At 38.8% G+C, this 57,671-nt stretch carries 60 protein-coding genes and 2 pseudogenes (2 of these 62 cut by a window edge); 8 read left to right on the top strand and 54 right to left on the bottom strand.

Annotation, left to right across the window (positions count from 1 at the left end):
• A protein-coding gene (gene dapB, locus LBYS11_RS06980) for a 4-hydroxy-tetrahydrodipicolinate reductase (RefSeq protein WP_103117725.1) crosses the window boundary here: on the bottom strand, positions 1-377 show its beginning. Its footprint begins 421 nt before the window's first position; the window shows 377 of its 798 coding nt (coding positions 1-377); the start codon lies at positions 375-377; its stop codon lies beyond the left edge, outside the window.
• Positions 377-711, bottom strand: a pseudogene (locus tag LBYS11_RS06975) (nucleotide pyrophosphohydrolase). The gene dapB and the pseudogene LBYS11_RS06975 overlap by 1 nt, the downstream one beginning before the upstream one ends.
• A gap of 115 nt (positions 712-826) precedes the next feature.
• Between LBYS11_RS06975 and LBYS11_RS06970 the strand changes: the two are divergent.
• A complete protein-coding gene (locus LBYS11_RS06970; RefSeq protein WP_004232676.1) occupies positions 827-1,696 on the top strand; it encodes a YitT family protein in 870 nt (289 codons plus the stop codon).
• 55 nt (positions 1,697-1,751) lie between these two features.
• On the opposite strand, the gene LBYS11_RS06965 is transcribed toward LBYS11_RS06970, so the two are convergent.
• The 38 genes and pseudogenes from LBYS11_RS06965 to prsW form a co-directional block, all read right to left on the bottom strand.
• Positions 1,752-2,426: a zinc metallopeptidase gene (locus LBYS11_RS06965; RefSeq protein ID WP_036077718.1), complete on the bottom strand. Its 675-nt coding sequence runs from the start codon at positions 2,424-2,426 to the stop codon at positions 1,752-1,754.
• A gap of 60 nt (positions 2,427-2,486) precedes the next feature.
• A complete protein-coding gene (locus tag LBYS11_RS06960) occupies positions 2,487-3,083 on the bottom strand; it encodes a lipoprotein heptaprenylglyceryl N-acetyltransferase LhaT (protein ID WP_048389842.1) in 597 nt (198 codons plus the stop codon).
• A gap of 234 nt (positions 3,084-3,317) precedes the next feature.
• A complete protein-coding gene (locus LBYS11_RS06955) occupies positions 3,318-4,085 on the bottom strand; it encodes a menaquinol-cytochrome c reductase cytochrome b/c subunit (RefSeq protein WP_004232669.1) in 768 nt (255 codons plus the stop codon).
• 41 nt (positions 4,086-4,126) lie between these two features.
• Positions 4,127-4,801, bottom strand: a complete 675-nt coding sequence (gene qcrB, locus LBYS11_RS06950; protein WP_004232663.1) for a menaquinol-cytochrome c reductase cytochrome b subunit — start codon at positions 4,799-4,801, stop codon at positions 4,127-4,129.
• Positions 4,802-4,820: 19 nt separating this feature from the next.
• A complete protein-coding gene (locus tag LBYS11_RS06945; RefSeq protein WP_004232660.1) occupies positions 4,821-5,327 on the bottom strand; it encodes a QcrA and Rieske domain-containing protein in 507 nt (168 codons plus the stop codon).
• Between the two features lie 154 nt (positions 5,328-5,481).
• Positions 5,482-5,931 (bottom strand): DUF2487 family protein, encoded by a 450-nt coding sequence (locus tag LBYS11_RS06940; protein WP_048389840.1) that lies wholly within the window; start codon positions 5,929-5,931, stop codon positions 5,482-5,484.
• Positions 5,932-6,072: 141 nt separating this feature from the next.
• Positions 6,073-6,629: pseudogene (locus tag LBYS11_RS06935) on the bottom strand (ReoY family proteolytic degradation factor).
• A 14-nt stretch (positions 6,630-6,643) separates the two neighbouring features.
• Positions 6,644-7,912, bottom strand: a complete 1,269-nt coding sequence (locus tag LBYS11_RS06930; RefSeq protein WP_004232654.1) for a tetratricopeptide repeat protein — start codon at positions 7,910-7,912, stop codon at positions 6,644-6,646.
• A 96-nt stretch (positions 7,913-8,008) separates the two neighbouring features.
• Positions 8,009-9,295 (bottom strand): 3-phosphoshikimate 1-carboxyvinyltransferase, encoded by a 1,287-nt coding sequence (aroA, locus tag LBYS11_RS06925; protein WP_103117724.1) that lies wholly within the window; start codon positions 9,293-9,295, stop codon positions 8,009-8,011.
• A 59-nt stretch (positions 9,296-9,354) separates the two neighbouring features.
• The gene (locus LBYS11_RS06920; protein ID WP_048389834.1) at positions 9,355-10,452 is read right to left on the bottom strand and encodes a prephenate dehydrogenase; all 1,098 of its coding nucleotides are present in this window, start codon (positions 10,450-10,452) and stop codon (positions 9,355-9,357) included.
• A complete protein-coding gene (hisC, locus tag LBYS11_RS06915) occupies positions 10,449-11,549 on the bottom strand; it encodes a histidinol-phosphate transaminase (protein WP_103117723.1) in 1,101 nt (366 codons plus the stop codon). The genes LBYS11_RS06920 and hisC overlap by 4 nt, the downstream gene beginning before the upstream one ends.
• Positions 11,550-11,567: 18 nt before the next feature.
• Entirely contained in the window at positions 11,568-11,936 is a 369-nt protein-coding gene (gene aroH / locus LBYS11_RS06910) for a chorismate mutase (RefSeq protein ID WP_004232646.1), read from the bottom strand.
• Positions 11,933-13,024, bottom strand: coding sequence for a 3-dehydroquinate synthase (gene aroB / locus LBYS11_RS06905; protein WP_054550711.1), 1,092 nt, complete (start codon positions 13,022-13,024; stop codon positions 11,933-11,935). Before aroB ends, aroH begins: the two co-directional genes overlap by 4 nt.
• Positions 13,025-13,027: 3 nt before the next feature.
• Positions 13,028-14,209 carry a chorismate synthase gene (gene aroC, locus LBYS11_RS06900; protein ID WP_066037620.1) on the bottom strand — a complete coding sequence of 394 codons (1,182 nt, stop codon included), beginning with the start codon at positions 14,207-14,209 and terminating at the stop codon, positions 13,028-13,030.
• Between the two features lie 281 nt (positions 14,210-14,490).
• Positions 14,491-15,264 (bottom strand): CheR family methyltransferase, encoded by a 774-nt coding sequence (locus LBYS11_RS06895; RefSeq protein WP_048389829.1) that lies wholly within the window; start codon positions 15,262-15,264, stop codon positions 14,491-14,493.
• Positions 15,265-15,348: 84 nt separating this feature from the next.
• Positions 15,349-15,579 (bottom strand): hypothetical protein, encoded by a 231-nt coding sequence (locus LBYS11_RS06890; RefSeq protein WP_048389827.1) that lies wholly within the window; start codon positions 15,577-15,579, stop codon positions 15,349-15,351.
• 125 nt (positions 15,580-15,704) lie between these two features.
• Complete coding sequence (locus LBYS11_RS06885) at positions 15,705-17,330, bottom strand: long-chain fatty acid--CoA ligase (RefSeq protein WP_048389825.1); 1,626 nt, start codon at positions 17,328-17,330, stop codon at positions 15,705-15,707.
• A gap of 70 nt (positions 17,331-17,400) precedes the next feature.
• A complete protein-coding gene (locus LBYS11_RS06880) occupies positions 17,401-18,168 on the bottom strand; it encodes a 3-hydroxyacyl-CoA dehydrogenase (RefSeq protein ID WP_048389823.1) in 768 nt (255 codons plus the stop codon).
• Between the two features lie 15 nt (positions 18,169-18,183).
• On the bottom strand, positions 18,184-19,332 hold the full coding sequence (locus tag LBYS11_RS06875; RefSeq protein ID WP_054550709.1) for a thiolase family protein: 1,149 nt from the start codon (positions 19,330-19,332) through the stop codon (positions 18,184-18,186).
• 437 nt (positions 19,333-19,769) lie between these two features.
• Positions 19,770-20,504 carry a zinc-ribbon domain-containing protein gene (locus LBYS11_RS06870; protein ID WP_103117722.1) on the bottom strand — a complete coding sequence of 245 codons (735 nt, stop codon included), beginning with the start codon at positions 20,502-20,504 and terminating at the stop codon, positions 19,770-19,772.
• Positions 20,505-21,093: 589 nt separating this feature from the next.
• Complete coding sequence (gene ndk, locus LBYS11_RS06865) at positions 21,094-21,510, bottom strand: nucleoside-diphosphate kinase (protein WP_004232627.1); 417 nt, start codon at positions 21,508-21,510, stop codon at positions 21,094-21,096.
• A gap of 86 nt (positions 21,511-21,596) precedes the next feature.
• Positions 21,597-22,571 (bottom strand): heptaprenyl diphosphate synthase component II, encoded by a 975-nt coding sequence (gene hepT, locus LBYS11_RS06860; protein WP_103117721.1) that lies wholly within the window; start codon positions 22,569-22,571, stop codon positions 21,597-21,599.
• A gap of 19 nt (positions 22,572-22,590) precedes the next feature.
• On the bottom strand, positions 22,591-23,295 hold the full coding sequence (locus LBYS11_RS06855; RefSeq protein ID WP_048389815.1) for a demethylmenaquinone methyltransferase: 705 nt from the start codon (positions 23,293-23,295) through the stop codon (positions 22,591-22,593).
• 15 nt (positions 23,296-23,310) lie between these two features.
• On the bottom strand, positions 23,311-24,078 hold the full coding sequence (locus tag LBYS11_RS06850) for a heptaprenyl diphosphate synthase component 1 (RefSeq protein ID WP_103117720.1): 768 nt from the start codon (positions 24,076-24,078) through the stop codon (positions 23,311-23,313).
• A 262-nt stretch (positions 24,079-24,340) separates the two neighbouring features.
• A complete protein-coding gene (gene mtrB / locus LBYS11_RS06845; RefSeq protein ID WP_004232621.1) occupies positions 24,341-24,559 on the bottom strand; it encodes a trp RNA-binding attenuation protein MtrB in 219 nt (72 codons plus the stop codon).
• Positions 24,560-24,621: 62 nt separating this feature from the next.
• Positions 24,622-25,191: a GTP cyclohydrolase I FolE gene (folE, locus tag LBYS11_RS06840; protein ID WP_103117719.1), complete on the bottom strand. Its 570-nt coding sequence runs from the start codon at positions 25,189-25,191 to the stop codon at positions 24,622-24,624.
• A 219-nt stretch (positions 25,192-25,410) separates the two neighbouring features.
• Complete coding sequence (locus LBYS11_RS06835; RefSeq protein WP_004232618.1) at positions 25,411-25,683, bottom strand: HU family DNA-binding protein; 273 nt, start codon at positions 25,681-25,683, stop codon at positions 25,411-25,413.
• Between the two features lie 198 nt (positions 25,684-25,881).
• Complete coding sequence (spoIVA, locus tag LBYS11_RS06830) at positions 25,882-27,360, bottom strand: stage IV sporulation protein A (RefSeq protein WP_048389809.1); 1,479 nt, start codon at positions 27,358-27,360, stop codon at positions 25,882-25,884.
• A 92-nt stretch (positions 27,361-27,452) separates the two neighbouring features.
• On the bottom strand, positions 27,453-28,235 hold the full coding sequence (locus LBYS11_RS06825) for a hypothetical protein (RefSeq protein WP_054550706.1): 783 nt from the start codon (positions 28,233-28,235) through the stop codon (positions 27,453-27,455).
• Positions 28,236-28,257: 22 nt separating this feature from the next.
• Positions 28,258-28,470: a DUF2768 domain-containing protein gene (locus LBYS11_RS06820; RefSeq protein WP_004232605.1), complete on the bottom strand. Its 213-nt coding sequence runs from the start codon at positions 28,468-28,470 to the stop codon at positions 28,258-28,260.
• Between the two features lie 223 nt (positions 28,471-28,693).
• On the bottom strand, positions 28,694-29,710 hold the full coding sequence (locus LBYS11_RS06815) for an NAD(P)H-dependent glycerol-3-phosphate dehydrogenase (RefSeq protein WP_103117718.1): 1,017 nt from the start codon (positions 29,708-29,710) through the stop codon (positions 28,694-28,696).
• A gap of 110 nt (positions 29,711-29,820) precedes the next feature.
• Entirely contained in the window at positions 29,821-31,131 is a 1,311-nt protein-coding gene (der, locus tag LBYS11_RS06810; RefSeq protein WP_103117717.1) for a ribosome biogenesis GTPase Der, read from the bottom strand.
• Positions 31,132-31,535: 404 nt separating this feature from the next.
• Positions 31,536-32,672 (bottom strand): 30S ribosomal protein S1, encoded by a 1,137-nt coding sequence (gene rpsA / locus LBYS11_RS06805; RefSeq protein ID WP_048389803.1) that lies wholly within the window; start codon positions 32,670-32,672, stop codon positions 31,536-31,538.
• Between the two features lie 102 nt (positions 32,673-32,774).
• Entirely contained in the window at positions 32,775-33,449 is a 675-nt protein-coding gene (gene cmk, locus LBYS11_RS06800; protein WP_103117716.1) for a (d)CMP kinase, read from the bottom strand.
• Between the two features lie 95 nt (positions 33,450-33,544).
• Positions 33,545-34,204 carry a flagellar brake protein gene (locus tag LBYS11_RS06795; RefSeq protein ID WP_066037612.1) on the bottom strand — a complete coding sequence of 220 codons (660 nt, stop codon included), beginning with the start codon at positions 34,202-34,204 and terminating at the stop codon, positions 33,545-33,547.
• 114 nt (positions 34,205-34,318) lie between these two features.
• The gene (locus LBYS11_RS06790) at positions 34,319-35,602 is read right to left on the bottom strand and encodes a PepSY1/2 domain-containing protein (protein ID WP_048389800.1); all 1,284 of its coding nucleotides are present in this window, start codon (positions 35,600-35,602) and stop codon (positions 34,319-34,321) included.
• 15 nt (positions 35,603-35,617) lie between these two features.
• Positions 35,618-36,433: a spore cortex-lytic enzyme gene (gene sleB / locus LBYS11_RS06785; protein WP_103117715.1), complete on the bottom strand. Its 816-nt coding sequence runs from the start codon at positions 36,431-36,433 to the stop codon at positions 35,618-35,620.
• A 97-nt stretch (positions 36,434-36,530) separates the two neighbouring features.
• Positions 36,531-37,205: a glutamic-type intramembrane protease PrsW gene (gene prsW, locus LBYS11_RS06780; RefSeq protein ID WP_004232588.1), complete on the bottom strand. Its 675-nt coding sequence runs from the start codon at positions 37,203-37,205 to the stop codon at positions 36,531-36,533.
• A gap of 84 nt (positions 37,206-37,289) precedes the next feature.
• On the opposite strand from prsW, the gene LBYS11_RS06775 reads away from it, so the two are divergent.
• Positions 37,290-38,258 carry an asparaginase gene (locus LBYS11_RS06775; RefSeq protein ID WP_066037611.1) on the top strand — a complete coding sequence of 323 codons (969 nt, stop codon included), beginning with the start codon at positions 37,290-37,292 and terminating at the stop codon, positions 38,256-38,258.
• Here the strand turns inward: LBYS11_RS06775 and LBYS11_RS06770 are convergent.
• The 7 genes from LBYS11_RS06770 to LBYS11_RS06740 all read right to left on the bottom strand — a co-directional run bounded on the left by LBYS11_RS06770 (position 38,238) and on the right by LBYS11_RS06740 (position 45,706).
• Positions 38,238-39,803, bottom strand: a complete 1,566-nt coding sequence (locus LBYS11_RS06770) for an aminotransferase class V-fold PLP-dependent enzyme (RefSeq protein ID WP_103119058.1) — start codon at positions 39,801-39,803, stop codon at positions 38,238-38,240. The two genes, LBYS11_RS06775 and LBYS11_RS06770, sit on opposite strands and share 21 nt — an antisense overlap.
• A gap of 5 nt (positions 39,804-39,808) precedes the next feature.
• Positions 39,809-40,369, bottom strand: a complete 561-nt coding sequence (locus tag LBYS11_RS06765; protein ID WP_054550703.1) for a glycerol-3-phosphate acyltransferase — start codon at positions 40,367-40,369, stop codon at positions 39,809-39,811.
• 58 nt (positions 40,370-40,427) lie between these two features.
• On the bottom strand, positions 40,428-41,393 hold the full coding sequence (locus LBYS11_RS06760; protein ID WP_103117714.1) for a YpdA family putative bacillithiol disulfide reductase: 966 nt from the start codon (positions 41,391-41,393) through the stop codon (positions 40,428-40,430).
• A gap of 112 nt (positions 41,394-41,505) precedes the next feature.
• Positions 41,506-42,264: a metallophosphoesterase gene (locus LBYS11_RS06755; protein WP_103117713.1), complete on the bottom strand. Its 759-nt coding sequence runs from the start codon at positions 42,262-42,264 to the stop codon at positions 41,506-41,508.
• A gap of 143 nt (positions 42,265-42,407) precedes the next feature.
• The gene (locus LBYS11_RS06750) at positions 42,408-43,145 is read right to left on the bottom strand and encodes a LysM peptidoglycan-binding domain-containing protein (RefSeq protein ID WP_054550700.1); all 738 of its coding nucleotides are present in this window, start codon (positions 43,143-43,145) and stop codon (positions 42,408-42,410) included.
• Positions 43,146-43,231: 86 nt separating this feature from the next.
• The gene (locus tag LBYS11_RS06745) at positions 43,232-44,674 is read right to left on the bottom strand and encodes a RecQ family ATP-dependent DNA helicase (RefSeq protein WP_103117712.1); all 1,443 of its coding nucleotides are present in this window, start codon (positions 44,672-44,674) and stop codon (positions 43,232-43,234) included.
• Positions 44,675-45,706 (bottom strand): YpbB family protein, encoded by a 1,032-nt coding sequence (locus tag LBYS11_RS06740; RefSeq protein ID WP_048389783.1) that lies wholly within the window; start codon positions 45,704-45,706, stop codon positions 44,675-44,677. It abuts the gene before it with no gap.
• A 106-nt stretch (positions 45,707-45,812) separates the two neighbouring features.
• Between LBYS11_RS06740 and LBYS11_RS06735 the strand changes: the two genes are divergently transcribed.
• The 3 genes from LBYS11_RS06735 to LBYS11_RS06725 all read left to right on the top strand — a co-directional run bounded on the left by LBYS11_RS06735 (position 45,813) and on the right by LBYS11_RS06725 (position 47,739).
• Positions 45,813-46,061 carry a ferredoxin gene (locus tag LBYS11_RS06735; protein ID WP_004232564.1) on the top strand — a complete coding sequence of 83 codons (249 nt, stop codon included), beginning with the start codon at positions 45,813-45,815 and terminating at the stop codon, positions 46,059-46,061.
• 137 nt (positions 46,062-46,198) lie between these two features.
• On the top strand, positions 46,199-46,792 hold the full coding sequence (locus LBYS11_RS06730; protein WP_103117711.1) for a hypothetical protein: 594 nt from the start codon (positions 46,199-46,201) through the stop codon (positions 46,790-46,792).
• A gap of 164 nt (positions 46,793-46,956) precedes the next feature.
• Positions 46,957-47,739 carry an enoyl-ACP reductase FabI gene (locus LBYS11_RS06725; RefSeq protein ID WP_004232559.1) on the top strand — a complete coding sequence of 261 codons (783 nt, stop codon included), beginning with the start codon at positions 46,957-46,959 and terminating at the stop codon, positions 47,737-47,739.
• 52 nt (positions 47,740-47,791) lie between these two features.
• Here LBYS11_RS06725 and LBYS11_RS06720 read toward each other — a convergent pair whose 3' ends face one another.
• Both LBYS11_RS06720 and LBYS11_RS06715 read right to left on the bottom strand, forming a co-directional pair.
• Complete coding sequence (locus LBYS11_RS06720) at positions 47,792-48,520, bottom strand: sulfite exporter TauE/SafE family protein (protein WP_103117710.1); 729 nt, start codon at positions 48,518-48,520, stop codon at positions 47,792-47,794.
• Between the two features lie 14 nt (positions 48,521-48,534).
• Entirely contained in the window at positions 48,535-49,734 is a 1,200-nt protein-coding gene (locus tag LBYS11_RS06715; RefSeq protein WP_048389775.1) for an MFS transporter, read from the bottom strand.
• A gap of 298 nt (positions 49,735-50,032) precedes the next feature.
• Here LBYS11_RS06715 and LBYS11_RS06710 point away from each other — a divergent pair, with 298 nt between their 5' ends.
• Both LBYS11_RS06710 and LBYS11_RS06705 read left to right on the top strand, forming a co-directional pair.
• A complete protein-coding gene (locus tag LBYS11_RS06710) occupies positions 50,033-50,857 on the top strand; it encodes a methyl-accepting chemotaxis protein (protein WP_048389774.1) in 825 nt (274 codons plus the stop codon).
• A gap of 17 nt (positions 50,858-50,874) precedes the next feature.
• Positions 50,875-51,420, top strand: a complete 546-nt coding sequence (locus LBYS11_RS06705) for a GNAT family N-acetyltransferase (RefSeq protein ID WP_103117709.1) — start codon at positions 50,875-50,877, stop codon at positions 51,418-51,420.
• A 35-nt stretch (positions 51,421-51,455) separates the two neighbouring features.
• On the opposite strand, the gene LBYS11_RS06700 is transcribed toward LBYS11_RS06705, so the two are convergent.
• Complete coding sequence (locus LBYS11_RS06700) at positions 51,456-53,000, bottom strand: flotillin lipid rafts scaffold protein FloT (RefSeq protein ID WP_004232547.1); 1,545 nt, start codon at positions 52,998-53,000, stop codon at positions 51,456-51,458.
• Between the two features lie 15 nt (positions 53,001-53,015).
• Entirely contained in the window at positions 53,016-53,546 is a 531-nt protein-coding gene (locus LBYS11_RS06695) for an NfeD family membrane protein (RefSeq protein WP_004232545.1), read from the bottom strand.
• A gap of 154 nt (positions 53,547-53,700) precedes the next feature.
• Here LBYS11_RS06695 and LBYS11_RS06690 point away from each other — a divergent pair, with 154 nt between their 5' ends.
• On the top strand, positions 53,701-54,078 hold the full coding sequence (locus tag LBYS11_RS06690; RefSeq protein WP_066037601.1) for a hypothetical protein: 378 nt from the start codon (positions 53,701-53,703) through the stop codon (positions 54,076-54,078).
• Between the two features lie 126 nt (positions 54,079-54,204).
• On the opposite strand, the gene LBYS11_RS06685 is transcribed toward LBYS11_RS06690, so the two are convergent.
• The 3 genes from LBYS11_RS06685 to abc-f form a co-directional block, all read right to left on the bottom strand.
• The gene (locus tag LBYS11_RS06685) at positions 54,205-54,939 is read right to left on the bottom strand and encodes a hypothetical protein (protein WP_048389726.1); all 735 of its coding nucleotides are present in this window, start codon (positions 54,937-54,939) and stop codon (positions 54,205-54,207) included.
• Between the two features lie 463 nt (positions 54,940-55,402).
• Positions 55,403-56,194, bottom strand: coding sequence for a GNAT family N-acetyltransferase (locus LBYS11_RS06680; RefSeq protein ID WP_103117708.1), 792 nt, complete (start codon positions 56,192-56,194; stop codon positions 55,403-55,405).
• A protein-coding gene (abc-f, locus tag LBYS11_RS06675) for a ribosomal protection-like ABC-F family protein (protein ID WP_103117707.1) crosses the window boundary here: on the bottom strand, positions 56,187-57,671 show its 3' portion. It continues 315 nt past the right edge of the window; 1,485 of the gene's 1,800 nt are visible here — the last part of the coding sequence; its start codon lies beyond the right edge, outside the window — the gene reads right to left on this strand; its stop codon occupies positions 56,187-56,189. The genes LBYS11_RS06680 and abc-f overlap by 8 nt, the downstream gene beginning before the upstream one ends.

Below are 57,671 nucleotides of genomic sequence, written 5' to 3'. Positions count from 1 at the left end.
GGTGCAATAATGCAACCTAACTCTTTTTCTTTGGCCATGGCTGATAATTCCTCTAGTTGTGCATCTGTAAATCCTGTTGTACCAATTACTGGTCGTACATTTAAATTCAGTGCTTCCTTTGTATGTTTGTAGACTGCATGTGGATTAGTTAAATCCACTAGTACATCTGGTGCAGTTGCTTCTACAAGATCATGCATTTCTGTAAATATAGGCACTGTATAGCTTGCTGGAAACATATCTAAATCAGCTAAAGTTTTTCCTACTTCCTTATAATCTAGTACAGCTACTAATTCCATTTTGTCATGTTTCATGACCGTATGTACAGCCTCAGCTCCCATTTTTCCTCTTGCTCCCGCAATAGCTACACGAATCGACATCATTCTTCATCCTTTCTAGTCCAACGATCCTTATCTCTAGTTTCAAATTTATGTATGACGCGTAAAAGTGCTTCATCTAGTTTAATACCTTGGGCATTTGCAAAACAGACTAGTACAAAGAAAAAGTCTCCTAATTCCTCTTCAATACTGTTTATATCCTCTGTACTCTTTTCTTTTTCTGTCCATAGACATCCTGAACTTCGCGTGAAAGTTCGCCTAATTCTTCTGTTAGACGTGCAAGTAATTCAAATGGTGGAAAATAGCCTTCTTTAAATTGTCCTATATAGTCATCGACACGCTGTTGTAAAGCTTGCATTGTTAGTTGATCTGCCATAAAAATCACACTCCTATTTACCATCGTATAAAATTTACACCATTGTTGTCAAAACCAATAAAATGTCAGATAATAGATAACACTACTTCATTTGTTTGGAACTACAGGAGGTCAAATGCTAAAACAGATTAAAATACGTAATATTATCGCGATTATGCTCGGAGCAGCAGTTTTCAGCTTCGGCTTTGTTCACTTCAACATCCAAAATCAACTGGGTGAAGGTGGACTAAGTGGGATTACACTCATACTATATTTTACATTAGGATGGGACCCTGCCTTAATGAACCTGTTATTAAATATTCCCATGTTTATCATAGGTTATCGATTACTTGGAAAAAAATCATTTGTCTATACGCTTGTCGGCACTTTATCCGTATCTCTTTTTCTAAAAATTTTCCAAAAATATCAATTTACCATCCATTTAGAGGATGACATGTTGCTTGTAGCACTTTTTGCTGGTGTCTTTGTTGGATTGGGACTTGGGATTGTCTTTCGTTTCGGTGGCACTACAGGTGGTGTCGATATTTTGGCACGACTAGGGCATAAATATTTTGGCTGGAGTATGGGGAAAACCATGTTTGTCTTCGATGCCATCGTCATCATTCTTTCTTGGCTGACGTTCTTGGATGCTCGTTCAATGATGTATACATTAGTAGCCGTATTTGTTGGAGCCCGTGTCATTGACTTTGTACAAGAAGGTGCTTATGCGGCTCGTGGTGCGCTTATCATATCAGAAAAGTCTGGAGCCATTGCTGAAACAATCGCTCTTCGAATGGAGCGTGGTATCACCATTTTAGAAGGACATGGTCATTTTACGAAACAACCTAAGGAGGTTATTTATTGTGTAATTGGCCGCAATGAAGTTGTACGGTTAAAATCTATTGTGCATGAAGTTGATCCGCACGCATTTGTTTCCATCATTGAAGTACGAGATGTGGCAGGAGAAGGCTTCACACTAGACGATCAAAAGCAGCCCCTTCATTAAGCATACGAAGATAAAAAACTTGTTATAGTGGTGTACCACTATAACAAGTTTTTTCTTAGTCGTCGCTACGCATATTGGTAAAAATTAAAATTAAACGTAATAACTCTAGTACAGCTACCGCTGCCGCTGCTACATATGTTAATGCTGCAGCACTTAATACTTTTCGTGCTGGTCGTTCTTCTTCATTTGTAATAATGCCAAGTGAATTCATTTGAACTAATGCTCGCTTCGAGGCATCAAACTCCACAGGAAGTGTCACTAATTGGAAAACAACACCTGCTGCTAATAATATGATACCTAATAGCAAGAAATTCGTACTACTTGCAAAAATACCAATCATTACGAAAATCCAAGACGCATTAGAAGAAATATTTGCTACCGGGACTAGCTTACTACGTAATGTAAGCATGGAATATGCTTCTTTATGTTGGATGGCGTGGCCCACCTCATGGGCAGCAACCGCAGCACCTGCAACACTTGCTTCATAAAAGTTACTTTCTGATAAAGCCACTGTTTTGGTTGCTGGATTATAATGATCAGACAACACACCTTGTGTTGGCACAACTCGTACATCATATAAGCCGTTTGCATCTAAAATCGCACGCGCTACCTCTGCACCAGTTTGCCCCTTCATTGTACGTTGCTTTGCAAATTTATTATACGTACCCTTTACCTTCATTTGAGCATAAAGTGGAAGCAGCATAATAATCACAAAATAAACAATATACATGCTCGTTGACAATTTTCTAACCCCTTTCTACCTCGATACTATAATTCTATAATTTATACCCTAATTCGGCAAATATTTGCGCCACCTAATTGAGAAAATGGCAAGTAAAATACATGCAATTGATAACCAGAATGTAAAGTAACCTATATAGCTTGTGTAATTGGCTAAATCCCGATACATCGGCATTTGCCCAAATACATAGTCAATGACATCATTATGCAGTGTCCAAACAGCTGCTATCACAACATGCCAATAAGTGAAGACATATTTCTTCATATATAGTACAGCTTGTACAGCCATGGCAAAATGTGAACCAACTAGCATCCATCCCTGCCAGCCAATAGAACCTGTTTCAATTAATGTCCAAATATTCATCACATCTGCCCATAAGCCATATTTCACCAACGTAACAAGGGCAAGTACTTCCATCAGTGGCCAGCTTTTCCCCATAATCCAAGCAATTAACACAAAACAAAAGAATAAACTGGCTGTCGGACTATCTGGAACAAAAATATAAAAAATAGGCTCTGTGATGGCAAGCTGCCACCCATACCAATAATAGCCATAAATTGTACCTAGTAGATTAATAATTAGCAGCACTATCAAGAATGATTTATGGGTCAGAAGGTACCAAATATTTGCTCTTGTTAGTTGCACGATGTTAACTCCTTCCGATAAAAACAATCCATTATTTATGTATAGTTCAATTGTATCTCACCATCAATATGTGTTATTTTATTGTTTTAATTCGCTTACTTGTTTCATAAATAAATGTTTTTTCGACATCTTTCGCTAAAATCCTTTACACAAGGGAACCTTTTTGTATGGCTTCCAGTCCCAATAGTATAACAAGGTAGAAAAAAAAGAGCCAGTTTCCTGACTCTTTTACTATTACTCTGCTTTTAAGCTTTCGATGAATTCAGCAAGTTTTTGAAGATCTTCATCTGAACCTGTCCATAATCCTGGTGGCATGTTACCGCGACCATTATGAGCAATGTCCTTAATCTCATCAGCTGTTAATCCAGTGTTCATTAGAGATGGTGCACCAGCTCCACCTTCTAAGCCTTCACCGTGACATGTAATACAAGCTGAACCAGCGTATAGTTTATAACCTTCTGATTCTTTATCGAATTCAACTGTTTCTACAATTGCACCCATAGCTTTTTGAGCTTCCCAGTCGTGGTTAACAACTGACTCCCAAGTTAGGTAGAACATAGCAGCTAAAGTTAATAACATAAACGCTGTTGGCAATGGACGTTTAGATGGACGACGTTCTGGACCCTTGTCTAAAAATGGCATTAATAATAGCGCTCCAAATGCAAGACCTGGAATTACAATAGCTCCGATTACATTGTATGGACCAGAAGCAAATGAGTATTTTAAAAGTTGATACATAAATAAGAAGTACCAGTCCGGTAGTGGTGTATATGCTCTAGTTGGATCTGCCGGCCCTTCAAGTGGTGACGGGTGAGCGACAGTTAATAATAAGTATCCAATTAAAAATACAGCACCTACCATCCATTCCTTCAGTAAGAAGTTCGGCCAGAAAGCTTCCGTCTTACCTGGATATTCGGAATAATCCTTTGGAACGTTCGGCATTCTGTGATTCGCTTTAATACGAGAATCGCCGACAAATTTCATTCCTTTTCCGCGATGCATAGTGTCCCCTCCTTTTAAAGATCATCGAACCGTCAAGACAATTACAACGGTCCTGAAATTCCTTGACGACGAATCATGATAAAGTGCGCTGCAAGTAACCCAAACAATACTGCAGGTAAGAAGAATACATGAATCGCAAAGAATCGAGTTAACGTTTGAGCACCAAGAATCGTTGTGTCACCCGCTAATAATACTTTAATCATCCCACCGATAAACGGTACTGATGCTGCAATTTCGATACCTACTTTAGTAGCGAATAATGCTTTCATATCCCATGGTAATAAGTATCCTGTAAATCCAAGACCCATCATTACACCAAAAATACCTACACCAACCATCCAGTTTAACTCACGAGGTTTTTTATAAGAACCTGTGAAGAATACACGAAGTGTATGTAAGAACATCATTACGATAACTAATGAAGCTCCCCAGTGGTGCATACCGCGTACGATTTCACCAAATGCTACTTCGTTTTGTAAATAATAAACTGATTTCCAGGCATTCACAACGTCTGGTACATAGTACATTGTTAGGAACATACCAGATAGAATTTGAATTACTGTGATGAAGAATGTTAATCCACCAAAGCAGTAAACGAATGCTGAAAAATGATGTGCAGGGTTAACGTGCTCTGGCACTTCGTGGTCGGCAATATCACGCCAAATCGGTGTAATATCTAGGCGTTCATCGACCCAATCATAAATTTTATTTAGCACTGTTGTCGTACCCCCTTACTTATTTAACTAGAGAATTTGCTTTAGCTGGACCAATCATTAAATAGCCATCTTGTTCTTGTACTTCAAATTCATCCAACGGACCTAGAGGCGGTGTACCTGCAATGTTTTTCCCGTTTTTCTCATAACGTCCTGCGTGGCATGGACAGAAGAATTGACCTGGGTGTGCAGAATCTCCATTCCAGTCAACCATACATCCTAAATGCTTACAAACAGGTGAAAGGGCAATGATTTGATCGCCACTTTTATAAACCCAAGCTACATCTGTAACCTGTGATTTATACCATGCATCCACTTGTTCATATGAAAAGTCCACTTTTACAGGCTCTTCAGTCAAGTCAGCGATTTTATGCTCTGTTTTTACAAAATCCCCACCCTCATGCTTTTGTAGCACAGGATCAATTGCAAAGCGAAGCATTGGCATTAGCATACCTGCCGCCATAAATCCACCTACACCAGTAAGAGTATAACTTAGAAATTGACGACGTGAAACTCGATTATTACTCATTATTTTCCCCCCTCTAACTTAAAGGTCAGTCCAACGGACATACTTTTACAAATAGTAATACTAGGACATATATATGATATATCAAGTCCATAGCTTGGTCAATATAGCATTCTGTGGAAAGCTGGAGAATGTGAACATTTATTGAAACTAATTGTTAAATCTGTGCCCATTTAGTCGAAAGCATTGGAATCACTTGTCGCAATTGATCTTCTAGAATGGATTTTTTCACACTGGCATCCATACTTTCTAAAGGAATCGCTGGTAACCAAATCATATTGACTATCTCTCCACTCTTTGTCCAATAATGGTCACAAGTAATGAAGAACACATGCTTAAATCCAGCATTATGTAATTGTGCTTCTAATTGCTGTGGTAAATCGTCGTTTTTTAAAGTTGTCATATAAGAAAATGGTGGCATGACTAGTAGTCGACCTTTAAACTGCTGCTCTATAAAAGAAGTTAAAGACATGACAAAATCTACCTCGGCACCACTTTGTTTCATTTTTTCAGAAGAGAGATCAATGGATACAAGTGGAACAACCGCGGTATCAATAAAATCTTTTTGTGCCATAAACGATGTTACATCGTTTGCATTAAAATACATTCAACAAACCTCCTTTTATCGCAAAATAAAAATGTCCTTTTCCACTCTTCAATAGGATACCCAATTAAAAGTGAAAACAATCATTCACTAGTAATGTTACCATATTGAAATGGATAAAGGACATTCAATTTTTACCTATAATTAACGTAAATTAGCCGTTTCCTTCAATGCTTGTAACAAATTAGACAATTCATAAAATCGCACTTCATCTCCCTGGTCGAGGGCTTCATCAATTTGTGCAAGTAATTTCTCTTCTTGGAATACGAGTAAGCTATTGGAAAGCAGCTCTTCTGCCAGTACACGATCTTTTTCACTGACGAGCAGTGTTTCTGGCATATAAGGGTTTTCTTCAAGAACTGCTAAGTATTGTGCACTTGGTGGTATATTAGGAAAATTCAATTGTATATACATATCTTCTTGTTCATGTAAGCGTAAATCATGGAAAGACTTCTCAGCATCTGCCGTCATCACATTGCCTTTATAGAAACGAAAAGGCACACCAGTTGAGTCTACTGTTGACATCACCATTGCCCTAGGACAATAGTGAGCTTCTTCCACAAAACGGATTCTTTTAACAAGTCATCATTACTTAATAGGTAATTTAAAATCCATACACACTCACGACGTTTCAATTGATAATTTTTTAAAAACCATCGAACAAATGCTTTTTTATCAACAACTGATACAGAAGCAGTCATACCCACTCCCTCCTTTACTCAAATTCTAAGGTTTCTAACTTCTCCTGCCACTCTGGTTCACCCGGTTGAATGTTGATTAATTGTCCAAGAACCTCTTTTGCCTCTGAACGCTTTCCTTCTTCTAATAAGAAGTAAACATATTTTTCTAAAAATGTTGCGTCTTCCTTAAAATCATTATATGCCAAACGGTAAAATTCGTATGCACGGTCGTACAATTCTAAATTTTCATATGCCTCTGCCGCAAAAGGATATAAAGTGCTCCATTCAAAATCATTTTGCTGTAATGTCTCAAATAACTCGATTACATCCTCATGGCGCTCCTGTTGTCCAAACACTGAAATAAGTGCTAGTACCGCTTCCATATATTCAGGATCGAGCGCTATAGCTTCTCTCAGATGTTGCTCAGCTTCTTCAGGCAAACCATTTTTCAATGCCATTTTACCAGCGAATAAATAAAGCGATTTATCATATTCATCACGCTTTAACCCCTCTTGAATGGCAGCATAAGCTTTTTGATTATCCTCTGTCATTGCATAACTTTCCGCAAGCAATAAATAGGCTGAGAAGTAATCAGGATCTAATTCTTTCAATTCCTCTAGTTGTTTAATAGCCATCTCGTATTTTTGTGACTGGAAGGCTGAATAAGCAGCTCCAAATAAAATATCGGGCTTTACTTCATCTTCAAGGGCTTTGACATAATAATCAAATGCCGTCTCATAGGCTGCACCTGCACGATAAACCTCCGCTAGTCGTTCGACAAGTTGAATACCAGCAAATTCATTTTGCTGCTCATATAAGTCCTCATACAGTCTTGCTGCCTCTAAAAAACGACCTGTTTCAAATAAAAGTTCTGCTTTCGCAAAATGTAATAATGGCTCGTCTGGTAAAATCGCTAATGCTTCATTTATACGCTTTTCTGCAACCTCAAATAACCCTTGCATTTGATAATAATCAGCTAAAACCAATAACGCTTGTGGATATTCTGGGGAGGTTTCTTCAATTTCTAATAATAAATCTAATGCTTCATCTTCATTACCAAGCTCCATTAGGACATTGGCACGATCTATTTTTAACTGTGCTTCTTCTGGGAATAAAAATTGTAAATGCTCCAGCACACGGTCAGCTTCCTTCATGTACCCATACTGCATAAAAATCTCAGCAAGTGCATAGATCTCCTCGGGTAGCTCCTTCATTAAAAATGATTCTAGTAGCTGATCTATTAATGCTAAATCCCCTTGTTCAAGTGCTTGCATCATTTCAGTCATCGCATTGTTCACAGTCATTCACCTATTCTTTCGTTGATACCTTTATGCTACAAAACATTTACCTCTGAAACAAGAAAAAACTCCCCAAAAGCTTGGAGAGCCTCTCTTTAATTGTTACCTCACTGCCTCAATATGCTCAAAGAACGATGGGTAGGATACAGCAATACATTGTGCATCATCTAGTGTAACAGCTCCGTCTGTTATTAAAGCTGCAACTGCACCCATCATGCCGATTCGATGATCGCCATAGGTTTGAAGGTTTGCTCCTTTTAAAGACGTTGGTCCCTCAATAATCATACCATCTTCTGTTGCTTCGATTTGGGCACCAAGTTTCTTCAATTCAGTCACAACAGCCGTGATACGGTCAGTCTCCTTCACCTTTAGCTCCTCGGCATCTTTAATGATCGTTTGACCATGTGCTTGCGTAGCGAGTAATGCAAGAATAGGAATTTCGTCAATTAAACGAGGAATAATGTCTCCCTCAATTATTGTACCAGTTAAAGAAGATGTGGCGATTTGGATTGTTGCTGTCGGTTCAGCTTGATTATCATCATTCGGCGTTACCGTCATCGTGGCGCCCATTTTTTGCAGCACCTCTATAATGCCATCACGTGTTGGATTAATGCCCACATTATTTAGTGTTAGCTGACTATTTTTGCAAATGGCTCCTGCCACTAAGAAAAAGGCAGCCGATGATATATCTCCTGGCACAGAAACATGCGTACCATTGAGAGCTTGTCCTCCTTCAATCGATACTACGCCATTATCTACTTCTACATGTGCACCAAATTGACGCAGCATTCGCTCTGTATGATCTCTCGAAACATCCATTTCTCTAACAGTAGTTGTTCCTTCAGCACGCAAGCCCGCTAGTAAAATAGCAGATTTCACCTGTGCACTTGCTACAGGCATCTTGTAATCAATGGCTTGTAATTTTGTACCTTGAATGGCTAGCGGTGTATATTGCCCGTCTGCACGCCCTGTAATTTGTGCACCCATCTGACGCAGTGGATCTATAACACGGCGCATTGGTCGTTTTCCAATGGATGCATCTCCTGTCATGACAGAGTGAACAGTAGAACCAGCTAAAATGCCTAGCATTAAGCGTGTTGTTGTACCAGAGTTACCCGTATATAACACTTCTATCGGCTCCTGCCAGCCATCCATCCCTGGACTATGAATGGTTACATTTGTCCCTTCCACCTCAATCTGAACGCCAAGTTTCTGGAAGCAATCAATTGTACTTAAACAATCTTCACCTATTAAAAAGCCCTCTACTGTCGTTGTTCCACTAGCAATGGCGCCAAACATCACAGAGCGATGAGATACAGACTTATCACCTGGAACAGTTAAAGAGCCCTGTAAAGAAGGCTTGTTGTATTGCAATACTTTTTCACTCATGAACTTTATTCCCTCCAATATGAAGATAGAAAGCGCCGAAATGCCGACGCTTTCTTATGCTAAGAAATATACGTTTCGAAATTTGCTCGTTTTTGAATACAGGCTGCAGCACGTTCGCGATCATTTTCACTTTGGAAGCTAATGACTAGAATACCGAAAACATCTTCTCGTGATTCAACGATGCGAAGATTCGTAATACTAATTGCTTCATCTGCTAAAAAGCCCGTCACTTCAGAAATAACACCTGGATAGTCAGGAACATCAACATATAGATCGAATGGTGTATACATAGCCCCTGCACTAATCGGTAATTCATCTCTCAGTTCTTTGGCAACTGCAAAATAGTTTTCAATAGCCTGTGAAGAACCCTCCATCAGCAGTTCCTTAATGCGTGTCATTTCTTTTTCCCAGCCATCTAATTGCGTGAGGAGTTCCTCGCGATTTTGCAGCGTAATATCTCGCCATAAGATGGGATTAGAAGAGGCGATTCGTGTCACATCACGAAACCCTCCTGCTGCAAGAGAACGTGTCATTGGGTACTCCCCATTTTCGCCGCCTAATTGATGAACAAGTGAGGCCGCAATAACATGCGGAAAATGACTCACCACCGCTGTCATGTGATCATGCTCACTGGCAGATACACTGACTACTTTTGCATGGGTAAATTTCAGCAAACTTTCAAGCTGTGCCATATGAACAATTTCTTCCCCAGCAAGTGGCGTAAGCATGTAATATGCGTTTTCAAAAAGATGCGCCTTAGCAGCCAGCACACCACTTTTATGAGACCCCGCCATTGGATGTCCACCAATAAACGTTATGCCAAGTTCTCGTAATTCGCTGGCTTTTTGCATAATTAATTTTTTTGTACTTCCTGTATCTGTTACGATGACTTTATTTTTCAAGGGCCATGATTTTAATTGCTCCATCCAATCCAGTGTTGCATTAACGGGCGTACCGAAGATAATAACATCAACCTCAGCCGCAACAGCCAGTGGATCTGCGACAATCTCATGCACAATATTTAATGTTTTCGCATGCTCGCGTGTTTGTGCGTCCATGTCGTAGCCAATAATTTTTGTTTCCGGTGCTTTTTGCAAAGCAAGGGCAATAGAACCTCCGATCAATCCTAGCCCTATAACGAGTACTTTGCGTGTCATGCAAATACCCCTTGTTGTTTTAACACTTCATCAAGTTGGCTAAGCAATGCTGCATTTTGAGCCTCTGTTCCAATTGTCACACGGATAAATCCTGGTAAGCCTAATGCATTACCACTGCGCACGATAAAGCCTCTTTTCATCAGCTCTTGGAAAACAATATCACTATCAGCATGGGTATCAAAGAAAATAAAGTTTGTATCAGATGGGAAGTATTTTAAATTATGCTTTTCACAAAATTCTACATATTGTTTTTTGCCTTTTTCATTGGCCTCACGGCAGGCTTCAATATAATCTTGGTCACTGAGGGCAATGGCAGCAACAGCTTGACTTAAGATTGTATTATTGAAAGGTGCACGCACAGGATCAAGCTTAGCTATAACATCAGGTTGGCCAATAGCATAGCCTACGCGGAACGAAGCTAAGCCATATGCTTTAGAGAATGTACGCAGTAAAAGCACATTCGGATACTCATTAATGATTGGTAACGTATCCTTGTGGTCTGGATGTGTAACATATTCAATGTATGCCTCATCAAGCACGACAAGGACATCGCTTGGAACCTTTGCAAGAAAGGCACGCAATGCAGCATCAGGAATGACAACTCCTGTAGGATTATTTGGACTACATACCCAAACAATAGAAGTTTGGTCATCAATTGCAGCCAACATTGCCTCTAGATCATGTGCTCCATCTTGACAAGGCACTTTACGTACTTCAGCACCTTCAATTTCAGCATTGTGCCAGTATTGAGAGAAGGAAGGGTCGGCCATAACCGTGTTTACCCCTGGATACAACAGAGCACGAGTAATAATAGCAATGATGTCATCAGAGCCGTTACCAAAAAGAAGCTGTGTTTCTTTCACACCTAGATGATTTGCCACAGCAGTACGTAGGTTTTGGGCATAGCCATCTGGATAAAGTGCATGATTCACTGCATTATTTTGTAAATAAGCTGTTACCTTAGGTGAGCACCCGAATGGATTTTCATTCGATGCCAATTTAATAACTTCCTTTAAGCCATATTCACGTTGTACTTCTTCAATTGGTTTACCTGGCTTATATGCTTGCATACCGTCCAATTGTTGTTTCCACTTCATCTAAAACATCTCCTCTACTTATTTAGCCTGGGCCAAATCTGGTCTTAATTTCACTGCATCATTGAGATACAAGTGCTTTACATCTTTTTGGGCAACCTCTACGTTTGCATGTATTAATACACGAATACATAATGGTAACGCTTCTGGCACATCCATCTCATGTGTACACATAACAGGGACATATTGCCAGCCATCCATCAAGCGTACTGCACGAGCAGGAAATGCTGAGGTAATATCTGGCGTTGTTGAAATGAGGATCGATGCGATATCATCAATGTCCACATTATTTGCTGCCACAACCTCACGCACTAATCTTGCTGTCTCATCCCATACAAGCTCTGGCTTGTCAGATTCAATTGTTATTGCTCCTCTAAGTCCACGAATCATACAAGCACCTCCGCTAATAACTGTCTATATTCAGCATCTATTTCTTGGCATTCTTCTAAATCAATAGCTTTGACAAAAGGCTTTCCAATTTTATCCAAAAGAACAAATTGTAAAATGCCATATTCCGCTTTTTTATCTTTCATTAGGTAGCTAGATAATTGTTCAAATGAATAATCACTCACAGCCTTAAAAGGATAGCCGTTTTTTATCGCAAACTGTAAAAAGGATTGGGTGAACGTTCGATCAAGTTCTCCATATCGTTCACTCAATAGAAGACAATAGACGAGTCCAATCATAACAGCCTCACCATGAGCCACTTTGCCATAACCCGCAGCTGCCTCAATGGCATGTCCATATGTATGGCCTAGGTTTAAAAACTTTCGAACGGATTGCTCTGTTTCGTCCTCAGCAACAATTTGTGCTTTCACTTCAATTCCTTTTTTTAGTTGCTTTGCTAGTTCATTTTGATTAAAATGGATCACCGAATCTCCTGTCATTAATTCCTCCAGCCAGTTCGGGTCAGAAATCATGGCATGCTTAATTAACTCTGCTGTTCCCGAACGTACCTCACGCTCTGATAAACTTTCTAAAAGAGCTGTATCATATATCACGCCTTCTGGCTGATAAAATGCGCCAATCATATTTTTTCCTAGTGGATGATTAATGGCAGTTTTTCCACCAACTGCGGAATCATGCGCTAGAATAGTCGTTGGAATTTGAATAAACGGAATCCCACGCATATAAGTTGCCGCAACAAAACCTGTTAAATCGCCAACTGCTCCTCCTCCAAAAGCAAAAATGAAGGATTTTCTGGAGCATTTTTGCTCTAATAAAAATGTTTGAGCAGCATTGTATTGATCAAAGGTTTTGCACGCTTCTCCACCTGGCAAAATAAAAACCTCAAAGTGGTACGGGAAATTTGCTTTGAAGTACTCTCCCTGTGCTGCCCAAACATTGACATCAGTAAACACAAAGAGCTTATCCGCTTTTTGAAGTTTATCAGCAAATGCCTCCACAGCTTCAGTTAGAAATTGATGCCCAAGAACAACTTCATATTGATGCGATTTTGTTGCTACTGGTACACGCATAACTTAGAACCCCTTTGTATATTGACGATGCTCGTCAATTTGAGCTTGTAATTGTGGTAGTTGATCACTATGGAATTGCTCTAAAATTGCATTCGCTATTTCCCAGGCAATAACATGTTCTGCAACTACAGACGCTGCTGGTACTGCACAGCTATCAGAGCGCTCAACACTCGCTTTAAACGGCTCTTTTGTTTCAATATCTACACTTTGTAATGGTTTATATAAAGTAGGAATTGGCTTCATCACACCACGTACAACAATTGGCATACCTGTTGACATACCGCCTTCTAAGCCACCAAGTCGATTGGTTGCACGAGTATAACCTTCTTCTTCAGACCAGATGATTTCATCGTGTACTTCAGAACCTTTTCGACGTGCCATTTCAAAGCCAAGTCCAAACTCTACTCCTTTAAATGCATTAATAGATAGCATAGCAGCAGCAAGCTTTGCATCCAGCTTACGATCATAATGTACATAAGAACCTACACCTGCTGGCATGCCTTCTACAATGATTTCTACAACACCACCGATCGAATCGCCGGCCTTTTTCGCTTCATCAATTGCCTCAACCATTTTCGCAGAGGCGATTGGATCTACACAGTAGCAAGGATCCGCTTCAACAATTGCACGAATTTCTTCTGTTGTTTTTCCTTCTATTAAAGAAGTATCGGCTTTAATTCCCACTATCTCTGTAACATGTGCAACAATGGAAATGCCTAGTTCATTAAGTAACGCCTTTGCCACAGACCCAACTGCTACTCGTACAGTTGTTTCACGCGCAGAGGAGCGCTCTAATACATTCCTTAAATCACGGTGACCATATTTCATGCCTCCAACTAAATCTGCATGACCTGGTCGAGGACGTGAGATTTGACGCTTGATATCTTCAGGATTGATATCATCAGCTAGTGGCTCTGCTCCCATAATTTTAGTCCAGTGCTTCCAATCATCATTTGTGACAACGAGTGCAACAGGAGATCCAAGTGTCTGACCATGACGAACACCAGCAACAATCTCCACTGTATCTGTTTCGATTTGCATGCGGCGCCCACGTCCATGACCTCCTTGGCGACGTTTTAAATCGTGATTAATTTTTTCTGCTGTAATGGGTAAGAGTGACGGTAAACCCTCAATAATTGTCGTTAATTGAGGTCCATGAGACTCACCTGCTGTTAAGTAACGCATAAACACTTTCTCCCTTCAACTCGCTAAAGTATGTATTTTTCACTATAACATATATTCTTTAAAAAAACAGTCCTTTTACGAATGTCTTTTAAGTAGTTACCATTTTCATAGATCTAAATGTGAATATTCTGAATGAAAGTTATAAAAAACACCTAGCTAAATTTTATAAAAAATACGCCTTTGCTTATGATAAGCGAAAAGCGTATGAATTATCTATGTTTAATGCTTGGTCAACTTTATGTACAATTGTGTTATTTGTACAAAGCTTTTCATCCATATTATTAATTATTTTTCCGATAGAAGAACGTGTCTTCTACATCAAATTCATAACGTGCTGGATTAAAAATTTGCTCTGTCGATCCAACAAATAAAACGCCATCCTTGCGCAGTGCTTTACTAAAATTATTATAAATTTGATCTTTCGCTTCTTCTGTAAAATAAATCATGACATTGCGACAAACAATTAAATCATAATTGCCATCATAAGAGTCATTCAATAAATTATGTTTCTTAAAGGTTACACAACGCTTAATCTCATCCTTCACGCGATAGAAGGAGCCTTCTTGTTCAAAATACTTTGCTTTAATATCACTTGGGACCTCGGCTAAAGAGCGTTCAGGGTAGACACCTAACTTCGCCTTTTGTATCACATTCTCATCTAAATCAGTGGCAATAATTTGAATTTGAGATAAAGGCACCAATTGAGATAATACCATTACTAAAGAATATGGTTCTTCTCCTGTCGAACAAGCCGCACTCCAAATTTTTAAACGCTTATTAGTTTGTAAAAGTTTCGGAAATATTTTCTTTTGTAATACTTCCCAGCGCTTTCCATTGCGATAAAATTCAGAAACATTGATCGTCATACGATCTAAGAATTCATTCATTAAATCACGATCTTGTTCGAGTGCCTTTAGAAAGTCTACAAAATTACGATAACCCTTTTTCTCATAAAGAGAGGTTAATCGTCTTTTCATTTGCGCTTCTTTATATAACGCTAAATCTATTCCTGTTTTGCGCTTAATACCTTCTATAAACTGTTCATAATCAGACATATGGTCATCTTCCCCTCTAGCGTCGTATTACCATTATAGCGGAAAAGCCCCAATCCTGAAATAGTCTTTCTCATGTAAGCAAATCTACTTTCTTACGTTTTGTTTTTCCTCTAAAAGTAATACTTTCGACTGTTCTAATTCAAGTCTCATTTTTTCTGTTTCAATCGTATAAGTTTCTAACCTAAGCTTTTCTAATTCTACTTCTTTTTCAACAGCCTTCAGTTTTATTTTTTGTTGTCTAGTACGAGCGTCTGTAAAAATTCCAGCTAGAGAAATAATGACGCCCCCAATTATCGCTACAATGGCAATTGACAATCCGTTCACTTCCTTTCGTTATTTTGATTATACGGCAAAATGGAAAAAATAGTTTCATTTTTCAGGAATTTATTCCAATAAAAAATGAAGGTAGTTTTTCACCACCCTCATTCTATCCATTATCGTTAGACTTGTATGCGATACTCTTTTAAATCTTCTCGTAATTTAGCCTTCAAGAATTTACCTACAGACGTTTTTGGTACCTCGTCAATGAAGACAATATCATCAGGAACCCATGATTTATGGAATTGGTGCTGTAGACTCTCTAGTAACTCTTCTTTTGTAATAGAACCCTTAAACTCTGGCTTTGCTACGACACAAGCTAACGGTCGCTCCAACCACTTTTCATGTGGAATGGCAATAACAGCTGCCTCAAAGACCTTTGGATGGGACATTAATGCATTTTCAAGCTCTACTGAAGAAATCCATTCGCCACCACTCTTAATTAAATCCTTTGTACGGTCGGTAATTTTTATATAGCCATCTGTTGTCATCACAGCAATATCGCCTGTATATAGCCAGCCGTCTTTAAAGGCCTCTTCCGTTCGTTCATCCTGATAATACTCATTAGCAATCCATGGTCCTCTAATCGTAAGCTCTCCCATCGTTTTGCCATCCCAAGGCACTTCACCATTTTCATTGACAATCCTTGTATCAATAAGTGGCATCGTCATACCTTGTGTAATCCGAACATTCATTTTTTCATCAGCCGTATAGTCCTGCATATGTGTTAAATACGTGGATAGGCTTACAAGAGGTGAGGTTTCCGTCATACCGTAACCTGTCATGTAAGGGATATTAAGTTCTTGCTCAAAGCCTCGGACAAGACCAATTGGTGAAGCAGAACCTCCACAAACAATTAATCGCATAGACGATAGGTCACGAGGGTTTTGACGCTGCTCCTGTAGAACGCCCAGCCATATGGTCGGTACACCTGCTGTCAATGTAACTTTATATACATCAAATAATTCTAGCAATAGCTGTGGTGTAAACATAGGTCCCGGTAAGACCTGTGTAGAACCAAATGCGACACTGGCAAATGGTAATCCCCATGCATTCGCATGGAACATTGGCACAACAGGTAACACCACATCCGACTCACAAATTGCAATACTGTCAGCGAGACCAGCTGTTAAACTATGAAGTACAATACTGCGATGTGTATAGACTACTCCCTTTGGCATGCCCGTCGTTGCACTGGTATAGCACATGCCTGCAGGTGTATTTTCATCTAAATCTTCTGGGAATGTGAAATGTTCATCTGCCTCCGCAAGTAGCGATTCATAGGAAAGAGCATTTGGAATCGGTAAAGTTTCTACTGCAACAGCATCACCCATAATGATATAATGCTTTACCGTTTTCAGCTGAGAGACGATAGGTGCAATTAGTGGCACCAGATTATCATCTATTAATAATATTTCATCCTCGGCATGATTGATGACATAGGCAATATGCTCAGGGGATAATCGAATATTAATCATATGCAATACTGCTCCTGCACATGGTACAGCAAAATAGGCTTCCAAATGGCGATGGTGATTCCAAGCAAATGTGCCCACCTTCATTCCTCGATCCATCCCTAGTTTCGTCAAAGCATCGGCTAATCGGCGAGTCCGTTTGACATATTCTTTATACGTAAATTCGTGAATAGTAGTGGCACTTGTTCGAGAATAGATTTTCTTTGAGTGAAAAAATCGTTCTGCACGATTCAAAAAACTTGTTAATAATAAAGGTGTATCCATCATATGCATGATACCGCTTCCCTTCATCTACGATTTTAGAAACAATCAAAACAAAAACTATTTGAACTAGATTTTGCCGTTACCTCGGTTGCATGCGAATGGCACCATCTAGTCGAATAACCTCTCCATTTAACAAGCCATTGTGGATAATACTTTCAACCAAAAGAGCATATTCCGAAGGTTTACCAAGTCGTTTAGGGAATGGTGTCATTTGAGCAAGAGCTGTTCGTGCAGGCTCAGGTAACGAAGCAAACATTGGTGTTTCAATTAATCCTGGCGCTATGGTCATCACTCGGACACCAATTTCCGCAAGCTCTCTTGCAATTGGCAACGTCATGGCTGCTACGCCACCTTTTGACGCGCTATAAGCAGCTTGTCCGATTTGCCCATCAAATGCAGCCACAGACGCGGTATTAATAATGACGCCACGCTGTCCATCCTCATTTGGCTCATTATGTTGCATTTTTTCTGCCACTAGACGGATGACATTAAACGTGCCAACTAAATTAACAGCAATCACTTTTTCAAATAACGCAAGGGCGTGTATACCACGCTTCGAAATAACTTTACTCGCATCTGCAATGCCAGCACAGTTCACTGCAACATTGATCTTGCCAAAAGCTGCAATAGCCTGCTCAAGGCCAGTCGCCACCTCCTCTTCCTTTGTGACGTCTACTCGTGCATAAAGGACATTTTGACCTAATTCTTCCACTAGAGCTTGTCCACGCTCATCATTGACATCAAAAATAATTGCTTTGCCACCCTGTCCTATTAATTTCCGAACGGTTGCCTCTCCTAAACCAGAGGCACCCCCTGTTACGACTGCCACCACTTCATGTTCCTTCATCAGACATATCCCCTTTTACATTTTTTCAATGATCGTGGCATTGGCCATTCCCATTCCCTCACAAATCGCCAACAAGCCGTAACGATAATTCTCTCGCTCCATTCGATAGAGCATGGTCGTTAACAATTTCGTACCTGTTGCCCCTAATGGATGTCCCAGTGCAATGGCGCCACCATCAGGATTGAGCTTCTGTGGGTCTCCTCCTATTTCATGCAGCCATACGAGCGGCACAGGTGCAAAGGCTTCATTTACCTCATATGTGTCGATATCCTCAATGTTGAGCCCTGACCGTTCTAATGCTTTTCTAGTAGCTTCGATTGGCCCTGTCAGCATTAATGTCGGATCAGAGCCCACGACCACTCTTGTCACAATTTTAGCGAGTGGTTGAATGCCTAGTTCTCTCGCTTTATCCAATGCCATTACGACTACAGCTGAGGCCCCATCACTCATTTGGCTCGCATTGCCCGCAGTAATCGCGCCATTCTCTTGAAAGACGGTTTTTAATCCATTTAAAATGTCAACGGTAGTTTCTGCACGAGGACCCTCATCTACCGCAAATGTTGTCACTGAGCCATCCTCTTGTGGAACTTGAATGGGTAGTATTTCAGCTTGGAAATGACCCGCTCTAATGGCGGAAATCGCCCGTTGATGGCTTTGATAAGCATAGCTATTTAGCTGTTCTTTCGATAAAGACCATTGGGAAGCAATTTTCTCTGCTGATAATCCTTGATGGATAATATCATAATTTTCCTGTAAGCGGTTACTAGCATGGGCATGTTGCATGTTTGAGCCCATTGGTACTCTTGACATACTTTCTACCCCACCAGCAATGACAATGTCCATATCCCCCGCTAAAATTGCCTGTGCTGCGAAGTGCACGGCTTGTTGGCTTGAACCACACTGACGATCAATGGTTACACCTGGCACACTATCTGGGAATCCAGCCATTAATAAAGAGGTCCTCGCAATATTTGCCCCTTGTTCTGCTGTTTGCGTCACACATCCCAAAATGACATCGTCTACTTGTTCCTTACCAATGCCTGCACGCTTTACAACCTCCTGTAATACATCAGCTGCTAAATCATCTGCTCGAACTTGACTTAATGCGCCCTTACTTCTTCCTATAGCAGTTCTCACAGCTGCTACAATCACCACTTCTCTCATGTCCATAACCCCTTTTCCTCGTCATCCTCATAGTTTATTGACGAGCCTACTCAACTATTCCTCACTTAATTATCAGAATATTACATTATTTATTGTACATGACTAAGAAGTTTTTAACAATTCTATATGTTTCTAGTAAGAGATTATTCGTCGGCATGATCCCTCTCCTTTTTTGCGCAATAAAAAAGCAATCTCAAAAAATTGAGATTGCTTGATCTATTCGAAATTAAACTAAATCTTCACCGAAGAATAAGTCGCGCTCTGCAGAAGCAAGAGGTACTATGCTTATACCTTCTTAGAATCCAAAACATATAAAACTTCCGCAAATATTTACGATAAATCTCGTCTTATCCTTCTATATTATTTATTTAAATATTTTTTCTTTTTGTTACAGAAAGCGCTCCTATACATGGTCACCTTAAGGCAACAGGTCAATGCTAGTTTTCTGTATCTTCTGTATCTTCTGTCTCTTCCTCTTCTTTGTTCTTATTTTTATCAACATATGTTTCATATTCTTCTTTTACATCTGCTGGCATTGTGATTAAATATTCTTCAAATAGACTATTAAATTTAGAATATAAATCATTTGTTTTGCTGTTAAAAGATAATAGTGAACCTGTTGGTGACTGAGCTTGATCAGCAAATTCAACATATACTCCATACATTTCTTTTAAAACTCCGTATACCTCTTCATAACCTTCTGGAACGTCTTGTAGATACTTCATGCTATGTTGGATTTCGGATTGAGTTTCTGTTAATTCTTGCAATATGCCTTTCTCTTTATATGCATCTTTTAAATTGGCTAATTCAACATTAAAATCGTTACCATTATCAATCGCATCACTCCATGTTTCTGAGTACATAGAGATAACAATCGCATTTTCTAAGACTTCTAAATACATGTTAAAAGAGTTAATCGCCATTTCTTCAACATACTCTTGAACTCTTTTTTCTTCTTGTTTTTTCTGATAAACAAAAAAGGCTCCTATGCCACCAATTACTAATAATAATCCTAAAATAGTGCTAATAATTAATTTCTTTTTTGAACCTTTTTTTTCAGAAATATTTTTTTCATCATCCTTAGTTCCAGTATCAGTAACTAAAGAACCTCCACACCCCGAACAAAACTTACTATCCTCGGGATTTTCACGTCCACATTGATTACAAAACAACTAATCACCTCATAATATAATAGTACTAATATAATACCATAGTAGACTATCTTACAGTTCTTATTTTTTACATTCTTCTACCAACATACCCAAATACTATATTTTCACGACCAAATCTGAACGTCCTAGTGCTTTAGAAATTACTGCAATACTTGCTCTTCTAACAGTTCAATTGTTTCGATATTGCCCGGTTTGATGATTTATTTGTATTCATTTATAAACGATTTTGCATGATAAAGAAATTAAAATATACATGAGGTCAATTCCCAGAAATAATTTGCCTCTTCATATTTTTTGATGAGCAACCTCCATAGATTTCTCCCTCTACATCCAGTGTAGTCTGTCAAAGATTCTTTTCGCTGTGACTGACTACACTGGATGTGGAACACTCCATAAATGGTGGTTGCCACAAAACAAAAACTAAACTATTATGTGTCTCAAGGCGTGTTAACTTTATTAAATGATTTTGACAAATAAAAAACCCCCTAACATTTTTTGTTAGAAGGTAAAAGTTACATCGGAAAAATAGATGATTTTTTTATTGAGTTCTATTCGTAGTTATTTTCGCTACGCTTCTTAGATTCACAAATTAAACTAAATCTTCACCGAAGAATAAGCCGATTTCGCGCTCTGCAGATGCAAGAGAGTCAGAACCGTGGATGATGTTGTGAGAAACAGTTGTTGCGTAGTCACCACGGATTGTACCTGGGTTAGATTCTTCAGGTTTCGTTGCACCCATCATTGTACGTGCAAGCTTGATTACGTTCTCGCCTTCCCATACCATAGCGAATACAGGACCAGAAGTGATGAAATCAACTAATTCACCAAAGAATGGACGCTCAGCATGCTCAGCATAGTGCTTTTCTGCTAATTCTTTAGGAATTACCATTAATTTAGCACCTTTCATTACAAAACCGCGACGTTCGAAACGATCAACGATGTCTCCAATTACTTGACGTTCAACGCCGTCAGGCTTAACCATTAAAAAAGTTTGTTCAATTGCCATGTTTAAAACACTCCTTAAATTCGTCTAACAGGTTTTACACCTACCGATAAATATTAACAAAAAATGAGCTTTTGTACAACAAAAAGCTAGAATTTGCGCTTACCCATGAACAATGCTACATCACGTAATTTTTTCTTAACGGGATGTTTTGGTAAAGCATCAATTTCTTGTAAGGCTTTTTTCAAATATTTATCACTCATACGATTAGCTTGCTCAATCGCATGAGATTTACGCACATATTGCAACATATTTTGACGTTCCGATTCTGTTAACGTGCCTGCAAACACTTTAACTAAGTATGGTTGCATCTCCGGATCATCTTTCAACAATAAAATCGGTAAAGTAATATTGCCCTGTAGTAAGTCACTACCTGCTGGCTTCCCTAGTTCTTTATCGGTTGCCATAATATCTAAAACATCATCGATAATTTGGAAGCTCATGCCTACAAAGTAGCCGAAGCGCTTTAAATGCCGAACTGTTTTAGCATCACCCCCCGCTGCCACAGCTCCTAGCTCACAGCTTGAAGAAATAAGTAATGCTGTTTTACGTTTGATTCTTCTAAAATAATCTTTTAAACCTTGATCTAATCTAAATTTATCTTCAATTTGAATGACTTCACCGTTACAAATCTCCACCATCGTACGGGCTAAAATTTGATGAACAAGTGGGTCTTCTAACTTTGTTATATATTCCAGCGCACGTGCGAAAATAAAATCGCCTGTGTACATTGCTACCCTGTTATTCCACTGTGATTTGACAGTCGGGCGTCCTCTTCGCATATTGGAGTCGTCAATGACATCATCATGTACAAGCGATGCCATATGAATGAGTTCTAAAGGCACTGCTACATCCTTCATCTTCTCAATGTCATAATCACCAAATTTTGCGCCTAGTAACACAAAAATTGGTCTTATCCGTTTGCCACCAGCTTGTAATAAATGGAGAGAAGCATCGTTGATCAAATATGAAGATGAGTCCACCGCTTTTTCTAACTCTTGTTCAATGATTTCGATATCTGATTTCAAATCGGAATAGAGTAGTTTTAACTTCATCTTTTCCACGTGTGAAAACCTTCCCCCATTAACGTATCTTTTTAAAGCCCATATGCATTGCCGCAGCCCCGCCACTGTATGCTTTGTACGTTACTTTTTCTAATCCTGCCTGCTCAAACAATGCCGCTAACCTTTTCATACCTGGGAAATCATTCGCAGATTCCTGAAGCCAAGAATACTCCTTATAGCTTTTCGCAAATATTTTACCAAATATCGGCATTATAAATTTAAAATAAAAACGGAACAGCTGACGATAACCAGGGATTTCAGATTGAGATGTTTCTAAACAAACCACCATTCCACCTGGTTTAACAACACGATGCATTTCCTTCAAAACTTGTAAATAATCAGGTACATTGCGAAGACCAAAGCCGATTGTCACATAATCAAACGTATCATCAGGAAAAGGCAACTCCATCGCATTTCCATGAATGAGTTCAATTTGTGGGTATGGCTCTACCTTTTTTTCGCCAACTTTCAGCATGTTTTGACTAAAGTCAAGCCCTTTTACTTCTCCACTTTCACCAACAGCCTCTGCCAATGCGATTGTCCAGTCTGCGGTGCCACAGCATACATCAAGTGCTTTTGATCCAGGTTTTACAGCCATGTGCTTCATCGTATCGTTACGCCAGCCAACATGCATCTGGAAACTAATTACACCATTCATTTTATCGTAGTTTTCCGAAATACTTTCAAATACTTCGTGAACGTGTTCTTCTTTCGTTTTAGCCATATTGAAAAACCTCTCTTATCCGTTAGTAGAAGCAATGGATGCATCTACATGTGCATGTAAAGCTTGTTTGATATCACTTTGTAAAAAGGAAGCCTGATTAATGATCTGTGATAGCTCTGTTTTTAAATGCACAATTTTCCCTTGGATGACGCTATTAAAGGTTGCGCCATTACGTCTGACACTTTCTTCTAGTGCCTTACCCATTAAAGACATTTGCCCACGTTGATAAGCTGTCCATTCTTTTTCTAAACGCAAGATTAATAAGCTTTTTTCTATAAGTGGTATATATTCACTGAAAGAATAAAGATCAAAAAATTGAGCAATTAACCCAGATTCTATCGTACTCATCGATGTATACCACTGTTCCATTGTTCGTTGTTTATTTTCATAAACCTTAATTTGATTTTCACATCGTGCCACAATACCTTGTGACAAGTTTCGAATCAATGCAACATTCCCTGACATTGCTAATATTTCATAATAACGACCACTATAAAAATCCCCAGCTAATACGGTAAGCTGCTGTTCTTTTGATGTTGCATCTAATTCTTTTATATGATCGTGAGCCGCTAATGCTGCGTACACTATGCCAACAGTAATTGCAGCCTCTTGTTGCTCTTGTTGCCACTCTTCACCATTCAAAAACGGGATTAACAAATAAAACAGTTGATTTTCATCTAGCACAGGTACACCTGTGTATTTTTGCAAAGTTCTATGACGAACATCCATGAAAATCTCTGTTTTTAACTGTGCAATTGAATTTTGAATGTATGTTGCATTCATAGACCTTACTCCATTTCACTTTCAGATACGTTAGCCCTATACAAGGCCAAACGCTTGCTTACTGAGTCATTATAGCATACGCAACGATGCGGAATAAAAAAATTTGCTTTCTTCATAGCACAGGCAGTAAAGCTCTCCCATAATTGAATGTTGGAATGCTAACTGCCCATAGACCTTATACTAAGTTTTTCACATCTAGTGTTTTTATATGTGCTGTAGAACGTTGAACAGCATTAAAACCTATCGTCAGAAACAAAATTTCTTATTTTTTCGCTTCGCTATTGATCACGCCATGTGCTGTATGAATTTGCGCTTTACCGCGTATTTTCATGGCAGACGTGTGTTCTGTAAATTGAGCAATCATTACTTCGCCGGCATCTAATTTCTCTGAATGATGGAATTTCGTATCAGTTCCACGTGTTAATCCAATGACATGTACACCATCTTCTTCTGCTTGAATAACAATATAATCTTGTGACATCTTTGTACACTCCTTAAATCCGACAAATTCTTAGTTCATCATAACATAATTAGACACGCAATTTAAGACATTTGAATAAATGATAGTACTTCTCTACGTTTCACTTCATCTTCCTCATATATACCGCGTGCAACAGATGTCACCGTTTTAGAACCAGGTTTTTTTAATCCACGCATTGTCATACACATATGCTCAGCCTCGATCACAACATAGACACCTTTTGGCGAAAGCATCTCCATAATTGTGTTTGCTACTGAAGAGGTAATACGCTCTTGCAGTTGTGGTCTGCGGGCAATCGTCTCCACTGCACGTCCTAACTTACTCAGCCCTGCAACAACGCCGTCATTTGGTATGTATGCAACATGTGCTTTGCCATAGAAAGGTACTAGATGATGCTCACACATCGAATAAAAAGGTATATCTTTGACAAGCACTAGTTCTTCATGATCCTCATGAAATACCGTTTTAAAATAATCTTTAGCATCCTCATGCAAGCCGCTGAACATTTCGGCATACATTTTTGCTACACGCTTCGGCGTATCCAATAAACCTTCACGATTTACATCTTCACCTACCGCTTCTAAAATCATTTTTACCGCTTCTTCTATTTTTAATAAATCAATATTCGACATCAAAAAACCCTCCTGCATATCAAAACATTACACATTTCCCTATGCATCGTAGCACATCCAAAAGGTAAGCGCAAAATGACTTACCTGATTCATCAGAAATTCGCTTCTAGATAAGAAAATCACTGTATATTATTATGTAAAATTCAAATTTGAAGTTAAAAAGAGCAGCCTTCATGTTCGTTAACATGAAGACTGCTCTATGTAACTACTAGACGTGTATTATTTTACCGCGTCTTTAAGCGCTTTACCTGGTTTGAAAGCAGGCACCTTGCTAGCAGCGATTTCGATTTCTTTACCAGTTTGTGGGTTACGACCTTTACGAGCCGCACGTTCACGTACTTCAAAGTTACCAAAACCAATTAATTGTACTTTGTCACCCTTTGCAAGAGCATCTTGAATTGTATCAAATACAGCTTCAACTGCTTTAGAAGCGTCTTTTTTAGAAAGACCTGCAGCTTCAGCAACAGAGTTTACTAATTCTGTTTTATTCACACCATTCACCTCCTCTCAAAGGGTCATGAACCAATTCTGTAAAAAGAGTAACACATAGAAAACCGCTACGCAACTGTATTCATACATGATTATAACCAAAAAATCAGTTTTTCACCCAAAAAACAAAAATAAAAGGACTTTTCGCATAAAAACGAAAAGCCCTGCGTATATTTTTTGCATTTTTTCTGAATTTTATCACTATAAAATAAATGTTACTAAACCACGATCTCCTTCGTTAACCATACGTTCAATCGTCTGACGCATACGTTTTTTGGCAGTAGATGGAACTGCATCCATTTTATAACGAATTCCCTCTTTTAATACTTCATGCAATGGTGTGCCAAATAATTGTGTATTCCATAAGGCATCACGATCATGTAAATAAGCATGATTTAAATCTTTTAGAAGTTGCTGACTATGGAACTCTGAGCCAATTAACGGTGCAAATTCTGACTCCATATCAACTCGGATAATATGATAGGATGGCGCTTTTGCCTTCATTCGTACGCCGAAGAAATTATTCTGTTTAATGAGCTCTGGGGCTGTTGGCTCAAATTCCTGCATCATTGGCAATGTCACGCCATAGCCTGTCGTATCAGCATCGTGAATAGCACTTTTAAAGCGTTTTTGGGCCTCTTTTGCCTCTGCCGCCTCTTTGATAAAGAGTAACCAATCTTTTTTCGTTTCAATTGGTTCTTCTAGCCATTCATTACAAACTGATTTATACAATTCACCCTGTAGGGATACCCGAATTACAGCTGTTCCTACACCTGCATCTACATGAACAACTTCACTTTGGTCAATAAAGTCAATGGCTTTAAAGGCATCTGACGCCTGTTGCACATCTCGAATTTTCATAACAGAAGAAAGGACTTCCTCCATCGAATCAATCAATGCAACATTTAATGGATGTGTAGCATCTAATACATCCAGCCAGTCTGGTTTTTCCACCTCAATGGTACGAATTGGGAATTCAAATAACGCCTCTTGTAAAATATATTGAATATCCGTTTCTCTCATTTGATCAATGGACATCGCAATAACAGGGACATTGTAACGTTCAAACAATTCATTGCGAAGCTGAACCGTTTCTTCTCTCGCAGGCATTTGGCAATTGAGTAAGATGACAAATGGTTTGCCGATGTCTTTTAATTGCTCTACAATTTCCTCTTCTGCCTTCTCTGCTGCTCGTCGACTGATTCCGTTCACTGTACCATCAGTCGTTACGACAATACCAATATTCGCATGATCGCGAATCACCTTATCCGTGCCAATTTTAGCGGCTTCCTGAAATGGAATTGGCTCCGTATGCCAAGGCGTATGAACAAATTTTGGTCCATTTTCATCCTCATAGCCTTTTGTCCCATCGATAATATAACCAACACAATCTGCTAATCGAATTTGGAATGGCATTTCATCTTCACCGACCACAATACGGGTTGCTTGGGCAGGCACAAACTTCGGCTCAGCAGTCATAATGACTGGCCCCGGAGAACTTTGTGGCAACTCATCTTGTGCTCGCATTCTTTCCGTTTCATCCACAATGTTTGGTAACACGACTGATTCCATTACCTTTTTTACAAATGTTGATTTACCTACACGTACTGGACCGACAACACCAATATAAACATCGCCATTTGTGCGCTCTGCAATTTCTCTAAATACTGCTTCACTCAAGGTTTCTGCCTCCTTTATCTACGCTTTTTCACTATATGCGAGCCTGTAGACAAATATGAAAAAGCCCCTCACAAATGTAAGGAGCTTGTTTGCTATTTCTCTTTTTTCTCGGCGGCTTCTGCCTCTTGTTTTTGTAATTCTTTCGCTTTTTTGACATCCGCATTATACGTTTTCATATCATAGATAGGCTCTCCATTCTCGTCCACTGTATATGGAATAGAATAGGCAGGCACCACTGGAAATTTGTCGACAAGCAGTTGGCGAATATCATCACCTGGCTTTACATTCGGCTTATCCTCTTTTAAAAGCTGGCCTAAATCCACAGCATAGTCTACATGTAATTCACCATCACCAGTCATGAAAAGCGGTAACTCGACGCCAGAATAGGGACTTTTTACAGTTACCTCTGTTTTATAACCCAAATCTTTATAGTTGATCTGATAAACATTATCTGAAATTGACCCTTTTATTGGTAAATACTGTGTAGATAGTTTACGAATACCTATTTCACGTATACGCTCTGCCGCGTTTAAATCTACTAATTTGACCGATGCCTCATTTTCAGGGTCCCAAATGATATATTGATATATACCACCTTTTTCATAGGCATTTCCAGGAATTGTCGTCAAATACTTCGGCATAAGTTTTTCAAAATCGATTAAATATTTGATATAGATATCCGTATCTAGCTCGCTATTTTTAATTGGTACTAGTCCACCTGTTGCTTCACGGTATTCATCCACAGCACGTTGAACTGCCGCTAGTTGATCGACATCAGGCGTGACCTTAGCCCTTTTTTCTTCTTCTGGGTACGCACATCCTACTAACAGTATGGCGGTTGCAAATACCAACAGCAAAGCACTTAGTTTTTTCATGTTACTGACACCTCATTATTATTTATGCTGGCCAAGTGGCAACTACAAGTACCATTAAAAATGTGCCAAGTCCAAACAGTATGTATGCACATAAATTTACGACTGTTCGTAAAAATACATTTGAAATCTTATTTCGCGCTAAATAAATTAAGCCGACTGATATAATCATAAATGCGATGCAATAAAACGACACCCACATTACATCAAGCGCAGGCATATGAGCTAACGGGCCCATTTCAAAAAACCACCTTTCTTTGAATGTCAAGACACAATCAAAGTATATTATACTATGTGCTTTTGCTAAAAAGAAATAGTTGTCCCATAACTATCAAGAAATGGACAACTCTTTTAGCATGTATTTCTATTCAACTAGTGGCACACAATAAGGCGTCTCAACAGATTCGTTGAGACACCTTATTTATGTCCATTTAATGACAAGTCTAATCAAAAAATTAATATTAATGCTTCATATCGTCTATTTCTCGTTTTTTCATACGCATCATTAAGGCATCTACTGCCACTTTCGGTTCAACGTCATTAAATAGCACACTATAGAGCTCTGTGGAAATCGGCATGGCGACATCATATTTCTCTGCTAATTGATAGGCTGCCTTCGTGGTACGGACACCTTCTACGACCATGCCCATTTGATCCAGCACTTCTTGTAGCTTCATACCTTGCCCTAACATATTACCTGCACGCCAGTTTCGCGAGTGGACACTTGTACAGGTTACAATTAAGTCCCCCATACCTGTAAGCCCTGAGAACGTAAATGGATTACCACCCATTTTTACACCTAACCGTGAAATTTCTGCAAGACCTCGCGTAATAAGTGCCGCTTTTGCATTGTCTCCATAATTTAAGCCATCAGTAATACCTGCCGCTAAAGCGATAACGTTTTTCAACGCTCCTCCTATTTCTACACCAATGATATCTTCATTTGTATAGACGCGGAAGAACTGATTCATAAATAAATCCTGTACCTTTTCAGCAGCATCAATATTAGCACAAGCTGCAGTAACCGTTGTAGGATGATGCAGTACCACTTCTTCTGCATGACTTGGCCCAGAAAGAACAACAATTTCTTCCACATACATTGCTGGTAAGCTTTCTGCTAAAATCTCAGATATTCGTTTTAATGAGTCAGGCTCAATTCCTTTCGAAACATGGACAAACAACACTTTTTTTGTTAATTCAGCCGTTAGTTTCTCGCATACTTCACGAATCGCTTTTGTTGGAACAGCCACAACAATGGTTTCTGCATGAGTAGCTACCTGCGCCATATCACTCGTCGCATGTAAATTTACAGGTAGAATGGTTTCTGGTAAATATTTTTTATTCGTATGCAGATGATTGATTTCTTCTGCCTGCTCAGCTCTATGTGTCCATACAAGCGTATCATGTCCATTTTCCGCTAGTACCATTGCCAGTGCAGTACCCCATGAGCCTGCCCCTAACACACAAACTTTTTCCATAACAAAATCCTCCCTTTGTTGGGTTGTCTATTAAGTAAGTTCTTTCTTGTAAAAAGACGCCACCCAACAATAATGTCGGGTTGGCGTATTGTATGTCTATAGCTATTGCCTTAAGCACGCGCACGTGTAATTAAACGAATTGGCGTCCCTTCAAAGTCAAATGTTTCGCGGATGCGATTTTCTAAGAAGCGTTCGTATGAAAAATGCATAAGCTCAGGTTCATTCACAAAAACAACGAATGTTGGTGGCTTAATCGCTACCTGAGTAGCATAGTAAATACGTAAACGACGACCTTTATCTGTCGGTGCTGGATTACGAGCCACTGAGTCCTCAATCACTTCATTTAAAATAGAGGACTGAATACGCATCGCATGATTCTCGCTGACACGTTGGATAATCGGTAAAATTTGATGCACACGCTGTTTTGTATTCGCCGATACAAAAATAATTGGGGCATAATCTAAAAATAGGAAATGCTCACGAATTTGGTGTGTAAAGACATTCATTGTTTTTTCATCTTTTTCAATGGCATCCCATTTATTCACAACAATGATCACAGCTTTTCCAGCCTCATGTGCATAGCCAGCGATTTTTTTATCTTGCTCCTGAATACCTTCTTCTGCATTCAGCACTACTAAAACAACGTCTGAGCGTTCAATAGCACGTAGCGCACGTAACACAGAATATTTCTCGGTTGTTTCATAGATCTTTCCTTTTTTACGCATACCCGCCGTATCAATAATGACATATTCCTGTCCATCATATGCATAAGGCGTATCAATCGCATCACGTGTTGTCCCTGCAATATTACTAACAATAACACGTTCCTGCCCTAGGAAAGCATTCACTAAAGAGGATTTCCCAACATTCGGGCGACCAATTAAAGAGAATTTAATGACATCATCACCGTATTGTTCTTCATCTTCTTTCGGGAAATGTTTCGCACATTCGTCCAATAAATCCCCTAAACCTAAACCGTGGGAACCTGAAATAGGCCAAGGTTCACCGAAGCCAAGTGCATAAAAATCATAAATCATTTCACGCATATCAGGATTATCAATTTTATTGACCGCTAATACGACTGGTTTTTTTGTTTTGTATAGAATTTTAGCAACTTGCTCATCTGCTGCCGTTACCCCTTCACGACCATTTGTCATGAAAATAATAACGTCTGCTTCATCAATAGCGATTTCAGCTTGTTGACGAATTTGTTCTAAAAACGGCTCGTCTCCAATTTCAATGCCACCTGTATCAATAATATTAAAATCGTGTGTTAACCACTCTGCCGAACTATAAATACGGTCACGTGTTACGCCTGGGATATCCTCCACAATCGAAACACGTTCTCCAACGATACGATTAAAAATCGTCGACTTACCTACGTTCGGACGACCTACGATGGCTACTACTGGTTTCGTCATCTGTACTTCATCCTTCCAACTTCTTGTCTTTCGCTATTATACACGAAAAATGCCATTATATCATATCATATCCATAATGTAGAACGCTATGTATGGTGATAAAAGGTGTTCCCTCATTTTTTTAAGCGCTCTATCAGATGTTATAAAGGTTCTATCGCCTTTTTAATTCCTATCCTTTATTTTGAGAATCTTATCCGCTACTTTTAGAGTTTTATCCTTCAATTCAAAGATTTTATCCTCTTCTTATTTGCTATCCTTCACTTCTGAAATCTTATCCGCTACTTTTAAAGTTGTATCCTTCAATTCAAAGATTTTATCCACTCCTCAATCGCTATCCTTCACTTTCAAAATCCTATCAACCATAAAAATAGCGAGGATACAATTATGCATCCTCGCTTTATACATTATTTAAAGTTTTTTAGTTTATCGCCAATCACATCACCGAATGAGAAGCCTGTATTCTCTTCAGGTAATTCATAGTCGATTACTTCTTCTGCTTCAGGATTTTCTAATAATTCTTTAATGCTAAGGGCTAGACGGCCTTCGTCAGCGTTGACATCAAGAACCTTTACCTGTACTTCTTGTCCCTCTTTTAGTGCTTCATGAGGCGTGTTAATGTGCTTATGCGCAATTTGCGATATATGCACTAAACCTTCAACGCCTGGGAATACTTCCACAAATGCGCCAAATGAAGTAAGTCGCTTCACTCTACCGTCTAAAATAGTGCCTTTAGCGGCACGTTCTTCAATATTAGACCATGGTCCAGGAATTGTTTCCTTAATAGATAAAGAAATACGTTCATTTTCTGGGTCCACTGATAGAACTTTTACTTTTACATCTTGTCCTTCAGCTAAAACCTCACTCACATCACTCACATGCTCATGTGATACTTGCGAGATGTGTACAAGACCATCAATACCACCTAGGTCGATAAATGCACCAAATGACGCGAGACGCTGTACTTTACCATCCAATACATCGCCAGCTTTTATTTGATTAATCACATTTTTCTTTTGTGAAGCTTTCTCTGCTTCAACCACTGCTCGGTGAGATAAAATAAGGCGATTCTTATCCTTATCAAGCTCAACAATTTTAAAGCTTAATGTTTGCCCTTTATAGCCTTCAAAATCATCAACAAAATAGTCCTCTACAAGCGATGCTGGTACAAAGCCACGTACACCTAAATCTACGACAAGACCACCTTTAACAATATCCTTTACTTCCGCTTCAAAGATTTCCTCAGCTGCAAATTGCTGCTCCAGTGTATCCCATGCTTTTAGAGCATCCACTTTACGTTTTGATAGGACAAAGTTTTCTTCTTCAACCTTTGTAATCATCAATTCTAATTCATCTCCAACTGAGATGACATCAGACGCTTTCTCAATGTGTAAGCTTGATAATTCACTAATCGGTACAATACCATCAAACGGAGCACCTGGAATTGATACAGATACTGCCTTTTCATCAACTTGCGCGGCAATGCCTTTGACGATATCACCCTCGTTAAACGTTTGTTCTGCATAGTTCATTTCTTCAGACATATGTAACCCTCCTTCGCATCTTCCCTTACTATTTTATTCGATATTGAAGACAAAGACAAAAATAAATCCTTTAAATTCTAAAAATGTCTGAAATTTTAGGATTTATAGCATTTTTTCTTCTGCTAATTTTAAAATAGCTTGTGCTGCATCATCAATGGACAATGCTGTTGTATCTAAAAAAATCGCATCTTCAGCTTGAATCAGTGGCGATGCTTCACGCTCACTATCCTTTTTATCACGTAGCGCTATTTCTTCCTGAAGTTTTTCAAGAGAGGACTCAATTCCTCTTTTTTGATTATCAATCAAGCGTCGTCTAGCACGCTCCTCTACTGTTGCAGACATGAAAATCTTTAGTTCTGCATCCTTTAAGACATGTGTAGCAATATCGCGGCCATCCATGACAACACCGCCATTAGCTGCAAGTTTTTGCTGTTGAGCAACTAATAGCTCACGAACCTTCGCATGGGCAGCTACTTGTGAGACTGATGAAGTGACCTCATTAGAGCGTATTTCCGCTGACACATTGTGACCATCTAAAAAAACAAGCTGTCCCTGAGGTGATGGTTTTAATTCAATTGTGCTTACTTCAAGCATCTCTGCTAATTTTGCTTCATCATCTAAATGTATGTTTTGTTGCATCGCTTTATACGTAACTGCTCGATACATTGCCCCTGTGTCAATGTAAGTAAAGCCAAGTGCTTCAGCAACAATTTTCGCGATTGTACTTTTGCCAGCACCAGCAGGCCCGTCTATCGCAATTTGAATGTTTTTCTTCATATTCTTCCCTACTTTCTGCACCTCTTATTGTATCATATAACCTCAAAAAAGCCCTCTACTAGGAGAGGGCTTCATCAAAATATTCATAAAGGATATTAAACATTAAAAGGGTTCATTTCTTTACGACGATTGACTAATTGACGTTCAAAGCAAAAACGGACAATATGCTGTTGATCGACGTCATCTGTATCTGTTAGTTGGATTGTTGCAATGCGTTTATCCTCTTTTTCAAAAATACGTACGATCAGCGCTTCCGTAATGACATACTTGACATCTCCATTGGCAAATGGCAATACAATAGTTAGTTTTACTTCATCACCCTCAGTGAAAGCTACTTGACCTTTCAACATGACTGCTAGGCCTCCTGCACTAATATCCACAGTCACAAGCTGATATTTATAGTCTTTCAACTGAATGGCAACGTCTACTTGTGTCTCCACACGAACGTATTCTCGTCGCTGAATTTTTATAAACTCCTCTGGTGTTGGACAATGCAACATAATCATTGGTATATTACCTGCTTTACGGCCAACTACCTCTGTATTAAAGGCAAAGGATTGCTTATCCTCAGTACGAAAAGTTGCTCTAAATTCTGAGCCATCTATTAAAAATGCCGTTTTCTTTGTTACCATATTAACCGGATAATCAATATATAGAATATTATCTTTTTGCTCTACAACTTTACAGCGGAATTTCTCCAAACGCTCTGTATAAGTTGGTTCAAGTTGTAATTGTGTACCAATTTTTATTTCCATGAGCATCTCCCCGTGCGAAAAATATAGTTTAATTATCTCATGAGAAGCTTATTTTGGCTATAAAAATTGGTAGTATTTTCATGTCAAGTTGATACAGAGCGGAAGCATCATTGATTAAGTTAGATATTCCACTTTTAATACATTATGGTTTTCCGCATCAATAACAATTCTAAATGTTTCCTGTGTATTACCATCACGCAATGCAATGACCTCATAGCAAAGACGTTGCTCAAATTGTCCATTATCTGTGTAGATATTTTTTACCTCTTGTACTTGGATATCGTCTTGGAAGAACGTTTTCCAATCAATCGGCTTAGCTGTTTGCTTTTTAATATTTTCTTCTTGAATATATTCCATTGCATTTGCACCTAACAGCTCACCTGTATCTTTCGCCACTTTCAATTGAACACCATCAGCGTAGATTAACGCATTATCTCCAGGATGGACACGAGCAAATGTCACATGCCAAGCTTGATGATTTTCTCGTGATTCCACATAGGCTACATCTTTCATGCCTAATTTCTTCACATATTCCTGCGCTTTTTTCATGATTTCCTCTTGTGATAACTTGGCTTCATCCACAGGACGTTCTACTAAATAGGATAATAAATGTCCACCCTTTTCTGTTAAATCAACATAGCCTAATCGAATCCCTTGGTGGAATTGGATATGATAAAAAGGATATGGTGCTGTATCACTACTTTTTGTAACTGTAAATGTAGCATCTTTAATGACTGGGAATAAGTATTTCACCTTCTCTAGTGCTTCTTTTTCGGTAATAACTGCATCCTGTAATGCCTTTAACTCAATTTTTTTCTGCCAATCAGATTCAGATAAAGTTAACGGGAAATCCTTTTCGCCGTAGCCCTTTAATGTATCCTTTACAGTATCAAATTGGCTATTTGGATTTTTATTATCTACTTGCTGTAGCCAAACATCCATTTTCCCATCATGCTTATAGAAATCGACGGTTGCAGCTGTCCATTCATCGGAAAGAGATTGTAAATTCGTTGAAACCTGGGGCATTTTTTCACGCCAAGCTTCATAATCCCCTGTTTTCGCTGTCCTTTTTGCTTCATCGCCAAGTCGCCCTAGATAGTTCATCCATTCACTTGATAGTTCTTGTCCTATTGGAATATTCGCAATTGAAGAACGAACTTCTGAGCTTAAACGCCAAACCGAATCTAGTTCATTGTGAATCGCCTGCTCGTCTTGAAACAACAGGGATTGTGATACTGAGCGTTGAAGATGGGAAAGTTTTTCAGATGCATCCGTTAACTTATCTGTATATTGTGCTAGCACGGTACGTTGTAAATCTTCTTTATCTCCATGTAAATCAATGCTGTATGCCCCTAACCCAATAACGGCAATCGTTAAGACCACGAGCCAAGTTTTCATCTAGGTTCCTCCTTTCTATGAACAGAAAATATGCTCTCCAATTTGTTTAATTTGTGGACGTGACCAAATCCATTTGCTCGTTGCAGTTTTTGGATTGAAATAATACAATGCATTTTCAGAAGGGTCCCAGCCGTTCATGGCATCAATAACCGCTTCTTTCGCTCGCTCATTTGGCTCAAGCCAAATTTGCCCATCTGCAACGGCCGTAAATGCTAACGGTTGGAAAATGATACCTGAAATAGTATTCGGGAAATCTGGGCTTTCCAAACGATTTAAAATAACTGCGGCAACCGCTACTTGTCCTTCATATGGTTCTCCCCTTGCCTCTCCATATACCGCATTCGCCATTAGCTGTAAATCACGCTCTGTATATTTGGGAGGAACTTGTGTCTGTGTTCCATTATTATTACTACTTCCACTACTATTGCTACTGCCACCACTAGTATTCTTTTTCACTTGCTGATCAAGTGGCTGCCCACCATAATAAGTAAATTGATTTCCTGCATTTAATTGAGCTTTCACCCATTTTTCGTCATAATCTGAATTGCCCGTTAACGCTTTCTTTGTCTTATCGCCTGCAATTCCGTCTACTGGTAACCCATAATTTTCTTGGAAATTACGTAAAGCCCAGTATGTGTTGTAGCCAAATTTGCCATCAATTTTACTCTTATAAAAACCTAAGTATTGTAGCCTTGCTTGCAATTCAATGACATCATCTCCATAGGCACCTCGAGTAATTTGCTGATCGCTAAATGCATTTGCATCATTTTGAGGAATCGCAATTATACTAATTCCTAATATCAAAGCAAAAAGTATGCTTACTAAACGCACTTTTATCACTCCTTTTTTTATAGCTTGAAACAAAAGGAGTAATTTATACATGATAAAAATGAAATAAAGCGTAGAAATCTTTGACGATTTCTACGCTTTATATTTTCTTTTGCATGTGAAGATGCTGCACCAGATGATAATGTGCAAGCTTCACTTTGCGCAAGCCAAACCACCATAAAAACAACATAAAAGGAATCATTAAATAAACCCAGTGACCTTTGAATGATAATATTGTATTGTATAGAATGTGAAGTACGACTGGTGCACAAAGCGCCATAGCAATCATCTCTTTTGTCTTAACAAGTTTCGAAAACTTAGCCCGTCCATAATAATAGCCCATTACGACACCAAACAAAGCATGACTCGATACTGGTAATAAGGCTCGCATAAATGCCGTGTCTAAGCCAAATGAAAGTAAATAAAGAACATTTTCAATCGTAGCAAAGCCAAGTGAAATGCTTGCCCCGTACAATATACCATCGTAAGGGTCATCAAATTCTATATGATTATAGATGGCAATTAATAGCACAAACCATTTAAAAAATTCTTCAATGACACTTGAAAATAGTACGTCTTGAAGATAAAGATATCGAAAAACCCCTTCCTCTGTTAATACATACTGTAAAAACATGATTGGGAACGTTAAAAATGCGCCGTATAAAAACGTTTGTAGTAAAGTTCTTCTTGGCTCCGTAGCCATCTGATTGCGCAAATAGAAATAACTAAAAAGCGCTAGACCGGGAGCAATGGCAGCAGATAATAAAATGATCATGATGCCGGCTCCTTTCAACAATAGACTGCTATTATTATACCATGTAATGACAAAAAAACTTTTTAAAAGGAGATTTATTTTTTTATGAAAAAAACAATTTTATTAATTCATACTGGCGGCACAATCTCCATGGCGATGAGTGCTGAAGGAGCGGTCATGCCTAATAAGGAAAATCCTCTAATGAAGGAAAGTAATAAACTGGCTTCACTAGCAAGCATTATCGAAATAGAAGCTTTTAACCTTCCTTCTCCACATATTACACCGAAAGAGATGCTTTTATTGCGTAACTTGATTTTGGAACAAATTGACGCACAGCCAATTGACGGTGTGGTCATCACCCACGGTACGGATACATTGGAAGAAACCGCCTATTTCTTAGAGCTAACTACGAACTTAGCCATTCCGATTGTGCTAACAGGAGCAATGCGTTCATCTAACGAACTTGGAGCAGATGGAATTTATAATTTAGTAGAGGCAGTCCGAGTAGCTGTTGATGAAGAAGCACGTGATAAAGGTGTGCTTGTTGTGATGAATGATGAGGTTCATCTTGCTGTAAATACAACAAAAACAAGCACAAGTTCTGTAAATACTTTCCAATCTCCACAATATGGACCGATTGGCCTTATTACAAAATCCAGAATCTTATTCCATCACGCACCAATTCGTCGACAATATGTAGATGTTAACAATTTAACTAAGCGTGTCGCAATGCTAAAAGTGTACGCTGGAATGGAAGAAGATTTATTGGATGTCGTGCTTGCATGTAAATATGATGGTGTTGTGCTAGAAGGACTAGGTCAAGGGAATGTCCCGCCATCTGTTGTAAAGGGAATTGAAAGCCTTATACAGCGAGACATCCCAGTTGTACTTGTTTCCCGCTGCTTTAATGGAATTGCAGAAGGTGTTTATGGCTATATGGGCGGCGGTAAAATGCTAGAAGACTTAGGCGCCATATTCGCCACAGGTATTAATGGTCAAAAGGCACGCTTAAAATTATTAATAGGCCTTAACACAACTGGCTCGCCTTTAAATTTAAAGGACTTTTTCTTGTAACGCTAAAGTCTCGATCACCTGTTCATAATAGCCCAGTATCTCGCTAAGTCGAGCCAAAGCTTCATCAAAATCTGGCTGTATCACAGAAAATTGAATGAAATTCTTTTGGCGTAAATACTGGCTTTCACCATGAACGAATAGCCCGTTTAATGCTAAATCAATAAGTAGGTTGGCATAATTATTAGGCAATTGAACAGTTATCAACATCGGATATTGAGTAGTTGGATATTGAAATTGCATGATTGGTAGCTGCAGCAGTGATTGAAAGCGTTGCTGTAGCTGCTCATAACGTGCTGGATAGGCTTGCAATGCAGTCTCCACATTGCTCAGTAATACAGCAGGTAATGTAAATGGTATGACACCTTGCTGATAATTTGCTAAATCAAGATAAGCGGGTAGATTGGCAGATGGGGGTGCAAGTGATTGCGAAAATACAAATGCTAGCCCACTTAACGCACCAATGGCCTTACCACTCACAGCCGTAGCTAAATAGCAGTCCTGTAAAGAGAACGGCATGGCACCGAACGAACTAATACAATCTATACATAACTTTACATTGTATTGTTTAGCAAGCTTTTTAAGAATATCTAAGTTATTACAAGTTCCCGTGGAAGTCTCACCATGTACTGCCAACATCCACTGATAAGACCCCGTCTCAAGCTGTGAAGCCAGTTCTTTGTCATCAAATACTGTTCCCCATTCTTTTTCTACCACATCATAATGTAATGACCAACGAGCGGCTTGCTTCTGTAAACGTTCACCGAATTCTCCATTTGTGAGAATAAGCCCTTTTCCTAATTGCTGTGCCTTTAGTTGTGCAAGCATTACTTCATTTGCTAGCGTTCCCGTTCCTACGATTACACCAACATGATTGGACTTCGATAAATGCAGTAACCTCTTCTGCACTCGTTCATAAAGCGCATAAAAAGGTAATGAACGATGTGATAAATCTGAATGAGCAATTGTCTCTAATTGCCTCACCGGCCCAGGATAAAATGTAGAGGGTTCCGTCGTTAGTCTATGTTGTAATGATTGTTCAAATTCATGTCTAGTGAGCACCATCGGTAAAAACATCGCACCCTCTTCCCCGACAGCTGGTGCAAACTGCTTAAAACCCATCTGCTTATATAGTTTTTCCTCTCTCGTTGTACCTGAAATCACTGCAGCAGAATAGCCTTTTTCGTAGGCAAATGTAGTTAAGGCCTGAGTAAGCTTCAATAGAACTCGACCCGTTCGATAACCTTTCTTCACGGAAAGCAAACGAATTTCACAAAGCTTCTCACAATTTTCCTTCGATAAATACTGCTCGACCTTACCAATCTTTTCATCAATAGAAAATGGTCGTTGATCTCTAAACGCCACCATGCCAATTAATTCTGTTTGCTTATAAACAACGACATAGGTATTCTCCTGATGAAATCGATCTACTTTTTTTCGCGATGCATTTACCTCATGCTGAGGAATTTCTTCTACAAATGTTTCATAATTCAATCGAGCAATCGCCTCAAATTCTTCATTTGTCTTGGCAATTTTACACCAATACATTTCCTTCACTTCCCTCTTTTCAATGATTCCTGAATATTAGACATATGCTTAATAAGCATACACACGATTGCCATGATTAAAAGTCCATATGGCTCTAATTTCCCTGCTTGTATAATTGCGGCTATATAAAAAGCAAAGCCCCCAACCATGCCAAGTGTCAGACTTCTAGTAAATGCAGATATAAGTGCTGTACCAATAATCATCCATAAAAAAAGACTTGGCGATAAGGCGAGACCCACACCAATAAAAGTAGCTACACCTTTCCCTCCATTCCATTTCAGCCAAATCGGAAATAGATGGCCAATTATCACCCATGCAGCTCCGCCAATAAGGACCCATTCATCCAATTGCCACATGCGTCCTAATCCGACAACAAGTACACCTTTTAATGAATCGCCAAGCAGAGTCAAAATAAACGCTGTTTTCCCAATCACACTTCCCGCATTACGCGCGCCTAAATTTTTACTACGCTCTTCCTGCAAATTGACACCGTATATCTTACCAACGAAATAAGCCGTCAAGATGTTTCCTATTAAATAACTCAAGAGCCAATACAAGCCAATCATTGAGCTGCCTCCTTGCTAAAAAGGCTGTATAAGCTACATGCCTATACAGCCTCGATCGTTATTTTTTTCTCTGCTCAATATTTCGAGCGATACATTCGCCATGGAAACGACCATTTTCAATAAAAATTTCATTGGCATTATTTCCTGCTGCAATAACACCTGCAATGAATAGTCCTTCAACATTGGTTTCCATCGTTTCAGGCGTAACATAAGGACGACCCGTTTCTTTCTCTATGTCCACTCCCATCGCTTTAATAAAGGAGTGATCAGGATGATAGCCAGTCATAGCAAAAACGAAATCATTTTTTACTATTTTCTCTTGGCCCTCTACTTCTAAAACAACTTCGTGCTCACGTATTTCCAATACATTTGTATTAAAAAGCATGTCAACTTCTCCAGTTTTGACTACCCCTTCAAATTCGGGTAATACCCATGGCTTGATGCTTGGAGAGTATTCGCTGCCACGATAGGCTACGGTTACACGAGCCCCGGCTTTATTTAATTCTAACGCGGCATCTATCGCTGAATTTTTGCCGCCTATAACTAGAACATCCGTATCAAAAAATTCATGGCCCTCTTTAAAGTAATGGAAAACTTTAGGTAACTCCTCACCATGGATATTTAAATAATTCGGATGATCATAATAACCTGTTGCAATGACAACATAGGGCGTTTCATATATTTCCTTATCGGAGGTTACCGTGAACAAATCATTATTTTTTACAACACTTTGTACTTTTTCGAAGCGATTAACTTGTATATTTTTTAAACGGACGACCTCTCGATAGTAGACAAGGGCTTGATTGCGTTTCGGCTTACGTCCTTCAATAATAAATGGTACATCACCAATGGCTAACCGTTCACTCGTACTAAAAAATGTTTGATGTGTAGGGTAATGATAGATGGCATTGACGATATTTCCTTTTTCAATCACAATAGGTTGTAAACCAATATTTTGCAAAGCTATTGCTGCTGCTAAGCCGCATGGGCCTCCTCCAACAATAATTGCATCTGCTTGCTGCATTTCTTGACACTCCAATCGAATTTGAACAGCAAAAATTGCTGCTCCATGCTTTCACATTTCATAGAATAGACGATACTTTTTTATTATACGCCTTCTCACACGTTTTGGTTGTTTATTTACTCGAAATATCAATGTCAATTATATGACATTGGGGCTTTGCACCAAATCGAAAAGGTACTAATGTCGTCCCATAGCCATTGCTTACTAAAGTCATGACACCATCACGCCGACGATAGGAACCATTTGGATGGACACCATATGGACCGAATCTGATTTGCCCTCCATGTAAATGTCCCCCCATCATTAAATCCGCACGATATTTAGCCCGAACTTTCGCAAAAACCTCTGGATTATGGGCGATAAAAACAACTAAATCCTGATCTCCTATCTTTGCAAAAGCTTTTTCAAAACTATATTCTTTAACAGTTGTATCCTCAATAGCACTTAACCAAAAGCTATTTTTAAGCGGAAGCTGTACGGCATCATTGACAATAATTTGAACATGGTATGCCTGTAAAATGTCCTTCAGTCTTTCTTCCCCAATTTCTCTGTCATTATTGCCCCAAATAAAATAGGTTGGTCCAAGGGACGTTAATAATGATAAATTTTCATGAATACGATCAATCGGTGTACGGCTATCCGCAAAATCACCGCCAATAATTACTGCATCAAAATGATGTCCCTGTAACTGTGCAATCATTTTCTTACTTATTTTACGTAAATGAACATCTGAAATAAAAAATAATCGTACCTTCTCCTGTTCACCCTGTAATGAAAGCTGGTGAGACAATACATTATTTTCATGTGCCACCTTCCACATATAAAGTGGAGGGGCGATGACTACCAAAAGAAATAGCCCTAAATATAGCATTTTCTCACTTCTCCTTACGACAGCAAAAAGGCGATTCTTCTTAAAAAACGAATCGCCTTTTTGCTAAATCAGACGTACGTTTTGGTGTGAACGTTTGTCTGTAATTTTATACTAGAAAACCTATATAACGATAAAAAATTCTATTAAGGTAACTTAATGACTTGCCCAACCATTACAGTATTAGAGGACATCCCATTAGCAGCACGAATTTTAGCTAAAGTCGCTTCACTGCCATCGCCATAGTGATTTAATGCAATTCGGTATAAGTTCTCATTTGCTTTTACAGTATGTGTCGTTGCTTTAGCATTTTGTTTTGCTTCTTCCGCTTTTCTAGCTTCTTCTGCTTTTCTTGCTGCCTCTGCTTGTTGTTGAGCTATTCTTGCTTCTTCAGCTTTTCGAGCTTCTTCGGCTTTTTTTGCTTCCTCTGCCTTTTTCGCCTCTTGAGCCTTTTTCGCTTCTTCAGCAGCTTTTTGCTCCGCTGCTAATTTATCAGCATCTTTTTGAGATTGCTCTTGAGCCTTCTTATCTCCCTGAGCGTCTTGACCCTTATCATCTTTTTCCTTATCTTTATCTGACGCAGATGCTTCTGAAGGATCTAATTCGACAACCTGTTCAGCTGTATCCTTTTCGGCTTGTTCAATCGTTTTTCCTGGTTCGTAAAATTTCCAAAAATAAATAAGAATTGTTAATGGTATCAAGATAAAAATAACAAACAGAATCGTCATTAACGGTGTCTTACGTTTCGAATTTTTTGGCTTTTTGTTTTTATTACCGTTTTTATTCATTCTGGAAACTCTTGATAAGGATTGCTGTTCTTTTTGCTCATCTTCAAACGATTGACGATGCTCTTCTATTTTATCGCGATAATCTTCTTTATTCATTCGCCTTTCCCCCAACCTTACTACGCTTTCTATCATCTCTATTATGACGAATATTACGAAAAAAGTAAATGACCGTCAGTTTTAGTCTAATTACCCATTAATAGTTGTTGCAATCGACTTTCCCACGTTGCCATTTCTACTTTCTTTTTCTCTTTTAAGCGTACTTTCTTGATTACATCATAATGGATTCCACAATTTTCACAACAGTTTTCCGGCTTTTTCTGCAATTTTTGCCCAAAATACCCGACTAAATGTTCACGAATACAGTCTTTTGTCTGTATGATTTGAAGCATTTCATTCACTGCATTGTATTTCTCTAGTGCTAAATGATTTAATCGGACCTTCACTTGTTCCGAAGACTCTCGTTGCAGCCAATAGTCTAACACACGGAAGGCTGTCTCACTTAACTCCCCATTTTTCAGCATTTGGATGGGCTGTATTTGCTGAGATAGCAGCTCCTGATAGCGGTCAACATGATGTAAAGTTGGTAAATCGCCTGTCACAACAAATTTAGCCAGCTCCTCATCACCTTCAGCATACAGTAATATAGCAAGTGCAGAGTGACCATCCCGCCCTGCACGTCCAATCTCCTGCATATAATTCGCTATATTGGCAGGCATTGATTCATGAATGACCTGCCGTATATCAAGCTTATTAATGCCCATACCAAAAGCGTTTGTTGCAACAATCCAATCAAGTTCACCAGCTATAAATTGCTGTTGAATAAATTGACGGTCCTCCACCCCATAGCCAGCATGATATGCAGCAACACGAACGCCCTCTTGTAATAAGGCTTCGCTATATTGTTGCGCACGTTTACGTGAGGAAACATATAAAATACCAGGTCCTGCCGTTTCCGTAACATGGTGCATGAGCCATCTAGCTTTATCAGCCTTATCCTCCACTACTACACGACCTAAATGAATATTCGGGCGGTCAACATTATACATAAACTCGAATGGAGCTTTGAGAGATAAAGTTTCCCGTATATCTCGAACAACCTTCTTTGTTGCCGTAGCAGATAATGCCAAAATTGGCGGACGATTTTCTCTCGATAGCCAGTCACCTATTCGTAAATAATCTGGTCGAAAATCAAAGCCCCATTGTGAGATACAATGTGCCTCATCTACTACGATTAAACCTAGCTTCATCTGCGCCAGTTTCTCTTGTACCTGTTGCTGGAGCAGCATCTCTGGGGAAGTAAAAATAAAACGATATTGCTCTAAATAATGTAATACATAACGTTTCTCTGTTAGTGATAAAAAGGAATTTAAAGCTACCACCCTCTTTTCCCCAAAACGCTTCAGCTCTTCTACTTGATCCTGCATTAATGACAGTAAGGGTGAAACAATTAGTACAGGTTTCTCTAATGTATAGGCTGGTAGCTGGTAGCAGAGTGATTTTCCCATTCCTGTTGGCAATAAGGCAATAACATCTTGTTCTTGTAGTAATGCCTCAATGACTTCTTTCTGTCCTGGCCGAAATGATGAATAACCAAAATGCTTATGCAATAATTGTTCAAGTTCCATTTATACTTCTCCTTTCGCAAGGACAAGCCTTAATTGAAAATAACTCATATCGTTTAAAGCTTCATGTAATATTTTCAATTTTTTTGTTTGATACTGCTTCGATGCCTGCCACACTTTTTGGGCTTCATCATAGGAGACGAATGGGCCAATAGAAAAGTTCGGTTCATACATAGCTAATTCCACAAAATGATCCTCAATTGTACTTTGTTTTAGTTTTCTCATTTGAACAATTTGCTCCATCGAATAACCTTGTTCATATAATTGTGCGGTTTGTTGTGCAGAATCTGTTAGCAATATTTTAACTTTTAATCCTTCTGCCACATGCCCTAGTAATGGGTAATCATCTATTTTTTGATGCACTTCATTTAATAATATATGTAGGGTTTCAATAAAAGCTAATTGACTATCCAGTACAGTTTCCTTCCGTTCATCTGCAAGTTGTTGCCACGTCCATCCTGGTAATTGATAACCACTTAAACGATATAGAACAAGCTGTTTGCTTGCATCTGACACAGGGAGAATAGTTAGCACATGATTACATTCTGTCAATAATTGCTGTTGTAAATGACCTTCCTTATAATGATGTGCCTGTAAAAAAGTTCGCACCCACGCTTGAATCATTGTATCTCTACTAATCGGTGAAAAGGTACGAACGGCTGCAGCTTGATGTGACAAACTTTGTACAATGAGAGAGAGCCTCGCAAAAAACACATGCTCATTTCCCCGATAGTGCCAACCATCAAAGAAAAAGGTTGGCGTTTGTTGTGCTCGTTGTAATCCTAGCGTTTCCATGTAAAAATGACCAGATTCCTGCACATTTAACCAACTATTCTGCATAAATAAGTTTACAGCCTCATCAAATGTAGTACGAGATAGTTTTGGCAAGAGGCCAAAATATTGATGCAGTTGAAAAAGACCAATATCTTGAATCGTCTGGCCTGAACGCTTCCCTCTTAGGACATGATAGGCAGCCGAAATCGTCCGCTCTTTATTGAGTTTTTGAAAGATTTGCAATAAAATTTGATGAAACATTGACGCAAATTCCTCCAATTTAATAGTATTTAAGTTGAAATGTAAGATAAACATCTTTAAAATGAGTATGAAGCTTTGTAGGAACATCGTTAAAGGAGAGAATAAAATGGCTAAATACACAATAGTTGATAAAGATACATGCATCGCTTGTGGCGCATGTGGAGCCGCAGCGCCAGACATTTATGATTATGATGATGAAGGCATTGCCTTCGTTATTTTAGATGATAACATGGGAACTGCTGAAGTTCCAGAGGATCTATTGGAAGATATGCAAGACGCTTTTGAAGGTTGTCCAACAGACTCTATCAAAGTAGCAGATGAAACATTCGATGGTGACTCATTAAAATTTGAATAGTCTTCCGTTGATGTATATCTTAAAAGGCATCCTTCAGGGGATGCCTTCTTATTGATTAAAATATTGGCTATCTTTTGCATCAAGATAATAGGCATATGGTCCATTGCTATACATACCAATCTATTGGAGGAATGTGAATGTTTGAGCAGTTACAAGTTGAGCATAGTTTATTTTATATTGATCAAGACCATATGAATAGATTTAAAAATCTTGCTGCAAAGTGGCAATCAATATTTCCAGATGTTTGTGCGAAATGTTTGAATAATGTGGACGCATGGGCAAACGTGTTAAATAACTGGGTTTTCTTAAAATCGCAGCAGACCGATGAGCTCATTCTAAATCCTTCTAAAGCCATCTATTATTCCATCAATACATTCTTATTAGATGAGCTCCAAAAAATTCAAATAATTCAAAAAGTAAAAGAATGTGAGAATGATGATTTTCAGTATTTTGCGGCCTTCCACTTAGGAAATGCCATCGATTTATGGGTGTACGATACACTTGAAAAAAGTGCAGAATCTGATTTGTTAAAACCACAAAATCGAATACCTTATTATCTTGCCTTTTTAGACGATGATTTTCAAACAGACAATGCTTTATTCCATAAAAATCAAACAAGAGCAATCAAAATATTGGCACAGGTCATTCGGTCACAAAATTGCTTTAGAATCACTGTCAGTAGTGCCGTTAATCGAGCAGTAGATATGTATGATCATTATGTAACAAAATAAATTAGCACACCTTTTAATTCGTCTCTACTGTAAAGAGATGAATTTTTTTTGCTCTCTAAACTACTTCTCTTTTCATCTTGTTATTGCAACGTTATTTTATGTATGATAAGATTTTAGTAGTTGGTACTAATAACAGATATTATCTCACAAAGGAGTTCTTCATAATGATGGATAATTTATTACAATTAAAAGATAAGAACATTGTTGTCATGGGCGTAGCAAATGATCGCAGTATTGCTTGGGGCATTGCTAAACGTTTATTTGACGTTGGTGCAAATGTCATCTTCACGTATCGTCAAGAACGTTCATTAAAAAAATTACAAAAACAATTAGAAAATATCGGACAATCCGATTCTCTTGTTGTTCAATGTGATGTGAATAGTGACGACAGCACAAAAGCAGCTTTTGAAGAAATCGGCTCAAAGGTTGGTGTTATTCATGGGATTGTACATTCAGTGGCTTTTGCGCATGCAGAAGATTTACACAACCGCTTCCTTGAAACAACTCGAGAAGGCTATGCATTCGCACAAGATACAAGTGCCTATTCACTTATTTCCACTGCAAAAGCAGCTCATCCATACATGACAGAGGGTGGCTCTATCGTTACAATGAGTTACTTAGGTGCAGAACGAGTACTTGATGGCTACAATGTGATGGGCGTTGCAAAAGCTGCATTAGAGGCTTCTATGCGCTATCTTGCTGCTGATATTGGCCAAGATAATATTCGCGTCAATGCTATCTCAGCTGGTGCTATTCGTACACTCGCTGCAAAAGGTGTTCCTTCTTTTAACACAATTTTACACAAAATTGAAGAAACAGCTCCTTTAAAACGTAATGTTCAACAAGACGAAGTAGCAGATATGACGATTGTTATGCTATCTCACCTATCACGTGGTGTGACTGGTGAGACGATCTACATCGACGCTGGCTACAATATTATGGGTTAACAATAAAGAAGTATGGGAGGATGTATTATCCTTCCATACTTCTTTTTGTCGTTTATAGCATTGTCCATAAACTTTGGATCAACAAAATTAAGCCTGCTGCTACTAATAGAAAATAAATTAAGATTTTAAACAATTTTTGATTTAATCGAGTAAATAGCATTTGTCCAAAAATAAGTCCTAAGAAAACAATTGGCAAAGCATACATACTATACATCCAAACCATTTTACTTGTACCCGCAAAAATGACTTGAGAAAGTAAGCTAATTAGATAGATAAATATATAGTAGGCTAGTGAAACAGCTCTAATGGTTTCTTTATTTCTATGTGTGCTCGCAAAATAGAGCAACAGTGGTGGTCCAGCCATCCCAATACTTGTTGTGAACATACCTGATATAAAACCAACGCCATAATCTCTACTCCTTGTTTGTTGAATAGAGAAATTTCTAATCAATAGAATCGTAAGCCCTATAAGAAGGATAGCGATGAGCAGCTTAAATGTCGTCACATCGACTATGGCAAATAGTATACTACCAAAAGGAGCACCTGCAACACTACCGATCATCACCTTTTTAAGCAACGCTACATCAATATCATGTCTCACCTTCCATATGAGAGAAAACGAAATAACAAGGGACAGTATTATATTTATTTGCATCGCCTCTTGTGGTGTAAAAAGCAACAGTAAAAAAGGCGTAGCCATAACGGAAAAACCAAAACCTGTACTGGTTTGTAAAATAGAAGCCGCTAGGATAATGAAAAAATAGAAAAGTAATTCCTGCAAAATGACACCTCACATCATGTTGTGATACGTTGTCTAACAATGAATCTTTTTAATAAAAATGATAGGACACAAGCAATGAATAAAAACAGAGCAATCATCACTATAACACCCATCCACCCATATTTCATCCAAAAAACGCCTCCTACTGTTCCTCCAACACTTGAACCAAAATAATAGAAAAATAAATAGAGAGAAGATGCTTGTGCTTTATCGTGGGAAGCTCGTTTGCTCACCCAGCCACTTGCGATTGAATGAGCTGCAAAAAAGCCAAAGGTAAAAACGGTTATCCCTATAATCTTTAAAGTAAGTAGCCCATTGAGCGTTACTATAGCTCCAGCTAACATAATGGCAATGGCCAGTAAGAGCATTCGTTGGCGACCATAACGATCGGCTAAACTGCCAAACCATGCCGAGCTAAATGTCCCAACTAAATAAATGACAAATATCCATCCTACAATTGTGGCACTTAAATTATAGGGAGGTGCCATTAGTTTAAAGCCAATATAATTATAAAGTGTGACAAAGCTTCCCATTAAAAGAAACCCCATCCCATAAAGACACAGCATAGAAGGATCTCTTAAATGTTGCAGTAGGGTTTTGGTCAATGCTTTTAATTGTAAAGGTCGCGCACTGAAATGTTTGGAGCTTGGTAACATCCAGACAAACAATAAACTAACTAGTAGGCTGATTCCTCCTAGTACCATCATGCCTGTATGCCAGTTATAATGGTCCGTTAAGGTACCAATAATAACTCGTCCACTAAGTCCCCCTACTGAATTACCGCTAATATATAAGCCCATGGCAACCCCTAAGCTTGCTGGTTCCATCTCTTCTCCCAAATAAGCCATAGCGATTGCTGGTAAACCTGCAAAAACGATGCCTTGTACAACACGTAAAACTAAAATTGTTTCAAAGTTAGGTGAAAATGCAAGAGCTAGTGTCAGGACAGAAGCTGCAAAAATAGAAATCGTCATCAATGATTTTCTTCCCCATGCTTCTGATAACGAACTGACAATTATTAAACTCACCGCTAATGCAAAGGTAGTTACTGAAAGAGATAAACTTGCTACAGCTGGTGAGACGTGAAATGCTTCTGAAAATGTTGGTAGTAATGGCTGCGTTACATATAGGTTAGCAAACGTAATAAAGCCTGCTAAAAATAAGGCCCAATTCGCTTTATGAAACGCCCTCGTACCCTTTTGTATATAGTCCATGAAACTCTCTCCTTAACTTCTTCCACATGCTACTATTATTCTAATACAATATTTCGCAAAACACACGTCTCCTTGTCAAATTTTAGACAAAAAAACCTACTTTTCCACCTATGAATCACAAAAAATAATTGACAAATAAAAGCATATCAAATTTATATAAACGTCTTTTAATAAAAAATAAATAGCTATTTTGACTTGGCAAATATTGTGCTACAGTAAAAGTAATCATCTAGAACCATTGTCACAATGAAGACAGATGACACAACCATTTTCATTGACGAGACTTGGAGGAATTTTTATGAAAATTATTGAAGCTTTAGCCCTCGCAACACCTTATATTCATCTAGCACTAAAACAAGAAGCCATTGTAGCTGTTGTTGAAAAGGAAAATGAAACAGTCGTTAAATACTTAGCAGGTAAACGTGTGGATTCCGGCTACCATGATGGACAAAAAGTTAACGCCAATGACCAAAATGTTTTCATCGCCTTTAATGGACAAAATGCAGATGTGGTGATACCAGAGGATGTTTACGGTGTAGCAATCAATGCTTTTTCATTCCCCATTCGTGAAAATGGTCAAGTAGTAGGTGCATTAGCTTTTGGCTTACCAATAGATAATGAGCTCAAACTTGAAGATTATATGGCTACGATGGATAAGATCGTCAACAGTCTACAGGATAAAGTACATACAATCGCTTCCCATTCTGAGGAATTAGCAGCCACTAGTGAGGAAATTAATAAGCAGGCACAGCATGCCCTAGAGGACTCTGAAAAAACAAATGCCGTGACAGATTTAATTAAAAGTATATCTCGCCAAACTAATTTACTAGGTTTAAACGCATCCATCGAGGCTGCACGTGCTGGACAGCACGGCGCTGGCTTTAATATTGTGGCACAGGAAGTTCGAAAACTGTCCTTTGAGACGTCTAGTGCTACCGAAAATATAGAATCATCATTACGGAATATCAATAGAAATCTAGATAATCTAAAGCAAAATATGGGACAAATCAATGATGCAACAAATGAGCAAGCACAGCTCGTACAGGATTTCAGCGAAATTATAGAAGAATTAACTTTACTTAGCCGAGAAATGAAAGGCTTTATGCACAATGCGTTAAAATAATAATGAGGTGAACAATAATGCAAATTACCATAAACCAAGATTTAGCTTTACGGATGATCGCACCTGAAGATGCAGAGAAGGTTTTTGCATTAACGGATGCCTCGAGGGAATATCTGAAAGAATGGCTACCATGGCTAGATTTCACAAAAGAACTGGCGGATACAAAAGCCTATATTGAGGGCTGTATTAAGGGCCATGAAGCGAACAGTAGCCTCTCCCTAGTCATTCTCTTTAAAAATGAAATTGTTGGCATTGCAGGCTTTAACGCGATTAACCCGAGCAATAAAATCGGCACTATTGGCTATTGGTTGAGCGAAGGAGCACAAGGACATGGCATCATGACGAAAACGGTAAAAGCTTTATTGCAATATGCCTTTGAAACATTGAAGCTTCATAAAGTTGAAATTCGTGTTGCTGAAGCCAATCACAAAAGTCGCGCAATCCCAGAACGTCTTGGATTCATGCAAGAAGGAACCATTCGAGCTGCAGAATGGCTCTACGATCATTATGTAAATCACGTTATTTATGGCATGCTTGTAAGTGAATGGCAGCAACAACTATAAAAAAACGACCTGATGAGATCATCAGGTCGTTTTTGTTAGGATTGTTCTACCGCTTCTTTCGTTTCTTCAGGTGCTTGCTTTTTTTCAAGTCCTAAAGCAATCTGCTCTAATTCTGGACGCAATGTGTGCTTCCCAGCATAGCTCTCGATCAGCTCTTTTACATCGAGACCAGAAGTTTCTTTTAATGTTTCTTGAAGTGTAGACATTAAATTGGTTGCGTAAGATGTCACCTTATTCGCACCACTTCCCTCTCCACCACCAGTATCGACCACTGTAATCTTATCGATATTGCCAAGTGGACTTGCTAGCTCTTTTGCATACTCTGGCATCATGCGTACAACCATATCCAGTACAGCTGCTTGACCATAGTATTCAAAGGCTTCGGCAATCTTACGTTTAGCTTCAGCTTCAGCCAGACCACGTAGACGAATGATATCAGCCTCCGTCTCCCCTTGTGCTCGCTCTGCATCAGCTTTGGCAAGACCATCCAAACGAATTTTCTCTGCCTCTGCTTTTGCTAATGATTCAATACGATATTTTTCCGCATCAGCCTGTGCAAGCTCACGCATTTTTTCAGCTGCAGCATTTTGCTCCACTGCATAGCGATCTGCATCTGCTTTCTTTTTAACCTCAGAGTCATATTGCTTTTCTCTACGTAAAATCTCTTTTTCTTCTAATTCAATTTGCTTTTGACGCTCGATAATGCGAATTTGCATTTCTTGCTCCGTTACTTCCTGCTTAGCACGAGCAGTTTCAAGCTCATACGCTTGGTCAGCACGCGCTTTGGCAATATCCTGCTCACGTCGGAACTCAGCTACTTTTAATTGATTTTCTTTTTCTGCTTCTGCAATTTCCGTCGCACGCTCTAGTTCTGCCTTTTGTGCTTCCTTAGACGCTTCTGCACGTTTAATACGTGTTTCTTTTTCTGCATCTGCTGTCGCAATATCAGCATCTCGCTTTACCTGTGCGATTCTCGGTTTCCCTAGTGAGTCTAAATAGCCATTTTTATCTCGTACATCCTTGATCGTGAAGGATACAATGACAAGACCCATCTTTGCTAAATCTTGTGAAGCAACACGTTGAACTTCCTGTGAGAATTTATCGCGGTTTTTGTAGATTTCTTCAACCGTCATAGATCCTAAAATGGAACGTAAATGACCTTCTAATACTTCACGTGCTTCCCCTTCGCGCTCTGCTTTTTGCTTGCCTAAAAACTGCTCTGCTGCTGTCGCAATTTCTGAAATGGAACCGCCAATTTTAATAATGGCTGTACCATCTGCCATAACAGGAACACCTTGCTCTGTATACACCTCAGGCGTTGTCACTTCTAGTTTACTAGAAAGTAAGCTTAACGGCTGTGCTTGTTGGAAAATAGGGAATACAAATGTACCGCCCCCACGAATAATTTTAATGCGATTCCCCGACTCATCCTTATGTACATTTTTAGAGCCGAGATAGCTACCTGTCACAATCAGTGCTTCATCAGGACCCGCCGTACGATACTTTGTCACATATAAGCCGACTAGGGCAATTAATACAAATGCTACAATTCCTAAAACAATTAAGATATCGGTTGACATAGACATATCTCTCCTTTAAACAAATTTTTTCTCGTACGTTCTAACAAAAAGTGTTCCGTCCTTCACATCCACAACAAGTACGGTTTCATCATAGTCAATGGCTTCATTATCATAGCCCGTTGCCCGTTTTGAAATCATGCCACTTGTCGTTTCGATAACAACCTCGCCAAAACCATCTACTGGAATTGGCACAATAACTCTTCCTAATTGCCCGCCTAGCGATTCCTCTGTGTAAGCTAAAGAAACATCAGCGGAACGTAGCGGAACGAGAACAAATAAATAAAAGATGGAACTTAAAATAGCACCGATGATACATGCAGCAATGATGTTCCAAACGCTAGAGAACCAGGCTAGTTTTTCTAAAATAAAACCTGCTGCTGACATCAACGTAATGAAAGATAGAATGACACTCGGATTAAAAATGGGTAGTCCTTCCCCAATACCTTCGACTGCATCACCAAAAAACATAACCAATACTGTGGCAAGGCCAGCGAAAATCAAAACCACCAAAAAGATCTGCTCGAGTGAATAGCCAAATAGCGTCAAGTTGCTCACCCCTTTTCATCATATTACCTACTATACGGATGTACCTCAGGAAAAGTTTCAAAATTTTTCAAACTCTTCTTTAAAGTATTATTTTTTGCTTTCATTAGAACCATGTTACAATAGAAAAGTATTCTGACAACTAAGGAGAAATGGCATGAAGCTTTCGACAATCTTAAATTTTATAATTCTAGTATTTTTCACGTTATTATTCGTTAATGATTTCTTCCCTGATACAGCTATTGCTGCGATGCTGACTAAAAAAATAATATTGCTTATATTAGTTGGGCTTGTCATCATTCAGCTAGCCTTTGACAAGGGTAGATATAAAAGATTATCAAAAAAGGCTTATATCGGATTAACATTGTATACAGTTGGATTATGGATTGTTTTAACATTACTTGGCGGTCAATCACAAATTGGCCTATCGTTCACAAGTCCTCTATTCTATATCATTGTTGTGCTTCTTGGATTGGATTTAATCCGCCTTTCACGCCAAACTAAGCGGGATCAAACAGAGGAGAAAGCGAAGTAAAGCACAGCTATCCGTCAATCTTACGAAGCTATCCACCACTTTCGCACTGCTTACCGTCACTTTTGTCCCTCTATCCGACGACAACATAAAAAGCATGTCTCTGATTTTGACAGAGACATGCTTTTCTTATGATTCTAATACATTTAAAATGGCATCCAGTTCATGGACAGCTAGATCTAAGCGTTCCTTCGCTTCGATATTTTGCTGTTTTAAGTGACTAAACTCTAGCAAATTTTTCTCATGCTTTAACTTAATAGATGATAAACGTTCGATTCGTGCTTCTACTTTTTCTATTGCTTGCTCACAGACAGTTGTCCAGAGCTTTTCTGATTGTTGCATTTCCGTTGTCGATGGGTTGTGCTGACGCATAATTCGTGCGTAAACCATTTCAATTTGTTCAATTAGCTCCGAATAAAAATGGCGCTCAACGCGTGTTGTTTGGAATGTTGGATGTTCTACCTCTTTGGCATATGGCGTTATTTGACGAAGTAGCTTGCCAGCATTTTCTCCAAAAGCATGGGATAAATTCAAGACATTCATTAATTGCAATAATAAGCGTATTTCTTCTAGATTAATAAGTTGGGAATCGATGCTTTCCTTTAACTTTAATGACTCCATGTAGCGTCGATCAAAATGTTCAATTTCACCGTTGCGCTGCTCTACTAAATGGACACTTGCATTGTCTTTCAAGCTTTTAATATAGCGAATGGCATGGTTTTTTAGCTCTTCTTTTGACAGCAAGTTATCATTGTCTTGTTGTGGTTTTTCTCGTTGAACATACGCAAATGCATCCATTTTTTTGGGCCATTGTGCTGCTTGGGTTTCATCTGAGACATTATAGCGTATATAAATTCCGTGCATTTCATATCCTCCAAGTCCATTAAACAAGTATCTCTAAAGACAATAAATCGAATACGACATTTTTTCAAGTAAAAAACTTTTAATAATTGAAAATCCTTCTTTATTAACAATAAAACAAAAATCCCGAATAGTCGATACTATTCAGGATTTTACTAGTTTTCATTTATTCCTACTTATCCTTTAACACCTTTCCACCTGCTCCACTAACCCGTGTATAGTTGCATCTCGCAAATTCATATCAGACAATGGATAAAAACAATGCTGTTAACTGAGGCCTGAGGAATTTGATGTCGTAATGAGCAGCTATCGTTCTACAGGAGCAGGAAATAATTTTTGCTGATTATATTTTAAAGCATCCCTTCATTAAAACAACCTGTAATCAAAATTGACAAGTACAGTTCTAAAAAATTGCCAAATTCCTTGTAAGCACTACAGGAATTTGGCGATCTTTATGTGTAGCTATTTAAGCCTGTTGGCGGATATCTTGAATGCTCTTCCCTTCAGTAAACGCATGAATCGATGCAATGGAGCCCACCGATTTAAAATTTGCCTTCTCATAGACTTTGGCAACCTGTTCACTAATTGGTAATATCCAAAGATCATCCAATCCCAGCTCGACTGATTGCTGTTGGATATGCTGCAGCATATAGCCGATTAAACCGCGACCACGATAGCTTTCAGTTGTTGCAACACTTTCAATCCTACCTTGATTTTCTGACACAAAAATATTTGCTGAGCAGCACGCCACCCCATCTAGTCTTAGTAGATAATACGTAAAATGTGAAGAATGATAGGTTTGCTCAAATGCCTTTTTTATTAATGAAGGCTCCCCAAATGCAGAAATGCTCATTTCTACTGCTAATGCTTCCTCCATATTTGCATCCGTTACACGCTCAATTTGAATGGCAGGATTAGGTGGAAGTATCGCATATTCACCATCCCAGTACTGAATTTCATTAACAAAATTCTCATATTGAAAGCCGTGCGTCTCTAATGCCTCTATACATAGCTGATTTTGTTCTAGATTATATAAATAAATCCGCGGGATCAGAGATTTTGATTGGTAGAAATCTTTTATGTCTTGTAAAAATAAGTCAGGTTGTTCAATCTTTCTCCAAATCTGTGCATGATTTGCATCGTAATAGGTTGGGATAGCCTGATTGTAAAATAAGACCCCCTCCTTACAAACCTCCACTTCACTGAAACTCTTCACATACTCTATATCAAGCTGCATAATGCGTTCTAAATTAAACATGCTCTGTGCCCCCTTCTAACCATCTTTCATACAAATTTTCTAATTGAAGTTCAAGCTTCTGCCGTTGTTCTTTAGCAAGCGATGGTTGTTGTAGTTTTGTCTCTAATTTTTCAATTTGCTGTTCAATCGGTAATTCTTTTTTAGGTGGCTGCGTTTTATTTACTGGTTGTTTTTCAACCATTTTCATTGCAAGTTCCTGTCGTTTTTCTCTAGCCCACTCATAATCTCCCTCAAAAACTTGAATAGTCTGGTTTTCAATCCACGCCGTTTTCGTAAAAATTTTCTGTAAGAAATAGCGGTCATGTGACACCCCAATAATCGTGCCTTCAAAGGATTCCAGTGTCTCTTCCAATACTTCTCTTGCTTCAATATCTAAATGATTCGTTGGCTCATCTAAGATTAAGACATTGATATCCTCATGCATTAATTGTGCTAAACGAAGACGCATTTTTTCTCCACCACTTAAGTCCTTCACTTTTTTAAAGACATCATAGCCATAGAACAAAAATCGTGCGAGTATATGGCGAGCTTCCGCCTCTGACACGGCGACACTTTCACGAAAGGCATCAATTAATCGTATAGCAGGATTTGGATGTTCAAATTGCTGGGAAAGATATCCAAATTTTACATTACTTCCAATCTGACACACTCCCTGATTAGGAATGATTTCCCCTAATATCATTTTTAATAATGTTGATTTTCCACTACCATTGCTCCCAACAATCGCTAATCTTTCGCCAAAATAAATAGCTAGATTGCTTTCCTTCAATAAAGGCTTATCAAAGCCATGATCAATGGCTTGCAAAAGCACGACCTCTTTACCACTGCGTTCAGCCATCGTTAAAGCTAAATTCATTTTCTTTTTAGTGAGGGGCTTCTTTACTCGCTCGATACGTGCTAATGCTTTTTCCATACTCTTTGCACGTCGATGCATGGATGCGTTTGGTGGATTCGCCTCATTTGCCCACTGCTTTAATCGTTTAATTGTTTCTTGCATCTTTTTAATTTTCTTTTGTTGCTCTTCATAATTTGCAAACTGTTGCTCAATTTTTGCTTCTTTTTGTGCTATAAAGGCATCATAATGGCCGTTATACGTAAAAGCCTCCCCATCCTCAATTTCAATAATCTTCTGGGCTACTTGATTCATGAATTGACGATCATGGGATACGACAATGACAATCCCCTCAAAGTTTCGCACATAATGTTCAAGCCACTCAATAGCTTGCATATCCAGATGGTTCGTTGGTTCATCCAATAACAAAATAGAGGGCTTTTTCAATAAAATTTGTCCAAGCATAACCTTTGTTTTTTCCCCACCACTTAAACTACTAAATGGCTGCTCTAGCATATCTGAAATACCTAGTCCATTTGCAATCATTGCTAGCTGTGCATCTACTTCATAGCCCCCTAATAGCATAAATTGCTCCTGCAATTGGCCATATTGTAGTAATATTTTATCCGTGACCGTCGACTGCAT

This window comes from Lysinibacillus sp. YS11, assembly GCF_002896375.1.
Classification (GTDB): domain Bacteria; phylum Bacillota; class Bacilli; order Bacillales_A; family Planococcaceae; genus Lysinibacillus; species Lysinibacillus capsici.
This window is presented reverse-complemented; position numbering and strand designations above follow the sequence as displayed.

Bases quoted from the DNA above. Each gene is read 5' to 3' on its own strand.
- aroH (WP_004232646.1), bottom strand. From the start codon at position 11,936: ATGATTCGTGGACTTAGAGGAGCAATAACAATTGAATCTGACAAGCCA.
- aroA (WP_103117724.1), bottom strand. From the start codon at position 9,295: ATGAGTGAAAAAGTATTGCAATACAACAAGCCTTCTTTACAGGGCTCT.
- LBYS11_RS06725 (WP_004232559.1), top strand. From the start codon at position 46,957: ATGATGGATAATTTATTACAATTAAAAGATAAGAACATTGTTGTCATG.
- LBYS11_RS06940 (WP_048389840.1), bottom strand. From the start codon at position 5,931: ATGTATTTTAATGCAAACGATGTAACATCGTTTATGGCACAAAAAGAT.
- LBYS11_RS06685 (WP_048389726.1), bottom strand. From the start codon at position 54,939: ATGCACGGAATTTATATACGCTATAATGTCTCAGATGAAACCCAAGCA.
- LBYS11_RS06945 (WP_004232660.1), bottom strand. From the start codon at position 5,327: ATGAGTAATAATCGAGTTTCACGTCGTCAATTTCTAAGTTATACTCTT.
- LBYS11_RS06875 (WP_054550709.1), bottom strand. From the start codon at position 19,332: ATGAGAGAAGTGGTGATTGTAGCAGCTGTGAGAACTGCTATAGGAAGA.
- LBYS11_RS06795 (WP_066037612.1), bottom strand. From the start codon at position 34,204: ATGGAAATAAAAATTGGTACACAATTACAACTTGAACCAACTTATACA.
- LBYS11_RS06700 (WP_004232547.1), bottom strand. From the start codon at position 53,000: ATGTCAACCGATATCTTAATTGTTTTAGGAATTGTAGCATTTGTATTA.
- LBYS11_RS06855 (WP_048389815.1), bottom strand. From the start codon at position 23,295: ATGGCTAAAACGAAAGAAGAACACGTTCACGAAGTATTTGAAAGTATT.
- rpsA (WP_048389803.1), bottom strand. From the start codon at position 32,672: ATGTCTGAAGAAATGAACTATGCAGAACAAACGTTTAACGAGGGTGAT.
- LBYS11_RS06690 (WP_066037601.1), top strand. From the start codon at position 53,701: ATGAAGCTTTCGACAATCTTAAATTTTATAATTCTAGTATTTTTCACG.
- LBYS11_RS06710 (WP_048389774.1), top strand. From the start codon at position 50,033: ATGAAAATTATTGAAGCTTTAGCCCTCGCAACACCTTATATTCATCTA.
- LBYS11_RS06895 (WP_048389829.1), bottom strand. From the start codon at position 15,264: ATGTCTGATTATGAACAGTTTATAGAAGGTATTAAGCGCAAAACAGGA.
- LBYS11_RS06750 (WP_054550700.1), bottom strand. From the start codon at position 43,145: ATGAATAAAGAAGATTATCGCGATAAAATAGAAGAGCATCGTCAATCG.
- folE (WP_103117719.1), bottom strand. From the start codon at position 25,191: ATGTCGAATATTGATTTATTAAAAATAGAAGAAGCGGTAAAAATGATT.
- LBYS11_RS06730 (WP_103117711.1), top strand. From the start codon at position 46,199: ATGTTTGAGCAGTTACAAGTTGAGCATAGTTTATTTTATATTGATCAA.
- LBYS11_RS06740 (WP_048389783.1), bottom strand. From the start codon at position 45,706: ATGTTTCATCAAATTTTATTGCAAATCTTTCAAAAACTCAATAAAGAG.
- hisC (WP_103117723.1), bottom strand. From the start codon at position 11,549: ATGAAGTGGAAACAACAATTGGACGGTATGCAAGCATATAAGCCAGGT.
- cmk (WP_103117716.1), bottom strand. From the start codon at position 33,449: ATGAAGAAAAACATTCAAATTGCGATAGACGGGCCTGCTGGTGCTGGC.
- LBYS11_RS06820 (WP_004232605.1), bottom strand. From the start codon at position 28,470: ATGGGCCCGTTAGCTCATATGCCTGCGCTTGATGTAATGTGGGTGTCG.
- LBYS11_RS06920 (WP_048389834.1), bottom strand. From the start codon at position 10,452: ATGACACGCAAAGTACTCGTTATAGGGCTAGGATTGATCGGAGGTTCT.
- LBYS11_RS06770 (WP_103119058.1), bottom strand. From the start codon at position 39,803: ATGTATTGGTGTAAAATTGCCAAGACAAATGAAGAATTTGAGGCGATT.
- LBYS11_RS06775 (WP_066037611.1), top strand. From the start codon at position 37,290: ATGAAAAAAACAATTTTATTAATTCATACTGGCGGCACAATCTCCATG.
- LBYS11_RS06885 (WP_048389825.1), bottom strand. From the start codon at position 17,330: ATGCATATGATGGATACACCTTTATTATTAACAAGTTTTTTGAATCGT.
- prsW (WP_004232588.1), bottom strand. From the start codon at position 37,205: ATGATCATTTTATTATCTGCTGCCATTGCTCCCGGTCTAGCGCTTTTT.
- der (WP_103117717.1), bottom strand. From the start codon at position 31,131: ATGACGAAACCAGTAGTAGCCATCGTAGGTCGTCCGAACGTAGGTAAG.
- aroC (WP_066037620.1), bottom strand. From the start codon at position 14,209: ATGCGTTACTTAACAGCAGGTGAGTCTCATGGACCTCAATTAACGACA.
- LBYS11_RS06930 (WP_004232654.1), bottom strand. From the start codon at position 7,912: ATGACTGTGAACAATGCGATGACTGAAATGATGCAAGCACTTGAACAA.
- LBYS11_RS06825 (WP_054550706.1), bottom strand. From the start codon at position 28,235: ATGAAAAAACTAAGTGCTTTGCTGTTGGTATTTGCAACCGCCATACTG.
- LBYS11_RS06965 (WP_036077718.1), bottom strand. From the start codon at position 2,426: ATGTATATTGTTTATTTTGTGATTATTATGCTGCTTCCACTTTATGCT.
- LBYS11_RS06755 (WP_103117713.1), bottom strand. From the start codon at position 42,264: ATGCTATATTTAGGGCTATTTCTTTTGGTAGTCATCGCCCCTCCACTT.
- LBYS11_RS06760 (WP_103117714.1), bottom strand. From the start codon at position 41,393: ATGCAGCAAGCAGATGCAATTATTGTTGGAGGAGGCCCATGCGGCTTA.
- LBYS11_RS06815 (WP_103117718.1), bottom strand. From the start codon at position 29,710: ATGGAAAAAGTTTGTGTGTTAGGGGCAGGCTCATGGGGTACTGCACTG.
- LBYS11_RS06735 (WP_004232564.1), top strand. From the start codon at position 45,813: ATGGCTAAATACACAATAGTTGATAAAGATACATGCATCGCTTGTGGC.
- LBYS11_RS06705 (WP_103117709.1), top strand. From the start codon at position 50,875: ATGCAAATTACCATAAACCAAGATTTAGCTTTACGGATGATCGCACCT.
- LBYS11_RS06880 (WP_048389823.1), bottom strand. From the start codon at position 18,168: ATGAAGGAACATGAAGTGGTGGCAGTCGTAACAGGGGGTGCCTCTGGT.
- LBYS11_RS06970 (WP_004232676.1), top strand. From the start codon at position 827: ATGCTAAAACAGATTAAAATACGTAATATTATCGCGATTATGCTCGGA.
- LBYS11_RS06680 (WP_103117708.1), bottom strand. From the start codon at position 56,194: ATGTTTAATTTAGAACGCATTATGCAGCTTGATATAGAGTATGTGAAG.
- ndk (WP_004232627.1), bottom strand. From the start codon at position 21,510: ATGGCAATTGAACAAACTTTTTTAATGGTTAAGCCTGACGGCGTTGAA.
- LBYS11_RS06955 (WP_004232669.1), bottom strand. From the start codon at position 4,085: ATGCATCGCGGAAAAGGAATGAAATTTGTCGGCGATTCTCGTATTAAA.
- mtrB (WP_004232621.1), bottom strand. From the start codon at position 24,559: ATGTCACAAGATTATATTGTTATTCAAGCAGAAGAAGATGGTGTACAT.
- LBYS11_RS06715 (WP_048389775.1), bottom strand. From the start codon at position 49,734: ATGGACTATATACAAAAGGGTACGAGGGCGTTTCATAAAGCGAATTGG.
- LBYS11_RS06850 (WP_103117720.1), bottom strand. From the start codon at position 24,078: ATGAATGCAACATACATTCAAAATTCAATTGCACAGTTAAAAACAGAG.
- LBYS11_RS06745 (WP_103117712.1), bottom strand. From the start codon at position 44,674: ATGGAACTTGAACAATTATTGCATAAGCATTTTGGTTATTCATCATTT.
- LBYS11_RS06790 (WP_048389800.1), bottom strand. From the start codon at position 35,602: ATGAAAACTTGGCTCGTGGTCTTAACGATTGCCGTTATTGGGTTAGGG.
- LBYS11_RS06765 (WP_054550703.1), bottom strand. From the start codon at position 40,369: ATGATTGGCTTGTATTGGCTCTTGAGTTATTTAATAGGAAACATCTTG.
- aroB (WP_054550711.1), bottom strand. From the start codon at position 13,024: ATGCGTGTACCAGTAGCAACAAAATCGCATCAATATGAAGTTGTTCTT.